Source organism: Streptomyces sp. NBC_00286 (assembly GCF_036173125.1).
Classification (GTDB): domain Bacteria; phylum Actinomycetota; class Actinomycetes; order Streptomycetales; family Streptomycetaceae; genus Streptomyces.
Genome location: NZ_CP108054.1, coordinates 5,589,554 through 5,647,224, shown reverse-complemented (window position 1 = coordinate 5,647,224; position 57,671 = coordinate 5,589,554). Strand labels below are relative to the sequence as shown.

Annotated in this window: 46 protein-coding genes, 1 tRNA gene and 1 pseudogene (2 of these 48 running past the window's edge); 18 read left to right on the top strand and 30 right to left on the bottom strand. The window is 69.8% G+C overall.

Annotated elements, in window-relative coordinates:
- The 5 genes from OHT21_RS26010 to OHT21_RS25990 all read left to right on the top strand — a co-directional run.
- Positions 1 to 670, top strand: the 3' portion of a protein-coding gene (locus tag OHT21_RS26010) for an SDR family oxidoreductase (RefSeq protein ID WP_328770741.1). Its footprint begins 242 nt before the window's first position; only the last 670 of its 912 coding nucleotides appear in the window; its start codon lies beyond the left edge, outside the window; its stop codon occupies positions 668 to 670.
- Positions 671 to 674: 4 nt separating this feature from the next.
- Complete coding sequence (locus OHT21_RS26005) at positions 675 to 1,823, top strand: hypothetical protein (protein WP_328770740.1); 1,149 nt, start codon at positions 675 to 677, stop codon at positions 1,821 to 1,823.
- A complete protein-coding gene (locus OHT21_RS26000; RefSeq protein WP_328770739.1) occupies positions 1,820 to 2,752 on the top strand; it encodes an alpha/beta fold hydrolase in 933 nt (310 codons plus the stop codon). Before OHT21_RS26005 ends, OHT21_RS26000 begins: the two co-directional genes overlap by 4 nt.
- A gap of 106 nt (positions 2,753 to 2,858) precedes the next feature.
- On the top strand, positions 2,859 to 3,770 hold the full coding sequence (locus OHT21_RS25995; RefSeq protein ID WP_328770738.1) for a metal-dependent hydrolase: 912 nt from the start codon (positions 2,859 to 2,861) through the stop codon (positions 3,768 to 3,770).
- Between the two features lie 23 nt (positions 3,771 to 3,793).
- Positions 3,794 to 4,894: a PDR/VanB family oxidoreductase gene (locus OHT21_RS25990; protein WP_328770737.1), complete on the top strand. Its 1,101-nt coding sequence runs from the start codon at positions 3,794 to 3,796 to the stop codon at positions 4,892 to 4,894.
- Between the two features lie 670 nt (positions 4,895 to 5,564).
- Here OHT21_RS25990 and OHT21_RS25985 read toward each other — a convergent pair.
- The 3 genes from OHT21_RS25985 to OHT21_RS25975 form a co-directional block, all read right to left on the bottom strand.
- Positions 5,565 to 5,975 (bottom strand): DUF1330 domain-containing protein, encoded by a 411-nt coding sequence (locus OHT21_RS25985; RefSeq protein WP_328770736.1) that lies wholly within the window; start codon positions 5,973 to 5,975, stop codon positions 5,565 to 5,567.
- Between the two features lie 1,699 nt (positions 5,976 to 7,674).
- Positions 7,675 to 8,016: a hypothetical protein gene (locus OHT21_RS25980; RefSeq protein ID WP_328770735.1), complete on the bottom strand. Its 342-nt coding sequence runs from the start codon at positions 8,014 to 8,016 to the stop codon at positions 7,675 to 7,677.
- Positions 8,017 to 8,073: 57 nt separating this feature from the next.
- A complete protein-coding gene (locus OHT21_RS25975) occupies positions 8,074 to 8,400 on the bottom strand; it encodes an ATP-binding protein (RefSeq protein WP_328770734.1) in 327 nt (108 codons plus the stop codon).
- 279 nt (positions 8,401 to 8,679) lie between these two features.
- On the opposite strand from OHT21_RS25975, the pseudogene OHT21_RS25970 reads away from it, so the two are divergent.
- Positions 8,680 to 10,101, top strand: a pseudogene (locus OHT21_RS25970) (tyrosine-type recombinase/integrase); the annotation flags it as partial.
- Positions 10,102 to 10,230: 129 nt separating this feature from the next.
- On the opposite strand, the gene OHT21_RS25965 reads toward OHT21_RS25970, so the two are convergent.
- The 11 genes from OHT21_RS25965 to bldG all read right to left on the bottom strand — a co-directional run bounded on the left by OHT21_RS25965 (position 10,231) and on the right by bldG (position 26,905).
- Positions 10,231 to 10,304 (bottom strand) — tRNA-Thr (locus OHT21_RS25965).
- A gap of 102 nt (positions 10,305 to 10,406) precedes the next feature.
- Positions 10,407 to 12,077: an alpha/beta hydrolase gene (locus OHT21_RS25960; RefSeq protein ID WP_443050429.1), complete on the bottom strand. Its 1,671-nt coding sequence runs from the start codon at positions 12,075 to 12,077 to the stop codon at positions 10,407 to 10,409.
- 130 nt (positions 12,078 to 12,207) lie between these two features.
- Positions 12,208 to 13,413, bottom strand: coding sequence for a DNA polymerase III subunit delta' (locus OHT21_RS25955; protein WP_328770732.1), 1,206 nt, complete (start codon positions 13,411 to 13,413; stop codon positions 12,208 to 12,210).
- Between the two features lie 433 nt (positions 13,414 to 13,846).
- Positions 13,847 to 17,047, bottom strand: coding sequence for a dTMP kinase (tmk, locus tag OHT21_RS25950; RefSeq protein WP_328770731.1), 3,201 nt, complete (start codon positions 17,045 to 17,047; stop codon positions 13,847 to 13,849).
- Between the two features lie 124 nt (positions 17,048 to 17,171).
- Complete coding sequence (gene topA, locus OHT21_RS25945) at positions 17,172 to 19,991, bottom strand: type I DNA topoisomerase (RefSeq protein WP_328770730.1); 2,820 nt, start codon at positions 19,989 to 19,991, stop codon at positions 17,172 to 17,174.
- A gap of 342 nt (positions 19,992 to 20,333) precedes the next feature.
- Positions 20,334 to 20,531, bottom strand: coding sequence for a hypothetical protein (locus tag OHT21_RS25940; protein ID WP_328770729.1), 198 nt, complete (start codon positions 20,529 to 20,531; stop codon positions 20,334 to 20,336).
- A gap of 219 nt (positions 20,532 to 20,750) precedes the next feature.
- Positions 20,751 to 22,268 (bottom strand): class I SAM-dependent methyltransferase, encoded by a 1,518-nt coding sequence (locus tag OHT21_RS25935; protein ID WP_328770728.1) that lies wholly within the window; start codon positions 22,266 to 22,268, stop codon positions 20,751 to 20,753.
- Positions 22,269 to 22,433: 165 nt separating this feature from the next.
- Positions 22,434 to 23,024, bottom strand: coding sequence for a small secreted protein (locus OHT21_RS25930; RefSeq protein WP_328770727.1), 591 nt, complete (start codon positions 23,022 to 23,024; stop codon positions 22,434 to 22,436).
- A gap of 216 nt (positions 23,025 to 23,240) precedes the next feature.
- Positions 23,241 to 25,643: a sodium-translocating pyrophosphatase gene (locus tag OHT21_RS25925; protein WP_328770726.1), complete on the bottom strand. Its 2,403-nt coding sequence runs from the start codon at positions 25,641 to 25,643 to the stop codon at positions 23,241 to 23,243.
- Between the two features lie 333 nt (positions 25,644 to 25,976).
- Positions 25,977 to 26,420: an ATP-binding protein gene (locus OHT21_RS25920; protein WP_328770725.1), complete on the bottom strand. Its 444-nt coding sequence runs from the start codon at positions 26,418 to 26,420 to the stop codon at positions 25,977 to 25,979.
- Positions 26,421 to 26,563: 143 nt separating this feature from the next.
- The gene (bldG, locus tag OHT21_RS25915; protein ID WP_003975386.1) at positions 26,564 to 26,905 is read right to left on the bottom strand and encodes an anti-sigma factor antagonist BldG; all 342 of its coding nucleotides are present in this window, start codon (positions 26,903 to 26,905) and stop codon (positions 26,564 to 26,566) included.
- 80 nt (positions 26,906 to 26,985) lie between these two features.
- Between bldG and OHT21_RS25910 the strand changes: the two genes are divergently transcribed.
- On the top strand, positions 26,986 to 29,493 hold the full coding sequence (locus OHT21_RS25910; protein WP_328770724.1) for a DEAD/DEAH box helicase: 2,508 nt from the start codon (positions 26,986 to 26,988) through the stop codon (positions 29,491 to 29,493).
- A gap of 213 nt (positions 29,494 to 29,706) precedes the next feature.
- Here the strand turns inward: OHT21_RS25910 and OHT21_RS25905 are convergent, their stop codons facing one another.
- The 7 genes from OHT21_RS25905 to ssd all read right to left on the bottom strand — a co-directional run bounded on the left by OHT21_RS25905 (position 29,707) and on the right by ssd (position 35,274).
- Entirely contained in the window at positions 29,707 to 30,078 is a 372-nt protein-coding gene (locus tag OHT21_RS25905; RefSeq protein ID WP_443050428.1) for an Rv3654c family TadE-like protein, read from the bottom strand.
- Between the two features lie 77 nt (positions 30,079 to 30,155).
- Entirely contained in the window at positions 30,156 to 30,566 is a 411-nt protein-coding gene (locus OHT21_RS25900) for a TadE family type IV pilus minor pilin (RefSeq protein WP_328770722.1), read from the bottom strand.
- A complete protein-coding gene (locus tag OHT21_RS25895; protein WP_328770721.1) occupies positions 30,553 to 30,690 on the bottom strand; it encodes a DUF4244 domain-containing protein in 138 nt (45 codons plus the stop codon). Before OHT21_RS25895 ends, OHT21_RS25900 begins: the two co-directional genes overlap by 14 nt.
- A 240-nt stretch (positions 30,691 to 30,930) precedes the next feature.
- A complete protein-coding gene (locus tag OHT21_RS25890) occupies positions 30,931 to 31,707 on the bottom strand; it encodes a type II secretion system F family protein (RefSeq protein ID WP_328770720.1) in 777 nt (258 codons plus the stop codon).
- Positions 31,704 to 32,558, bottom strand: a complete 855-nt coding sequence (locus tag OHT21_RS25885) for a type II secretion system F family protein (protein ID WP_328774222.1) — start codon at positions 32,556 to 32,558, stop codon at positions 31,704 to 31,706. Before OHT21_RS25885 ends, OHT21_RS25890 begins: the two co-directional genes overlap by 4 nt.
- 32 nt (positions 32,559 to 32,590) lie before the next feature.
- The gene (locus OHT21_RS25880) at positions 32,591 to 33,760 is read right to left on the bottom strand and encodes a TadA family conjugal transfer-associated ATPase (RefSeq protein ID WP_328770719.1); all 1,170 of its coding nucleotides are present in this window, start codon (positions 33,758 to 33,760) and stop codon (positions 32,591 to 32,593) included.
- 410 nt (positions 33,761 to 34,170) lie between these two features.
- Positions 34,171 to 35,274 carry a septum site-determining protein Ssd gene (gene ssd / locus OHT21_RS25875; RefSeq protein WP_328770718.1) on the bottom strand — a complete coding sequence of 368 codons (1,104 nt, stop codon included), beginning with the start codon at positions 35,272 to 35,274 and terminating at the stop codon, positions 34,171 to 34,173.
- A gap of 572 nt (positions 35,275 to 35,846) precedes the next feature.
- Here ssd and OHT21_RS25870 point away from each other — a divergent pair.
- The gene (locus OHT21_RS25870; RefSeq protein WP_328770717.1) at positions 35,847 to 36,671 is read left to right on the top strand and encodes an HAD family hydrolase; all 825 of its coding nucleotides are present in this window, start codon (positions 35,847 to 35,849) and stop codon (positions 36,669 to 36,671) included.
- A gap of 449 nt (positions 36,672 to 37,120) precedes the next feature.
- Here the strand turns inward: OHT21_RS25870 and OHT21_RS25865 are convergent, their stop codons facing one another.
- Positions 37,121 to 37,945: an oxidoreductase gene (locus tag OHT21_RS25865; protein ID WP_328770716.1), complete on the bottom strand. Its 825-nt coding sequence runs from the start codon at positions 37,943 to 37,945 to the stop codon at positions 37,121 to 37,123.
- Positions 37,946 to 38,046: 101 nt separating this feature from the next.
- Here OHT21_RS25865 and OHT21_RS25860 point away from each other — a divergent pair, with 101 nt between their 5' ends.
- Positions 38,047 to 39,027 carry an ATP-binding protein gene (locus OHT21_RS25860; protein ID WP_328770715.1) on the top strand — a complete coding sequence of 327 codons (981 nt, stop codon included), beginning with the start codon at positions 38,047 to 38,049 and terminating at the stop codon, positions 39,025 to 39,027.
- Between the two features lie 24 nt (positions 39,028 to 39,051).
- On the opposite strand, the gene OHT21_RS25855 is transcribed toward OHT21_RS25860, so the two are convergent.
- Positions 39,052 to 40,347, bottom strand: coding sequence for a hypothetical protein (locus OHT21_RS25855; protein WP_328774221.1), 1,296 nt, complete (start codon positions 40,345 to 40,347; stop codon positions 39,052 to 39,054).
- A 293-nt stretch (positions 40,348 to 40,640) separates the two neighbouring features.
- On the opposite strand from OHT21_RS25855, the gene OHT21_RS25850 reads away from it, so the two are divergent.
- From OHT21_RS25850 to OHT21_RS25825, 6 genes are all read left to right on the top strand, one after another.
- The gene (locus tag OHT21_RS25850) at positions 40,641 to 43,136 is read left to right on the top strand and encodes a bifunctional SulP family inorganic anion transporter/carbonic anhydrase (protein WP_328770714.1); all 2,496 of its coding nucleotides are present in this window, start codon (positions 40,641 to 40,643) and stop codon (positions 43,134 to 43,136) included.
- Positions 43,137 to 43,309: 173 nt separating this feature from the next.
- Positions 43,310 to 45,307 carry an acetate--CoA ligase gene (gene acs, locus OHT21_RS25845; protein ID WP_328774220.1) on the top strand — a complete coding sequence of 666 codons (1,998 nt, stop codon included), beginning with the start codon at positions 43,310 to 43,312 and terminating at the stop codon, positions 45,305 to 45,307.
- 205 nt (positions 45,308 to 45,512) lie between these two features.
- Positions 45,513 to 46,922 (top strand): Na+/H+ antiporter NhaA, encoded by a 1,410-nt coding sequence (nhaA, locus tag OHT21_RS25840; protein ID WP_328770713.1) that lies wholly within the window; start codon positions 45,513 to 45,515, stop codon positions 46,920 to 46,922.
- Positions 46,923 to 46,998: 76 nt separating this feature from the next.
- Positions 46,999 to 47,487: a phage holin family protein gene (locus OHT21_RS25835; RefSeq protein ID WP_328770712.1), complete on the top strand. Its 489-nt coding sequence runs from the start codon at positions 46,999 to 47,001 to the stop codon at positions 47,485 to 47,487.
- A complete protein-coding gene (locus tag OHT21_RS25830) occupies positions 47,484 to 48,434 on the top strand; it encodes an alpha/beta fold hydrolase (protein ID WP_328770711.1) in 951 nt (316 codons plus the stop codon). Before OHT21_RS25835 ends, OHT21_RS25830 begins: the two co-directional genes overlap by 4 nt.
- 143 nt (positions 48,435 to 48,577) lie before the next feature.
- Positions 48,578 to 48,757 (top strand): hypothetical protein, encoded by a 180-nt coding sequence (locus OHT21_RS25825; protein ID WP_078491910.1) that lies wholly within the window; start codon positions 48,578 to 48,580, stop codon positions 48,755 to 48,757.
- A 21-nt stretch (positions 48,758 to 48,778) separates the two neighbouring features.
- Here the strand turns inward: OHT21_RS25825 and OHT21_RS25820 are convergent, their stop codons facing one another.
- From OHT21_RS25820 to nth, 3 genes are all read right to left on the bottom strand, one after another.
- Positions 48,779 to 49,978 carry a MarP family serine protease gene (locus tag OHT21_RS25820; protein ID WP_328770710.1) on the bottom strand — a complete coding sequence of 400 codons (1,200 nt, stop codon included), beginning with the start codon at positions 49,976 to 49,978 and terminating at the stop codon, positions 48,779 to 48,781.
- A gap of 121 nt (positions 49,979 to 50,099) precedes the next feature.
- Complete coding sequence (locus tag OHT21_RS25815) at positions 50,100 to 50,795, bottom strand: NUDIX hydrolase (RefSeq protein WP_328770709.1); 696 nt, start codon at positions 50,793 to 50,795, stop codon at positions 50,100 to 50,102.
- A 52-nt stretch (positions 50,796 to 50,847) separates the two neighbouring features.
- Positions 50,848 to 51,942, bottom strand: a complete 1,095-nt coding sequence (gene nth / locus OHT21_RS25810) for an endonuclease III (protein ID WP_328770708.1) — start codon at positions 51,940 to 51,942, stop codon at positions 50,848 to 50,850.
- Positions 51,943 to 52,193: 251 nt separating this feature from the next.
- On the opposite strand from nth, the gene OHT21_RS25805 reads away from it, so the two are divergent.
- Positions 52,194 to 52,868 carry a Crp/Fnr family transcriptional regulator gene (locus OHT21_RS25805; RefSeq protein WP_016642758.1) on the top strand — a complete coding sequence of 225 codons (675 nt, stop codon included), beginning with the start codon at positions 52,194 to 52,196 and terminating at the stop codon, positions 52,866 to 52,868.
- A 257-nt stretch (positions 52,869 to 53,125) separates the two neighbouring features.
- On the opposite strand, the gene OHT21_RS25800 is transcribed toward OHT21_RS25805, so the two are convergent.
- The 4 genes from OHT21_RS25800 to OHT21_RS25785 all read right to left on the bottom strand — a co-directional run bounded on the left by OHT21_RS25800 (position 53,126) and on the right by OHT21_RS25785 (position 55,806).
- Entirely contained in the window at positions 53,126 to 53,956 is an 831-nt protein-coding gene (locus OHT21_RS25800) for an MBL fold metallo-hydrolase (RefSeq protein WP_328770707.1), read from the bottom strand.
- A gap of 175 nt (positions 53,957 to 54,131) precedes the next feature.
- Entirely contained in the window at positions 54,132 to 55,001 is an 870-nt protein-coding gene (locus OHT21_RS25795) for an NUDIX hydrolase (RefSeq protein WP_328770706.1), read from the bottom strand.
- A gap of 179 nt (positions 55,002 to 55,180) precedes the next feature.
- Complete coding sequence (locus tag OHT21_RS25790; protein ID WP_328770705.1) at positions 55,181 to 55,648, bottom strand: RidA family protein; 468 nt, start codon at positions 55,646 to 55,648, stop codon at positions 55,181 to 55,183.
- Positions 55,645 to 55,806: a DUF4177 domain-containing protein gene (locus OHT21_RS25785; RefSeq protein WP_003981536.1), complete on the bottom strand. Its 162-nt coding sequence runs from the start codon at positions 55,804 to 55,806 to the stop codon at positions 55,645 to 55,647. The genes OHT21_RS25790 and OHT21_RS25785 overlap by 4 nt, the downstream gene beginning before the upstream one ends.
- A 186-nt stretch (positions 55,807 to 55,992) precedes the next feature.
- On the opposite strand from OHT21_RS25785, the gene OHT21_RS25780 reads away from it, so the two are divergent.
- Together OHT21_RS25780 and OHT21_RS25775 are read left to right on the top strand one after the other, a co-directional pair.
- Positions 55,993 to 56,970: an ArsA-related P-loop ATPase gene (locus OHT21_RS25780; protein ID WP_328770704.1), complete on the top strand. Its 978-nt coding sequence runs from the start codon at positions 55,993 to 55,995 to the stop codon at positions 56,968 to 56,970.
- Positions 56,967 to 57,671: the 5' portion of an ArsA family ATPase gene (locus OHT21_RS25775; RefSeq protein ID WP_328770703.1), read on the top strand. 600 nt of this gene lie beyond the right edge of the window; only the first 705 of its 1,305 coding nucleotides appear in the window; the start codon lies at positions 56,967 to 56,969; its stop codon lies beyond the right edge, outside the window. The genes OHT21_RS25780 and OHT21_RS25775 overlap by 4 nt, the downstream gene beginning before the upstream one ends.

The following is a 57,671-nucleotide window of genomic DNA, read 5'->3' as shown; positions in this document are numbered from 1 at the left end:
GCTGTCTCTCGACGTCACCGACACACCTTCCTTCGAGGACTTCCTGCGCACCGTTGAGACCCAACTCGGGCCGATCGACGTGCTGATCAACAACGCCGGAATCATGTGGGTGGGCCCCTTCGAGGAGGAACCGGAGGAAGCCGCCCTGCGCCAGTTCGACGTCAACGTCCACGGCGTACTGCGGGGGATGAAACTCGTGATCCCGGGGATGCGGAAACGCGGTCGCGGCCACGTGGTGAACATCGCTTCCGCCGCCAGCAAGGTCGCCCCGGCCGGCGAGGCGACCTACGCGGCGACGAAGCACGCCATCCACGGCTACAGCACAGCCGTCCGCGCCGAACTGCGCGGCACCGGCGTGCACGTGTCCTTGGTGATGCCCGGCGTCGTGGACACCGAGCTGGCCGTGGGCACCGCGACCGGCCCCACCCGACGCCTGACGACGGATCAGGTGGCCGACGCGGTGCTCGACGTCGTGTTGCGCCCGCGGTTCGAGGTCTTCGTTCCACGCCAGGTGGCCGCCCTGACCCGGCTGGCCGCGGTGCTGCCGGGCCGTGCCCGTGACGCCCTGCATCGCCTCCTTGTCCCCGACCAGCTCGCCGCCCTGTCCGACCGGGCGGTCCGCGCGGCCTACGAGCAGCGCACCCGGACCGCCCGCCTGCCCGAAGGATGAGCCCGTGACCACCACGCCCAAGCCGGCGACGCCCAGCGCGAAGAAGGCCCAGAAGGCCCAGGACGCCGCCGCTCCGCGTCCCATCCCCGAATTCGAAGGTGTCCACGACGTATGGCCCCGCGGTGACCGGCTGCGCGCCGTGCGCAGCGCCGCGGCCACCTACCGTGAGCGGTTCGTGCAGCAGGGCCGCATCCACGCCGTCCGCAGTTTCGACATCGCCGCCGCCCCGTACCCGACCCGGTTCGGCTTCCACGGCGCCGCGCTCGCCGTCAACCCGTTCGTGAGCATCGTCAACCGGATGCTCGTCGTGCAGTTCGACGGCTTCGACGGTGAGCCGAAAACACTGGTGTGGGAGCCGACCGTCGCCGCCGGAACGGCTCAAGCGCCGTTCTACGCCCAGCTCAAGCGTCTGGCGGGGGACTTTCTCACCGAGCACGCCTTCGCCCGCTACTACCAGGACCCGAACACCGTCCTGCCCTCCTGCGGTCTGCGACCCGAGGACGTGGACTTCGTCAGCTTCGACCACCTGCACGTCCAGGACGTGCGCATGATCATGGGAAGTACCAGCACCGTTCCCGGCGAACGGGCGCCCCGCGAAGCGCTGTTCCCGCGCGCCAGATTGTTGGTGCACCGCAGGGAGCTGGGCACCTTCGAGTCGATGCATCCGATGCAGTGGGCCTGGTATGTCGACGGAGGCATGGACGGGGTGCCGGGCGAGCGTGTCACCGCCTTCGACGGCGATGTCGAACTCGGTGTCGGCGTCAGCCTGTTGTGGACCCCCGGCCATACGGACGGCAACCACTCCCTGGTGCTGAACACCCCCGACGGGGTGTGGGTGTCCTCCGAGAACGGCATCTCGGCCGACAACTGGCAGCCCGAGCTCTCCCGCATCCCCGGGGTGCGCCGCCACGCCGCGTTCTACGGCCGTGAGGTGGTGCCCAACGCCAACACCCTGGAGGACTCTCTCGACCAGTACGACTCCATGGTCAAGGAGAAGACCCTCGCCGGCCCCAGCCGGCGCGATCCGCGCTGGCTGCAGATCCTGCCATCCTCGGAGCTGGCCCCCTTCAAGCGGCAGTGGCCGGTGCTGCCCAGCTTCCTCCACGGCGGTCTGAACTACGGCGAACTGACCCGCGCCGGTGGTGGCCGATGACCGGCCCGGCCGCCCTGCGGCAGCGCCGGATCACTGCGGACGGCGTGGAGTTGGCCGCCTACCAATGGGGAGCGTCCACGGCTCCTGCGGTGGTGCTGGTCCACGGCTATCCGGACACCAGCGCCGCGTGGCGCCCGGTCGCCGAGCGCCTGGCCGACCGCTTCCACGTCACCGCCTTCGACGTGCGGGGAGCCGGTGCCTCCCACCGGCCCAGGGGTCTGCGCGCCTACCGGATGTCCAGCCTGGAAGCCGACCTGGAGGCGGTTCTCGACGCCGTGAGCCCCGACCGCCCGGTGCACCTGGTCGGACACGACTGGGGTTCGATCCACTCCTGGGAGTCGGTCACCGGCACCCGCCTGGCCGGGCGGATCGCCTCGTTCACCTCCATCTCCGGACCCTGCCTGGACCACGTCGGCCACTTGATCCGGGCCCGCCTTCGCCCGCGGCATCCGGATCTGCCGAAGCTGCTGCGGCAGGCCGCACGGTCCTGGTACATCGCCTACTTCCATTTCCCGCTCCTGCCCGCCCTGACCTGGAGAGCACTGGGACACCGCTGGCGCGCCTTCCTCACCGGCTCCCAAGGCGTACCCGGGCACACCCCCTACCCCGCGCCGACGCTGGCCCGCGACGCCGCGTCCGGCATCGCGCTGTACCGCGCCAACATGCTGCCCCGCCTGCTGCGTCCCCGGGACCGGCCGACCACCGTCCCGGTTCAACTCATCATCCCCACCCGCGACTTCTGCGTCACCCCGGTGCTGTCGTACGGAGTAGAGCATTGGACGCGCCGGATACAGCGGCGCCCGATCGACGCCGGGCACTGGGTACAGCTCAGCCACCCCGCGGAGATCGCGTCCCGGATCGCGGAATTCGCCGACCACGTCGAAGCCAGCTCCCGCTGCAGTCCGGACCACACCACGCACCCGATCTGACAGCCCAACAGACCAGCAGTACTGGCCAACAGACCAGCAGTACTGGACGACGACTGCCTGACCGCCTCTTCGCACACACCGATCGCCGACGGAGGAGGAACCTGTCATGTTCCGAGCCGCACATGCCCACCCGGAACGTCCGTCCGAGCCCATCGACCACCACGACCTGGTGCTGCAACCCCGGGACATCACCTTCGACTGGAGTACCACCCCGCTGCACTGGCTGCCGGGTGAGCCCTTCGCGACCCACACCTTCGATGTGCTCCACCTCATGCTCCCCGAGCTCGAACGCTGGTTCGTGCGCACCTTCGAGCAGGCACTGCCGCTGATCACCGATGACCGGCTGCGCGAGGACGTACGCGGCTTCATCGGCCAGGAAGCGATGCACGCCGAGGCGCACCAGGAGGTCCTGGAGCACCTGCTCACCAAGGGTCTTGACCCGGCTCCGTACACCCTGCAGTCCGAATGGATCTTCCGAAGGGTGCTCGGAGACCGGCCGGAGCTGACGCCGGCCGCCACCCACGCGCACCTCCTCCAACGGCTCGCCCTCATAGCGGCCTTCGAGCACTTCACCGCGTACATGGGTCACTGGATTCTCAGCAACGGGCACCTGGACAAGGCCGGCGCGGACCCCGCGATGCTCGATCTGTTCCGCTGGCACGGCGCGGAGGAAGTCGAACATCGTTCGGTCGCGTTCGACCTGCTGGTGCACCTCGATCCCCGGTACCGGCGCCGAGTGGTCGGCATGCTCGTCACCGCTCCGGTGCTGACCCGGCTGTGGATCCGCGGAGTCCGCTTCCTGATGAACGCCGACCCCGAACTCGACGACCGGGTCAAGGTCCGCTTCCGCGACTACCTGGCCGCCGCCCGCAAGGACCTGTTGCCCCCGCCGGGCGCGTTCGCCCGCTCGGTGCTGCGCTACTTCCGCCCCGGCTACCACCCGACCCAGGAGGGCTCGACCCAGCAGGCGGTCGCCTACCTGGCGGCGTCCCCCGCTGCCCGAGCAGCTGCCCGATGACCCGGCAACCAGCGAGGCATCCCATGGACATCAGCACCCCCGTCACCCGGCCGCCGGACCTGTACGGCAGACCGCGCAGCGACTCCTTCATGCAGAAGCTGGCGGCTTTCAGCGACCACGCGGTCACGCGCCTCGCACGGCGCAGCACTCCTCCCAGGCACCCATCAGCCACCGGGATGCCCGCGAGCCGGGAACTGGTGGTCGCCACCAAGCACCAAGAGGCCGAGGACGTCGTCTCCCTGCGGCTGGCAGCACCCGACGGGGGAATACTCCCGCCCTGGCAGCCCGGCGCCCACATCGAACTGCGCCTGCCCTCCGGCCGCAAACGGCAGTACTCCCTGTGCGGCGACCCCGCCGACCGGTACCGGTACCGCATCGCGGTGCGCCGCATCGCCAACGGCGCAGGCGGTTCGGCCGAGGTACACGACGCCCTCACAGACGGTACGCGGGTCGCCATCACCGGGCCCCGGAACGCCTTCCCCTTCGCCGCCGAAGCGTCCATCCTGCTCATCGCGGGCGGCATCGGAATCACCCCGATCCTGCCGATGGCCCGGGAAGCCGCCCGACGCGGGCTGGACTGGAGGCTCGTGCACACCGGCCGCAGCCGCGGCTCGATGCCCTTCGCGGCAGAGCTGGCCGAACTCGCGGCCGCAGCCCCCGGGCGAGTCTCCATCCGTCCTGACGACGAGTCCGGCGTGCCCGAAGCAGCCGATCTCTTGAGCTTGAGCCCGGCGACGGGTGCGGTGTACTGCTGCGGGCCCGCGCCCATGATCGACGGCGTTCGGCGCGCCTTCGGTGGTAGCCGCGCGTCAGCCCTGCACTTCGAGCGATTCGCCCCGGCCCAGATCACGGACGGCCGTCCCTTCGAACTTCAACTGGGCACCACCGGACGGGTTCTGCCAGTGCCGTACGACCGCTCCGCCCTGGATGTTCTCCAAGAAGCCCTGCCAGACCTGCCGTTCTCCTGCCGCCAGGGATTTTGCGGCACCTGCCGGGTACGGGTGGCCCATGGCCATGTCGATCACCGTGACCGCCGGCTCACCGCTACCGAACGTGCGGCCGGCGCCATGCTGCCCTGCGTCTCGCGTGCACCGGAAGGAGAGCGGTTGGTGCTGGATGTGTGAGCGATGGCCGAATGCCCGTCGAGGAGGTCTTCCGTGACGCCCTCGCATGCGTAACCGAGGTGTGTTCCGACAATGGACCGGGCCCGCACCCGTCCCTCTTGCCAACGCCGTCAGAACCGATGTCCTCAGCCACTTCTCCGAGAAGCGCGGCCAAGTATTCAGCCACTGCAAGCAAGGCTAGCCTCGGTCTTTCGTGAGGGACTGCCGACGGTGTCTGTGAACCTTTGCGCTTTCCGGAGCTGATGGTGGGCAGGCCGACGGCCCGGTGGTCGCGTCGGGTGGGGCGCCGGGTTCCACTGCCCGGGACGGGGGATGTTGTCGTCGGGACTGTGGAAGGTTGCTGGTCAGCCGGGGGTGGGCAGCAGCGCGAGTCGTTCGAGGGCGGTGGTGATCTCGCCGGTCCAGTGCCAGTGCTGGGTGAGGCGGACATCGTCCTCGCCTGGCGAGCCTTCTGGATCCACTCCTTGGAGGGGCGGTCCGCCAAGACCGCACCTGACACGCCATCAGCCAACTACACTCCGGGCGATACCTCCTGACCAGGCCAGATAGCGAAACGCTGCTGGAGTACTAACTGGACCGCCAAGCCGCCAATGGAGTCCGCGCTTGCCGGAGGCGGCCTTCGCCAGCCGACGACTCGCCAGCCGGCTCCGGCTCCGTAGCGATGCGGGTTTTAAGGCTTGAGCACCGCCAGTACATCGTCGAGCGAAACGTCGGTGGGGTCACTCATATCGAGACCATCGAACGTCTGCCAGACATAGGATGCCGTCCCGTCCTCTCGCAGCGGATGCAAGTCGACCAAGTCCGGATCGTCCCGGAAGCTGTTGAACGCCTCTTCAGAGTCCCATTCAACGAGAAACAGAACCTGCCGTGACGGGAGGTCACCGGTTACGTTGTCCCGGAAACGGCCAAACGCCACCATTCGACCACCATATTGCGGAGCCGCTTCGGGCAGACGGCTGAAATACGCCGCATACTTCTCCACGTCGACCACATCAAACATATTCAGGGCGTAAAACTTCTTCTTCTGTGAATTCGCACTCATTGCCAATACCCTCTCCGGCATCAGGAAACTGGTGTTCACTGCTCTAGGCGGGCGCGGGGCACCGGCAGCAGGACACCAGCATTGCTGTTGATGATGATGTTGACGTCGGTCGCGATTTGCGCCACCTCAGAGACTGACCGCGAAGAACGCACTTCCAGCGCTCGGGTGAAGACTGAGGTCGCGGGAATCTGAGTACGCTTCCCGTGTCGTTGGGTACACCTTTTTGGCCCCGCGTGGCGCACAGCCTCGTCGACCAACGCCGCGTCGAGGCCAGACTGCCGCACTGGTTCAACTGGCGCAGACGCCGCCAGGCAACAGCCCGCCGCAGCCACTACCGACGACGATCCGCCGACAAACCTGCTGGATAGATCACGAAACCGCACTGGAGTACTAGGCGGTTACCCTTCGGCGTCGCGTGGGGGCCATCCGCCTCCTAAGTAATGGGGGTTCGGGACTCGTCCGCCTTCGCGACGAGAAACCGATCGGTTCCCTCATCGTAAACCGATCGGTTTTCGCGCGCAAGTCCGAGCGGAAGGGTGCCGTTCGGTGTGCCCCGATGCCCGCGCGGACTGGCTGTTCGTGGCTGGTTTGCGGTTGGACACTCCGGCGGCGCCCGGCCGTGCTGCCGCCCCCCTGTCCTGGTTACTTGTCGCAACCCTCGGGGAACCGCTTTGGCCCCTGCCTTGGCCTTGCGTGCGGAAACCACAGTCCCTCCACCATTCACACGGCGCTCACCGGGTACAGAATCAGGCTCACGGTCCCATTCGCACGGTGTCCAGCAATCGAGAGCATCCTGGCTTTGACAAACGCGACTTCCGCCCCAACTGGGAGCAGCACACCCTCACCTGCACGCGCGGCGAAACCAGCTTTCCCTGGAATGAGACCTATCTGGACGGCCGTCCGCAGTACTCGGTGCGCTTCCCGACGGCTGTCTGCCGAGCCTGCGAGGACCGCGCGCTCTGCACAGGCAACACAATCAACAGAGTCCGACACTTTCGGGCGGGTGGCGCGGTGACGCTCATCAGTCCCTCACTTCTCGTCGGGTGGCGCAAATGGGCCCGCCGGCAGGCACGGGGAGATATGCGGATTGGTGCCTGCCGACGGGGGTCTAAGTGGGTGCGCGGTCTACGTCTGCCCCTGGCGCTTGAGGTCCGCGAGCTTGGCTGCCGCGTCCTCCGCAACGTCCGTGCCGACCTGACGGGCGGCTGGGGGAAGCCCTCGTCCTCGGCGACGCCGATACCGGCGCCTACCGCGCCGATGAGGTCGAACAGCTCGTCGTCGTCCAGTTCCTGTGGTTTCTGGTCCTCGGTCGCCAAGGCACCTCTCTTCTTCTCGTGGTCGGGGGCGGACCCGTCCCTGCCCCGACCTGCCCTTCTGAGGTCTTGGGGGAGCCTCCAGTTCGAACGGCAGGGACGGGGGCGAGGGCCCGCCCATGGCTCGGCTGTCCAGCTACGCGACATGGGCGGGCGGTCTGTCGAGTGGCGCGCTGGTGGGCCACTGGGTGTGGGGCGAGGCGGTGCGGGCGCGGGCGTCCGGGGGCGCTGCCGGCGTACGGCTCGCTCACTCATCGTGTAGTGGAGCTGTTCGAGCCTGAACATGCACCACTGGCAGGCTTGGAGGGCGAAGGTCTCGCCTGCCACGGTGATATCGCCGATCTCCGTCACGGGAAGTCCGGTCCGCTCGCACCTGAAGCAGCTCCCGCCTTGCCAGTCGAACCGGCTCCACAGCTCGGCGGGCTTCAGTCCCATTCCGGCTCCTCCTCCGCGAGGTGAGGCAGAGGGGTTCCGCCGACCACGGGCACGAAGCGCACCGGACGGGCATGCCAGATGAACTTGTACGGGCCGGCCGAGAGAGGCAGCGTGAACTCCTCGCCGTTCTTCAGCGCTTCGGCAGGCTCACGCCATCCGTCGGACAGCCAGTCCCAGACGTCGCCAACCACCGACGCGTCGATGGCCGAGGCGATGACGCGCATCTGGATGCGAGCCCAGCGGATCGCGCGGTCCGGCGTAGGCATGGACGCGATCACGAGCTGCTGGCCGTCCTCCTGGCGCCACTCGCACCAGAACCCCGACCTGGGCACCACCGGTTCCGGTACGGCGATGGTGCACCACGTGAGTGTGTCGTCCTCGCTTGTCCCCTAGTCCTCGGCGAGGGCTTCGACGATCAGCATGCCTCGACCGCTCTCCTCGTCGGCGGCCGGTCTCTTCACCTGCGGCCGGCCCGGAGTTCCGTCAGCCACCTCGACGCGGACCTCGCCCCGCCAGTACGAGACGGAGAAGCTGACGTCCTCCGTTTCGCCGTACCGGATGGCGTTGGTAACCAACTCGCTGATGAGCAGGTTGGCTGTGTCGATGCAGGAGCCGATCCCCCACAGCCGGAGATGGGCGGCACTGATCCGGCGCAGTTGCCCTACTCGCTGCGGTGCTCGGGTGCAGGAGATGACGAAGCGAACTGGCTGGTCCATGTCTCTCCCCGGACCGTGTACCTGCGGAACCCTTCCCTGCGGCGGAACGGCACTGGCTATGCCGCCGGAAGCGCTGTGTAATCCGCCGCGCGTCGCCTCGGGAGCGGTTGCACTCTGCAAGGCAAGAGCCATCGCTGTCCTCCGCAGGTCACGGGCAGGAAGGTTGCTCTCGGCGCCGCACCTCAGGCGCGTCCGCCGGCTTCCCTTGGTTGCTCGGGCTTTGAGACGACCGTAGGACGGCCGTCTCTCAACTCCCAAGAACCGAACGTTTTACAGTCCCAGGCGGCCCAGGCCGACCTTGACCACGTTCGCGCGCTTCTCGGCCTCGCCGACACCGACGACCCCGAGGGCGTGGAGCTGATCGCCTCCATGCTGCAGGAGGTCGGCGACCAGAAGTCGCCGCTGCCCGATGTCGAGGAAACCCTACGGCGCCTGAAGTCCGGTCAGGATCTGATCGGCCGCCTGACCGTCAGCGAGTGGCTCGACCGATGGCTCGACGGCAAGCGCATCCGCAAGTCGGGGCTCACCCGCTACGAGACCGATATCCGGTTCCATTTGAAGCCTCGGATCGGCCACCACCGTCTCGACCGCCTGCGCGTGAGCCATCTCAGCGGTATGTTCACGGCCATCGCCGACGCCAATGCCGAGATCCTGGAGCAGAATGCCCAGCGCCGGGCCGCGGTGGAGGAGTTGGCCACCGTGCCGTGGAAGGGCACGGACAACCGCGCCCGCCGCAAGGTGATGAAGGCGGCGATCGATGCCATGCCGCCGTTCCGGCGTGTGACCGGCCCGGCCACCCGGCTGCGTATCAAGGCCACGCTGCGGGCTGCGTTGAACGACGCGATCGGCCAGCAGATCCTCACCTTCAACCCGGCGGCCCACGTCGAACTCGATCCCGTGCGCAAGCCGAAGGCTTTGGTGTGGACGGATGCGCGGGTCGCCAAGTGGGAGCAGACGGGCGAGAAGCCCTCGCCCGTGATGGTCTGGACGCCCGAACAGACTGGCGCGTTCCTCGACTTCGTCGCGGAGGACCCGCTGTACGCGATGTGGCACCTGATCGCCTTCCGTGGCCTGCGGCGCGGCGAGGCATGCGGGCAGCCCTGGTCGGAGACCAACCTCGATGACCACTCCCTGACCGTCTCCGCCCAGCTCGTCCAGGACGGGTGGGAAGTCGAGACCTCCGAGCCCAAGACAGACAGCGGCTTCCGCGTGATCGCGCTCGACGACGACACCGTCAACGTCCTGAAGCGGCACCGCGAACAGCAGGACGCGGACCGCGAGGAGTGGGGATCAGCCTGGGTCGAGACCGGCATGGTTTTCACGCAGGAAGACGGCTCCTGGCTCCATCCGGGGAAGGTGACCGACCTCTTCGAGCGCCTGGTTGCCGCCTCCGGGCTCCCGCCGATCCGGATGCACGACCTCCGGCACGGGGCGGCCACGCTCATGCTCGCCGCCGGCATCGACGTGAAGATCGTGTCGGACACGCTTGGGCACAGCGACACCCGGATCACGCGGAACATTTACCAGAGCGTCCTGCCGCAGGTCGGCAAGAACGCGGCGGAGGCCACCGCCAAGCTGGTCCCGCTTCAGCGGAAGACCGAGGCGGAGGAGGCCCGTAAGGCCGCGAAGAAGGCGGCGGCCAAGGCGAAAGCCGAGGCCAGGGCCAAGAGGAAGGGCAAGCAGAAGAAGCCCAAGAAGTAGGGCACCGGACCGCTCCGCTCACGCATCGCTCACGCAAGCCATTCCCGCGGCACCCCGGCCGTGTGACGCGCCATGCCCCGAGCAACACAAAAAGCCAGGTCACGGGCTATGTGACCTGGCCTTTGCCGGAGCCGCCTTCGGGATTCGAACCCGAGACCTACGCATTACGAGTGCGTTGCTCTGGCCATCTGAGCTAAGGCGGCGGGCTGCCCGCACTATGGTGCGATCGGCAACGTCGGTAAGTCTACACAGTTTCCGGGGGTGCTCCGTACGGGCCCTGGGGGCACCCCCGGTGGGCCTCGTGATCAGGTGGCTGAGCAGCGCTTTCCCTGGGGTGGAGGGGTGCCTGCGAGGAGGTAGCGGTTGAGCGTGGAGTCGATGCAGGAGCTTCCTCGGCCGTATGCGGTGTGGCCGTCGCCGTCGTAGGTCAGGAGGGTGGCGGAGGAGAGCTGGGCGGCCAGGGACTGGGACCACGCGTAGGGGGTCGCGGGGTCGCGGGAGGTGCCGACCACGACGATGGGTGCGGCGCCCTTCGCCTCGATGCGGTGGGGTTCGCCAGTCGGGTGGACGGGCCAGTACGTGCAGTTCAGGGAGGCCCAGGCCAGGGTTTCGCCGAAGACCGGGGAGGCCTTCTCGAAGGAGGGGAGGGCTTCTTCGAGCGCTTCAGGGGAGGAGAAGGCGGCGGGGGAGTCCAGGCAGTTGACCGCCGCGTTCGCGGACATCAGGTTCGCGTACCGGCCGTCGGGGCCGCGCTCGTAGTAGGTGTCGGCGAGGGCGAGCAGGCCCGCGCCGTCCTTGTTCTTCATGGCCGAGGTCAGGGCCTCTCGCAGTCGTGGCCAGGCCGCCTCGTCGTACATCGCCGTGATGACGCCCATCGTCGCCAGCGACTCCCCGAGCTTGCGGCCGTCCGGGTCGTCGGCCCCGATGGGCGCGGCGTCGAGCTGCCGGAAGAAGGCCTTCAGGTTCTTGCCGACCTGGTCAGGTGTCGTACGCGCGCCGCCCAGCGGGCAGTCCGATCTGCGTACGCAATCCTTCGCGAAGGCCCGGAAGGCCGTCTCGAAGCCGGCCGTCTGGTCCTCGTTCATCCGGCGCGCGGGCAGCGACGGATCCATCGCGCCGTCCAGGACCAGCCGCCCCACCCGATCCGGGTACAGACCCGCGTACGTCGCTCCCAGAAACGTCCCGTACGAGGCACCGACGTACGTCAGCTTCTCGTCGCCCAGCACCCCCCGCAGGATGTCCATGTCGCGGGCCGCCTCGACCGTGGACACATGCCGCAGCACTCGGGCCGAACGCCGCCCGCAGCCCTCCGTGAACTCCTTGACGGCGTCGATCAGTTGGCCCTTCTCGCGCCGGTTGTCGGGGGTGAGGTCCGTCTGCGTGTACGCGTCCATCTCGCGGCCGGTGAGGCATTCGACCGGTTCGCTGCCGGCGACGCCGCGTGGGTCGACGGCGACCATGTCGTAGCGGGAGCGGACCTCCTTCGGGTAGCCGACACCCGCGTACGACTGGAGATAAGCGGTCGCCGAGCCGCCCGGGCCTCCCGGGTTGACCAGCAGCGAGCCCAGTCGCCTGCCCGGGCCCGTGGCCTTCTTGCGGGTGACGGCCAGGCTGATGTCGCCGGAGGCCGGCTTGTCGTAGTCGAGCGGGGCCTTGAGCGTGGCGCACTGGAAGCCGGGGGCGCCGCAGCCGTGCCACTTGAGCTTCTGGCTGTAGTACGGAGCGAGCGCCCCCGGTGTGGCGTTGGGCAGCGCGGTCAGCGCCGATACTTCCGCCCGGCTCGCGGAGGTCGTCGAACTCCCCACGGAACAGGCGGAGATGAGCAGTCCGCCGATGGCGAGCAGCGTGCCCCACAGATGGAGGAGGCGGCGGGACACGCAGGATGAGCGGAAGTGGTGGGAGGAGTGGGAATCGCAGGGATGGCCGGTACGGGTTGATCTGGCCCGGATTGGCCTGAACTGGCGCCTGATGTGCATCCAGCGAGCGTAACCCTGTGCAACGGATCGACCACCGAAGGTCGCCGCAGCGTCTCGTACGAGTGACCCCGTCAACTCTCTGCACAACAACCCCCTGAGCCCGCCCACTACCCCGGTACTCCCGTAGTCCTCACCCCGCCCGCAACGCCATCGTCATCGCCTCCACCGCCAGCAGCGGCGCCACATTGCGGTCGAGGGCCTCGCGGCAGGCCGCGATCGCTTCTATGCGGCGCAGGGTCGTCTCCGGCGTCGTGGCGCGCGCGAGGCGCTCCAGAGTGTCCCGCATCTCCGTGTTGGCTAGGGCGCGGTCGCTGCCGAACTGGAGGGCGAGGACGTCTCGGTAGAAGGCCGTGAGGTCGATCAGGGCCAGGTCCAGGCTGTCGCGCTGTGTGCGGGTTCTGCGGCGCTTCTGCTTGTCCTCCAGTTCCTTCATCACGCCCGCCGTACCGCGCGGCATCCGGCCGCCCTGGGCCGCGCCGAGCGCCGCCTTCAACTCCTCCGTCTCCTTGGCGTCGATCTCCTCGGCCATCTGCTTGGCGTCCTCGGAAGCCGCGTCGATCAGCTCCTGGGCCGCCTTCAGGCAGCCGCCTACGTCGTCGACGCGGAGCGGGAGCTTGAGGACGGCGGCGCGGCGCTCACGGGCGCTCGGGTCCGTGGCCAGGCGGCGGGCGCGGCCGACGTGGCCCTGGGTGGCGCGGGCGGCGACGGCCGCTACGTCGGGTTCGATGCCATCGCGGCGTACGAGGATGTCGGCGACCGCCGCCACGGGAGGCGTCCGGAGCGTGAGGTGGCGGCAGCGGGAGCGGATGGTCGGCAGGACGTCCTCCAGGGAGGGCGCGCACAGGAGCCAGACCGTGCGGGGGGCGGGCTCCTCGACGGCCTTCAGCAGGACGTTGCCCGCGCCCTCCGTGAGGCGGTCGGCGTCTTCCAGGACGATGACCTGCCAGCGGCCTGTGGCGGGCGACAGCTGGGCACGGCGCACCAAGTCACGGGTCTCCTTGACGCCGATCGAGAGGAGGTCGGTGCGGACGATCTCCACATCGGCGTGCGTACCGATCAGGCTCGTATGGCAGCCGTCGCAGAACCCGCAGCCGGGGGCTCCGCCAAGGGCACGGTCCGGGCTCACGCACTGGAGGGCCGCGGCGAAAGCCCTCGCCACCGTGGAACGGCCGGAGCCCGGCGGACCCGTGAACAGCCAGGCGTGCGTCATCTTCGACGTCTCGGGCAACGGGGTGTCGGCGGCCACCGCCGTGACCAGGGCGTCTGCGTCCCGGGCGGCGGCGTCGAGCTGCTCGCTCACCTTCTCCTGACCCACCAGGTCGTCCCATACGGGCATGGGTTGCCGCCCCTCCGTCGCACATCTGCCTTGCCGCGTCCCATTGTGCGGGAGGGCACTGACAACGGGACTTCACGCCTCCGCGTCAGCGCTCACACCCTCGCGTCAGCGCCCGCGACACAGCGGTGCCTGCCGCGTCGCAAACCCGCGAGCCCATGACGCAAGCCCGAGCGCCCATGACGCAAGCCGTCAGCGCCCGCGCCTGGCCTGTCTCGTCAACGCCCCGCGACACAAGCCCACGCGCCCGTGACGCAAGCCGTCAGCGCCCGCGCCTGGCCTGTCTCGTCAACGCCCCGCGACACAAGCCCACGCGCCCGTGACGCAAGCCGTCAGCGCCCGCGCCTTCTCTCCGCCGCCAACGACACAAGCCGTGCAAGCCCTCGTCGCAGGCCCCGCGCCCGTAAAGCAATCCGCGCGCCCGCGACCCAACCCGTCAGCGCCCCCGACGCCCCCGACGCCCGCGCCCCTCATCGATGTCATCGTCCTCACGCGGGCCCAGCAACTCGTCCGCCAGCGACGGAAGATCGTCCAGCGGTGTCTCCTCGGCCCAGTCCGAGCGGTTCCGCCGACGCGGGCCGCCCTCGGCCTCGAACTGGGGCAGCTCGCGGGTGCGGGCGTCGGAACCGTCGGGCGCCGACCGCTCGTCGCGGAAGTACCCCGGGGGCACCCGGTCCGCCGGGCCACCGCCCCGCTGCTCGCCGCCACGGTCGTCCCGTACGGCCTGGTCCTCCCTTACGGGAGGAAGGACGGCCGTCTCGTCCGCGTCCGGGCCCACCGGAGGCAGTACCGCCGTCTCGTCGGCGGCCCCCGGCGGCACCGGAGGCTGCGGCAGCACGGCTGTCTCCTCCGCGTCGGGCCCGGCTTCGGGAGCGTCACCGGGCGGCACAGGGCGCAGCACGGTGGTCTCGTCGTCCGCCGGTCCGCCGGGAGCGTTCGTCGGCGGCACGACGGGCGTGGGCGTCGGCACCGTGATCTCGTTGTCGGGGGTGGTCGCGCCGGAACCAGCCGCTCCATCAGCCGGAGCGCCGGAACCCGAAGCCTCCGCACTGGCGGCAGCCGCAGCCGCCGCTCCCCTGCGAGCCTCCTCGGCCCGGAGCAACGCCTCCTCGGCCTTCCGCTGCTTCTCCAGGCGCCGCGCCTCGGCCTCGGCCCGGAGCCGCGCCTCCTCCTCGGCCTGCTTGCGCAGACGCTCCTGCTCGGCCGCTCGCGCCTGCTCCTCCGCGAGCCGTCGCTGCCGCTCCTCCTCGGCTCGCCGGCGCGCCTCTTCGGCCTGCTGCCGGGCCACCTCGGCCTGCCGCTCCAGCTCGCGCCGCTGGGCCTCCTCCAGTTCGCGCCGCTTGCGTTCCTCTTCCTCCGCGCGCAGCCGGGCGAGCTGTTCCTGCCGCTCGCGCTCGAGGCGCTCCTCCTCGGCCTTGCGGGCGGCCTCTTCCTCGGCGAGCCGCCGCGCCTCCTCCTCGGCCGCCTTACGGGCCTCCTCCTGGGCCTTCACCTCGGCCTCGGAGAGGGGCAGCATCACGTCGAGACGGTGCCGTATCACCGTCGTGACGGCGTCGGACTCCTGGCCACCGTCGACCACCAGGTAACGCGTGGGGTCGGCGGCCGCGAGCGTCAGGAAACCGGCCCGCACGCGCGCGTGGAACTCGGCGGGCTCCGACTCCAGCCGGTCCGGCGCCTCCGTGAAACGCTCCCGGGCGGTCTCCGGCGACACATCGAGCAGCACGGTCAGATGAGGCACCAGCCCGTTGGTCGCCCATCGTGAGATCCGCGCGATCTCGGTCGGGGACAGATCGCGACCGGCCCCCTGGTACGCCACGGACGAGTCGGTGTAGCGGTCCGAGATGACCACCGCGCCCCGCTCCAGCGCGGGCCGCACCACGGTGTCCACGTGCTCGGCGCGGTCGGCGGCGTACAGCAACGCCTCCGCGCGGTGGGACAGCCCGGCCGACGACACGTCCAGCAGGATCGACCGCAGCCGCTTGCCCACGGGCGTGGCTCCCGGCTCGCGCGTCAGCACGACTTCGTGTCCCTTGGAGCGGATCCACTCGGCGAGCGCCTCGGCCTGCGTCGACTTTCCGGCCCCGTCACCGCCCTCCAGGGCGATGAAGAACCCGTTCGCGGCCGGTGCCGTCGCGGGCTCGTCCCCGCCCCGCAGCGCGTCCCGCAGATCGTGCCGCAGGGGTACGCCGGACCGGTCGTCGACCTTGGCCAGCACCAGCGCGGCGACCGGCAGCAGGAGTGCGCCGATCAGCATCAGGGTGAAGGCGGCGCCGCCGTGCGCGAAGACGAACTTGCCGTTTTCCAGCCGGTGCGGCCCGATCGCCGCCGCCAGCACGGGGGCCACCAGGGCGCCCAGGGCGACGTAGACCCGTACGACCGCGTGGAGATGCTCCGTCGTACGCGCCCGCCGGTGATCCTCGGCCTCCTGATCGAGCAGCGTGTGCCCGGTGTTCGCTGCGACGCCCGCGCCGATGCCGGCGAGCGCCGAGATCAGGATCACCGTGGTGACGTCCGGGACGAGCCCCGCGGCGAGCAGCGCCAGGCCCGTGAAGGCGATGGCCAGCGAGAGCAGCCGGCGCCGCGACAGCGGAGGCAGCAGCTTCGGAGCCGTACGGATGCCCAGAACGACGCCGCCGGTCAGGGCCGCCACCAGCAGCCCGTACATCACCGGCCCGCCGCCCAGGTCCTTGGCGTGCAGCACGGAGACGGCGACCCCGGCGGCGATCGCGGCGGCGACGGCCGCGCAGGCCAGGACCAGCAGCGGAAACGAACCCGTACGCCCCTTGTCGACGCCGGTGCCCGACTTGGGGCGGCGCAGGCCCTCGAGCGGCGACCGTGCGCGCGGGGTGCGCGCGTCGGGCAGCTCGAGAACGGTCAGCACCGACAGGGAGGCGGCGAACAGGCCCGCCGCGACATACGACGCGAGCGCCGCCTGATGCTGGTCGAACCAGGCGATTCCGGCGCCCAGCAGGTTGTTGAGCAGCCCGGCCACGACGAGAGCGGCGGCCGCCAGGGGCACCGCCACGAATCCCGTACGCAGCGACAGCCGCCGCAGCGTCTCCGTGTGGTCCGGCAGCGGACGCACCGCCGCGCCCTCAGGGGGAGCCGCGGGCAGCAGCGCGGGCGCCGCGCTCTCCCTGCACACCGTCCAGAAGCGCTCGGCGACGCCGGTGACGAACGCGGTCACCAGGATCACGGCCAGCGCGTCGTCGGGCGTCCAGTCGATCCACAGGGGCGCGATGATCAGCAGTACGGCCCGCACACCGTCCGCCGCGACCATGGTCCAGCGGCGGTCGAGCGGCCCCTCCTGGGAGGTGAGGGAGGTGAGCGGTCCGAGGAGTACGGCTCCGAAGAGCAGCGTCGCGAGTATCCGCGCCCCGAAGACGGCCGAGACGGCGAAGGCCACCCCGCGGTAGTTGCCCCCGAAGGACCCCGCCGCGACTGCCGCCTCGAACGCGAGCACGACCAGGACGAGCAGCGCGAGGGCGTCGCCGACGCTGCCCACGAGCTGAGCGCTCCACAGCCGCTTCAACTGCGGCAGGCGGAGCAGCGCGCGGACGGCGCGCTCTCGTGAATCTGCGACCAGGGCGTCGTCTGGGGCCGGGGTGTGGGCCGTTGGCTGCTCCGCTCGCGTCATGCGTTCAGCCTATCGGGAGGCACCGACAACCCCGAAGGGGCGCCCACACATACGGATGCGAGGCCTCCGCACGACGCCGGAACCCACCCCGGGACGCTGAAGCACAGCCTCGGGGTGATCAGGCTCAGCCCTCTGAAGCCGCCGCCTTCTTGGTGGCTGCCTTCTTGGCCGGAGCCTTCTTGGCGGCCGTCTTCGAAGTCGTCGTCTTCTTGGCTGCCGTTTTCTTGGCAGGGGCCTTCTTGGTGGCCGTTTTCTTGGCGGCGGCCTTCTTCGCCGTCTTCTTGGCGGGCCCCTTGGCGCGCTTCTCCGCGAGCAGTTCGTAACCCCGCTCCGGAGTGATGTCCTCGACGCTGTCGCCGGACCGCAGGGTCGCGTTGGTCTCGCCGTCGGTGACGTACGGCCCGAAGCGCCCGTCCTTGACGACGACCGGCTTCTCACTGACCGGGTCCGTGCCCAGCTCCTTGAGCGGCGGCTTGGCGGCGGCCCGCCCGCGCTGCTTGGGCTGGGCGTAGATGGCGAGGGCCTCTTCCAGCGTGATCGTGAAGAGCTGCTCCTCGGACTGCAGCGAACGCGAGTCCGTGCCCTTCTTCAGGTACGGCCCGTAGCGCCCGTTCTGCGCGGTGATCTCCACGCCCTCGGCGTCCTTGCCGACGACGCGCGGCAGCGACATCAGCTTGAGCGCGTCCTCCAGAGTGACCGTGTCCAGGGACATCGACTTGAAGAGCGAGGCCGTACGCGGCTTGACGGCGTTCTTGCCGGTCTTCGGGGTGCCCTCGGGGAGCACTTCGGTGACGTACGGCCCGTAGCGCCCGTCCTTGGCGACGATCTGGCGGCCGGTGACGGGGTCGGCGCCCAGCTCGAAGTCGCCGCTCGGCTTGGCGAGCAGTTCCTCCGCGTACTCGACCGACAGCTCGTCCGGAGCGAGATCGTCCGGGACGTCCGCGCGCTGGTGGTTCTCGGAGTCCTTCTCGCCGCGCTCGACGTAGGGGCCGTAACGCCCGACGCGCAGCACGATGTCGTTGCCGACGGGGAACGACGACACCTCGCGGGCGTCGATGGCGCCCAGGTCGGTGACGAGCTCCTTGAGGCCGCCCAGGTGGTCCCCGTCGCCGTTGCCCGAGTCGGCCGCGCTGCGGTCGCCGTTCGCGCCTTCACCGAAGTAGAAGCGCTTCAGCCACGGCACGGCACGCGCCTCGCCCCGCGCGATGCGGTCGAGGTCGTCCTCCATCTTGGCGGTGAAGTCGTAGTCCACGAGCCGCCCGAAGTGCTTCTCCAGGAGGTTGACCACGGCGAAGGACAGGAAGGAGGGCACGAGCGCCGTGCCCTTCTTGAAGACATAGCCGCGGTCGAGGATGGTCCCGATGATCGACGCGTACGTCGACGGGCGGCCGATCTCGCGTTCTTCGAGCTCCTTGACCAGGCTGGCCTCGGTGTAGCGGGCCGGAGGCTTGGTGGCGTGGCCGTCGACCGAGATCTCCTCGGCGGACAGTGCGTCGCCCTCGCCGACCTGGGGCAGCCTGCGCTCGCGGTCGTCCAGCTCGGCGTTCGGGTCGTCGGCGCCCTCGACGTACGCCTTCAGGAAGCCGTGGAAGGTGATGGTCTTGCCGGAGGCGCTGAATTCGGCATCCCGGCCGTCCGCGGCGCGGCCACCGATCTTCACCGTGACCGAGTTCCCGGTCGCGTCCTTCATCTGCGAGGCGACGGTCCGCTTCCAGATCAGCTCGTAGAGCCTGAACTGGTCGCCGGTCAGCCCGGTCTCGGCAGGCGTACGGAAACGGTCCCCGGAGGGACGAATCGCCTCGTGCGCCTCCTGCGCGTTCTTGACCTTCCCGGCGTACGTACGCGGCCGGTCCGGCAGGTAGTCGGCGCCGTACAGCTGCGTGACCTGGGCGCGGGCCGCGACGACCGCGGTGTCCGAGAGGGTCGTGGAGTCCGTACGCATGTAGGTGATGAAGCCGTTCTCGTACAGCTTCTGGGCCACCTGCATCGTGGCCTTCGCGCCGAAGCCGAGCTTGCGCGAGGCCTCCTGCTGCATCGTCGTCGTGCGGAACGGTGCGTACGGGGAGCGACGATACGGCTTCGACTCGACGGACCGTACGGAGAAATCGGTGTTCTCCAGGGCAGCGGCGAGCGCGCGGGCGTTCGCCTCGTCCAGGTGGAGGGTGTTCGCGCTCTTGATCTGCCCGAGCGAGTCGAAGTCACGGCCCTGGGCGACACGCCTGCCGTCGACCGTCGTCAGGCGGGCGACCAGGGAGGAGGGGTCGCTCTTGTCGCCGGCGCGGCCCGTGCCGAAGGTTCCCGTCAGGTCCCAGTACTCGGCGGAACGGAACGCGATGCGCTCGCGTTCCCGCTCGACGACCAGGCGGGTCGCCACGGACTGGACGCGGCCCGCCGACAGCCGCGGCATGACCTTCTTCCACAGGACCGGCGAGACCTCGTAGCCGTAGAGGCGGTCGAGGATGCGGCGGGTCTCCTGGGCGTCGACGAGCTTCTGGTTGAGCTCGCGCGGGTTGGCGACGGCGGCCTGGATCGCGGCCTTGGTGATCTCGTGGAAGACCATCCGCTTGACCGGGACCTTGGGCTTGAGCACCTCCTGGAGGTGCCAGGCGATGGCCTCGCCCTCGCGGTCCTCATCGGTGGCGAGGTAGAGCTCGTCGGAGTCGCGCAGCAGGTCCTTGAGCTTCTTGACCTGCGCCCTTTTGTCGGCGTTGACGACATAGATGGGCTGGAAGTCGTGTTCGACGTCCACGCCGAGGCGGCGCACCTCGCCGGTGTACTTCTCGGGCACCTCCGCGGCGCCGTTGGGGAGGTCGCGGATGTGCCCGACGCTCGCTTCGACGACGTAGCCAGGGCCGAGATAGCCCTTGATCGTCTTCGCCTTGGCAGGCGACTCGACGATGACGAGTCGGCGGCCGCCGTGTGCGGTCTCGCTGGTCGGGGACAACTTCGCTCTTCTCTCCGGTCGACGCAGGGGGTCTCGCCCCGGTCCTTCGTCCCGGGGGTCGGATCGTGCTGACGCTGCGGAGTGTGACGGTACATCCCGCCCCCGTGTCAAACGGGAAAAGCCCGCAACGGCCACTCGAACGGTAACCCGACTCCCGGCATTCCTGCCGCCCGGAGTGTGGACCTGCTGTTTCGGCTCTAAACGGAGCGTGATCTCTCAGTTACCGAAACGGCGGAATCATGCCGGGCGGAGATCTTGCCTTCGACCCTTCGGAGGCACCAACTCCGGTTCACCGGCGGGCATCCGTCCGCAAACGCGGAGTCGCACCAAAACACGCGCTCCTCAGATGCGTGTGAAGCACCACACCGCGAGCAGCAGCGCGGCCGTCCCGGCAAAGCTCGCGACCGTCGCGGACACGGCCGGGCTCATCCCCTCGGCGACGGGTTCGCGGTGCCGCAGCCGGGCCGCGGTCCACACCAGCAGTCCGGCTCCGAACAGGGCGAACACCGATCCCGCGAAGACCGCCGGTCCGTTCTCCATGGTTCGTTCCCTTCGCCCTTGGGTGCCCAAGGACGGGAGGGTGACACCTCCGGGAGGCGAGCACACGAACCCACGGTGAACGCACGGCGGACAGACCCGCGCGACTCCCCGCACACCGCACCCCGCCGTCGCGCCGGCTCGGTTCGAATGTGCGGCCGCGGCGATTTCGCGCCATCCATGACGGCTCGGCGGTCGTGGGGCTCCCCCACGTCCGATTGCTCACCTGGCGGGCTCGAGGAACCCCTGCTCGATCAGCAGCCGGATCTGCGCGGGCGTACGGTCCCGCAGCAACACCGGGTCCTCACCGATCAGTTGGGCGATGGCGTCCAGAATTCGCCCCGCGCTGAGCTGGCCGTCGCACACACCCGCGAAGCCCGCGCCCACCGTGTCGACCTTGGTGGCCCGCCGCATCCCGCGGTTCTGGCGCAGTACGACATGCTCCGGATCCTCGGCGCCGGGCAGCCCGACCTGCTCCTGGACGATCTCGCCCGAGAGCTTGAAGTGCCCGGCGAGCAGCGCCGCGTCGTCGTGCGCACGCAGATAGTCCACGCGGTCGAAGTGTGCGCGCACCGTCTCGCCGAGCGGCTGTTCGACGGGATGCGGCCACTCCTCCACGACGACCGAGGGCTGCGCGGCCCCCGACTTGCGCAGGGTGATCCACCCGAAGCCCACGGCTCTGACTTTCCGCGCCTCGAACTCGTCGAGCCAGGCGTCGTAGCGCGCCTGGTACTCCACCGGATCCGAACGATGATCACCGGCGTCCCGCAGCCACAACTCGGCGTACTGCATGACGTCCTGCACCTCACGCTGCACGACCCACGCGTCACAGTCGCGCGGCACCCAGGACCGCAGCCGGTCCTGCCAGTCCTCCCCCTCCACGTGCTGCCAGTTGGCAAGGAACTGCGCATATCCCCCTTCGTTGAGGTGAGCACCCGCCCCTTGAACGAGCGCCCGGCACAGATCGTCCCCGCCCATCCCGCCGTCCCGATAGGTGAGCCGTGCGCCGGGAGAGATGACGAAGGGCGGGTTGGAGACGATCAGGTCGTACGTCTCCTCGCCGACGGGCTCGAAGAGCGAGCCCTCGCGCAAATCGGCCCCCTGTGCGCCGGACAGGGCGAGCGTGAGCGCGGTGATGTGCAGCGCGCGCGGGTTGACGTCCGTGGCGGTCACGCCTGTGGCGTGCTGTGCGGCGTGCAGCGCCTGGATCCCGGAGCCGGTGCCGAGATCGAGCGCCGACTGCACGGGCGTACGCACCGTGATGCCCGACAGGGTTGTGGACGCGCCGCCCACTCCGAGTACGACCCGTTCATCACGGCTGCTGATGCCTCCGGCTCCGCCGACCGCGCACCCGAGGTCGGCGACGATGAACCAGTCCTCGCCGCCGGGCCCTCCGTACGGCCGGACATCGACCGTCGCCGCGACCTCGTCCCCGCCGGTCCTGGTCAGCCAGCCGCCCTCCAGGCAGTCCTGAACCGGCAGTACGTCCACCACGCGCGCGTGCGGCACGGGCTGCTGCAACAGAAACAGCCGTACGAGCGTCTCCAGCGGCGTGTCGCCCCGGGTCGCCCGGAGTGCGGGCACGGTCTCGCTCCGGGCCAGTGCCGCGTACGCAGAGGCGCCCAGCAGATCGAGCAGGCCGTCGGCGCTGAAGGAGGCGCCCAGGAGGGCGTCTCGCAACCGCGCGGTGACGTCGGAGCGGTCGGTCGAGGGCAGCGTTGCCAGGCTGGTGTTACTCACGCCTCCATTGTTGCCGCTCCCGCCGATGGGGCGCTTGCCCCTGTGGACAACATGCCGCCTGTGGACAAGCGGCCTGTGGAGAACAAGCCGCCCACCACATGCCGAGGGCCCGGCACGCGCGCGTACCGGGCCATTTCTCGGTTGACGGAGATCGGTCTCCTGGGGTCAGCCGTTGGTCGCCGACGGCGAGCCGGCGGCGGACTTGCAGCTCTCCTGCTTGGCCATCGCCTTGCCCACCTCGCCCTCCTGCAGCTTGTTCAGGGCGACGTTGCCGCTCTGGCCCAGCTTGTCCAGCTCGGTGGCGATGTCCTTGAGCCCGTCCGCGAACTTCCCCTGATCCTTGGTGTCGAGCGCGTCGACCTGCTTCTTGAGGTCGGCATACGACGTGGAGATGCCGTTGAGCTCCTTGACGGCGTCCGTCTGCTTCTTCTTGCCCTCCTCGACGTCCGGCGCCCCGGCCTTGCTCACGGCGGCGCCGATCGCCTTGTAGGCGTCGGACATGTCCTGGAAGGCCTGGGAGTCCGTCTCCTGGACGTCGGCCGGCGTGCTGTTGTCCGAGGTCTGCTTCTGGATGGAGGTGTTGGCGGCCTCGATCTTCTTCGCCTGCGGCTGCACCTCGTCGCAGACCTCTTTGGCCCAGGAGTTCAGCTTGTCGCTGCTGTCGTCTCCGCCGCATCCCGACAGCGCCAGTACCAGTACCGCACCGCCGGACAGTGCGGCCGCGAGCTTCTTGTTCACCGGATTGGTCCCTTCCATGGCTCTCGGCCCCGGAACATACACGCCAAGTGGGCGACACCCACGAGATGGAAGTCCGATTTGTCAAATATTGTAACCATTTGCACCAAGCGAGAGAAGGCTCACGAACCCGGCGCGAAAACCCTCGAGCGGGCGGACGACGCGTCAAGACGCGCTGCCCGCCCGCTCGTTGAGCGGAACCTGACCAGCCGTAAGGCCAAGCCGTGGAGCGATCGCTCAGGAAACCACCGCCGCATCCGGCGATTTGGAGGCCGGTTCGGAGTTGTCTTCGTCACCCACGGCGATACCGCGCCGCTTGGACACGTACACCGCGCCGACGATCACGGCGAGCGAGAGCACCGCGATGAGTACGCGCATGCCCACGCTCTTGTCCTCCCCGTACGAGAACTTGACGACCGCGGGCGCGATGAGCAGCGCCACCAGGTTCATCACCTTCAGCAGGGGGTTGATCGCGGGACCGGCGGTGTCCTTGAAGGGGTCGCCGACCGTGTCGCCGATCACCGTGGCGGCATGGGCCTCGCTGCCCTTGCCGCCGTGGTGACCGTCCTCGACGAGCTTCTTCGCGTTGTCCCAGGCGCCGCCGGAGTTGGCGAGGAAGACCGCCATCAGCGTGCCCGTGCCGATCGCGCCCGCGAGGAACGAGCCGAGCGCGCCGACCCCGAGCGTGAAACCGATCGCGATCGGCGTCAGTACGGCGAGCAGGCCGGGCGTGGCCAGCTCGCGCAGCGCGTCCTTGGTGCAGATGTCGACGACGCGTCCGTACTCGGGCTTCTCGGTGTAGTCCATGATCCCGGGGTGCTCGCGGAACTGCCGCCGCACCTCGTAAACCACGGCCCCGGCGGACCGCGACACCGCGTTGATCGCCAGCCCCGAGAAGAGGAAGACGACCGCGGCACCCGCGATGAGCCCGACCAGGTTGTTGGGCTGCGAGATGTCCATCATCAGGTTCAGCGGCGCGTCCTCGCCGGTGACCGTCTCGCCCACTTCGTTCGCGGCCGTGAGGATCGCGTCACGGTACGAGCCGAAGAGCGCCGCAGCCGCCAGTACGGCCGTGGCGATGGCGATGCCCTTGGTGATGGCCTTGGTGGTGTTGCCGACGGCGTCCAGGTCGGTGAGCACCTGCGCGCCCGCGCCCTCGACGTCACCGGACATCTCGGCGATGCCCTGCGCGTTGTCGGAGACCGGACCGAAGGTGTCCATGGCGACGATCACGCCGACCGTGGTGAGCAGACCGGTACCGGCCAGCGCCACCGCGAACAGCGCCAGCATGATCGACGTACCGCCGAGCAGGAACGCCCCGTACACGCCGAGGCCGATCAACAGGGCGGTGTAGACAGCCGATTCGAGACCGAGGGAGATACCGGCCAGGACGACGGTGGCCGGACCGGTGAGCGAGGTCTTGCCGATGTCCCGTACGGGTCGACGGGTGGTCTCGGTGAAGTAGCCGGTCAGCTGCTGGATCAGCGCGGCCATCACGATGCCGATCGCGACGGCGACGATCGCGAGGATCCGCGGGTCGCCGCCCTTGTCGAGGACTTCCGTGTTCGCGCCGTCCAGCTCCGCGTACGAGGACGGGAGGTAGATGAACACGGCCACGGCCACCAGCGCCATCGAGATCACCGCGGAGATGAAGAAGCCGCGGTTGATGGCGCTCATGCCGCTTCGGTCGGCCCGACGCGGGGCCACCGCGAAGATGCCGATCATCGCGGTGATCACGCCGATCGCGGGCACGATCAGCGGGAAGCCGAGCCCGTAGTCGCCGAACGCCGCGCTGCCGAGGATGAGCGCGGCGACGAGCGTGACGGCGTACGACTCGAAGAGGTCGGCGGCCATGCCGGCGCAGTCGCCGACGTTGTCGCCCACGTTGTCGGCGATGGTCGCGGCATTGCGCGGGTCGTCCTCCGGAATGCCCTGCTCGACCTTGCCGACCAGGTCGGCGCCGACGTCGGCGGCCTTGGTGAAGATGCCGCCGCCGACACGCATGAACATCGCGATCAGCGCGGCACCGAGACCGAAGCCCTCCAGGACTTTCGGTGCGTCGGCCGCGTACACCAGCACCACACAGGAGGCGCCCAGCAGACCGAGCCCCACCGTGAACATGCCGACGACGCCGCCCGTTCGAAAAGCGATCTTCATGGCTTTGTGCGAGACGGCGGTGAGATCCTTTTCGGGTTCACCTTCCGCCGGAGTCGCTTCCCGTGCCGCGGCGGCCACGCGGACATTGCTGCGTACGGCGAGCCACATGCCGATATAGCCGGTGGTCGCCGAGAACGCCGCGCCGATCAAGAAGAAGACCGATCGTCCGGCGCGCTGATTCCAGTCGTCCGCGGGCAACAGCATGAGCAGGAAGAACACCGCGACGGCGAATACGCCGAGGGTGCGCAACTGGCGCGTCAGATAGGCGTTCGCGCCTTCCTGGACCGCCGCCGCGATCTTCTTCATGCTGTCGGTGCCCTCGCCGGCCGCGAGAACCTGGCGTACCAGGATCCCGGCGACCACGAGAGCCGCCAGGGCCACGACCGCGATGAAGATCACGATGAGGCGGTTGTCGTCGGTCAGAACCGCGGCCGCGAGGGTTGTGGGCTGGTCAAACTGATGAGGGGTAGAAAGCCCCGCCATTCGTCCTCCTTGACGCTTGGGCTGAGCTCAAGATGTGGACGGATTGTAGGTAGCCGGACCTGATCAAAACAGTGCGCGGTAAGCGGAATCGTCCTTCACATGCTCTTCAGTGAATGATCCACGGACCATCATGGAACCCGAAAGCGGTAATGCCTCAAAAGCATTGACGCTTGATCCATTGACGCGCGACAGAGGTAAACCCGATCATAAGCCTGATCGTGAATTCATTCACGATAACGCGCGCGCAATCCACATGCACGGGCGTGCACGAACACGACAACGAGAAAGGGCCCCGCTGAGCAGGGCCCTTTCCGTACTGCGTGGGTGAGGGGGTCAGGGAACGAGCGTGGCCGACGGCGTGGTGGGCCAGCTCATCCTGATCAGCCCGCCGTTCTCACCGGCGGTGACCTCCACGTCGTCGACAAGGCCGCTGATGACCGCGAGACCCATCTCGTCCTCTTCGGTCTCCGCGTCCGGATCGCCGGCTCCGCCATCGGCGCCCGGCATCTTCTCGCCGGGAGCCGCATGCGGCGCCTCGTCGCCGACCTCGATGGAGAACTGCTTCTCCTCCTCGATCAACAGCACCCGCACCGGCGCCGAGATACCGCCGCTCTGGTGCAGCCCGACGGCCCGCGTACAGGCCTCGCCGACGGCGAGCCTGACCTCGTCGAGGACGGCCTCGTCCACTCCGGACCTGCGCGCCACCGCTGCCGCCACCAGTCGGGCGGTCCTGACGTGCTCGGGCAGCGCGCTGAAGCGGAGTTCAACGGTGGCCATGCATCCCCCTCGGAACTACGGGCGTGCTGTCAGGGGGCCGGGCCGCGAGGCCCGAACCCCCCTCGTTGACTTTCTTCCGTTCCGGACCCACGGCCCGGAACCGGCCTTCGGCCAAGAGCCGCTCGGTCGCGACCGAGGACCACTCAGTCGGTGGCCGCTACCGCTTCCTCGACCGAGGTGTGGATGGGGAACACCTTGGTGAGGCCGGTGATGCGGAAGATCTTCAGAATGCGCTCCTGGTTGCAGACCAGTCGCAGCGAGCCCTCGTGGGCACGCACCCGCTTCAGGCCGCCGACCAGCACGCCGAGCCCGGTGGAGTCGAGGAAGTCCACGCCCTCCATGTCGACGACAAGATGAAAACTGCCGTCGTTCACCAGCTCGACCAGCTGCTCGCGCAGCTTGGGCGCGGTATATACATCGATTTCGCCACCGACTTCGACGACCGTACGATCGCCGACGGTACGTGTCGACAGGGACAGGTCCACGGATCCTCCAGCACCTTGCTATCGAGCGGTCGCCCCTCGGGACACCTCGGCGGCGCCCCCGGGACTGTTCGCCAGCCGCGATGGCATTCAATCACTTACCGGCAGGCGTGCACGACGCCTTAGGCCCATTGTCCGTCACGCCAGTGACACACTCGATGCCGATGGCCAAGAATCCCCGGTCCGATCGACCCTCGACGGGCACCGCTTCCCGACCCGCTCCGAGCACGGTTCTGAACCGGCTCGCCTCGGGGCCGAGCCGGGCTTCGCGCATCACTCATACGGAGCACTTGCCCCCACGTGAGGGCCGCCATGCCGTCTGGCCGGACCGGATCCGCTCCGAGGTGATCGCGGCAGTACAGGCCGCTGGCATCGAGCATCCCTGGGCCCACCAGGCACAAGCCGCCGAGCACGCCCTGGACGGCGACTCAGTGATCGTCGCCACAGGCACCGCCTCGGGCAAGTCGCTGGCGTACCTGGCCCCGGTGCTGTCGTCTCTACTCGATGGCTCGGAAGCCGCCAATGGACGAGGCGCCACCTCCCTCTACCTCGCCCCGACCAAGGCCCTCGCGGCGGACCAGTGCCGATCCGTGAAGGAAATTTCACATCCTCTGGGCAATGCGGTGCGTCCCGCCGTCTACGACGGGGACACTCCCGTCGAGGAACGCGAGTGGATACGCCAGTACGCCAACTACGTCCTGACCAACCCCGACATGCTGCACCGCGGGATACTGCCCTCCCACCCCCGCTGGTCCTCCTTCCTCCGCGCGCTGCGCTATGTCGTCATCGACGAGTGCCACACCTACCGCGGCGTCTTCGGCTCGCACGTCGCCCAGGTACTGCGCCGGCTGCGCCGCCTGTGCGCGCGGTACGGCTCCTCGCCCGTCTTCCTCCTCGCCTCCGCGACCGCCGCCGAACCGTCGGTGGCCGCTCGCCGGCTGACCGGTCTCCCAGTCGTCGAGGTCGCGGACGACGCCTCACCACGCGGCGAACTGGTGTTCGCCCTCTGGGAGCCCCCGCTCACCGAACTCCACGGCGAGAAGGGCGCCCCAGTCCGCCGTACCGCCACCGCCGAGACCGCGGACCTCCTCACCGACCTGACCGTGCAGGGCGTCCGCTCGGTCGCGTTCGTACGGTCCCGCCGGGGCGCCGAGCTGATCTCGGTGATCGCCCAGGAACGGCTCGCCGAGGTCGACCGCTCCCTGGCCCGGCGCGTGGCCGCGTACCGAGGCGGCTACCTCCCCGAGGAACGCCGCGCCCTCGAGCAGGCCCTCCACTCCGGCGAACTCCTCGGCCTCGCCGCCACCACCGCCCTCGAACTCGGCATCGACGTCTCGGGACTGGACGCCGTCGTCATCGCGGGCTACCCCGGCACGAGAGCCTCGCTGTGGCAGCAGGCGGGACGCGCGGGACGCTCCGGGCAGGGCGCCCTCGCGGTCCTGGTTGCCCGCGACGACCCGCTGGACACCTTCCTCGTCCACCACCCGGAAGCCCTGTTCGACCAGCCCGTGGAGTCCACCGTCCTCGACCCCGACAACCCGTACGTCCTCGCGCCCCACCTGTGCGCCGCCGCCGCCGAACTCCCGTTGACGGACGAGGACCTGCCGCTCTTCGGCCCGGCCGCCGCCGATCTGCTTCCGCAACTGGAGGCCGCGAAGCTGCTGCGCCGCCGTACGAAGGCCTGGCACTGGACGCGCCGGGAACGAGCCGCCGACCTCACGGACATCCGTGGCGGAGGCGGCAATCCGGTACAGGTCGTCGAGGCCGGCTCAGGACGGCTGCTGGGCACAGTCGACGTCGGCGCCGCGCACACCAGCGTCCACGACGGGGCGGTCCACCTTCACCAAGGCCGTACGTACCTGGTGAAGGAACTGGACCTCGAGGACTCGGTCGCCCTGGTCGAAGAGGCCAACCCGCCGTATTCGACGGTCGCCCGCGACACCACGGCCATCTCCGTCCTGGAAACGGACGTCGAAGTCCCCTGGGGCGAGGGCCGGTTGTGCTACGGCTCCGTCGAGGTCACCAACCAAGTCGTCTCCTTCCTGCGTCGTCGTGTCATCACCGGCGAAGTGCTCGGCGAGACGAAACTCGACCTCCCTCCTCGTACGCTCCGCACCCGCGCCGTGTGGTGGACCGTCACCGAAGACCAGCTCGACGCCGCCCGCGTGACCCCGGAGATCCTCGGCGGAGCCCTGCACGCCGCCGAGCATGCGTCGATCGGCATGCTCCCGCTGTTCGCCACCTGCGACCGCTGGGACATCGGTGGCGTCTCCGTCCCGCTGCACCCGGACACCCTCCTCCCTACGGTCTTCGTGTACGACGGCCACCCCGGCGGGGCGGGCTTCGCCGAGCGCGCCTTCCACACGGCTCGCGAGTGGCTCACGGCCACCCGCCAGGCCATCGCCTCCTGCGAGTGCGAGGCCGGCTGCCCGTCCTGCATCCAGTCCCCCAAGTGCGGCAACGGCAACGAACCACTGCACAAGCGGGGGGCTGTTCGATTGCTGACGGTTCTGCTGCGGGGTGCTCCGGAGGAACAGGCGGCCGGGGCCGCTTCGCGAGCAGGAGCCGGGGGTGAGGGTGCGGACGGGTAGAGCGTCGGATTCCTGGCGTCGGCCCCAACAGAGGGTCCGGGCCCAGCGGCGCGCCCGGACCGGCGGCCGGAAACGGATTACGGCGTCACCTCCGGTGCGGAGCTGGCCTCACTCCCAGGTGCACGGTGGGCTCTTCGCGAGCTCCGTGCGAGGCCGATCCCCCGCTTCCCAAGCCGGCGAACGTGGCGCCACCCGCCGGGTCCCTCCACGGGTTCACCCCCTCTCCGGATCCGCTGCCTCACCCGCGGAGTGAGGCGGCGCTATCACCCCCTCGGGTCCCGCCGGAGGCTTCGGCCCCGCCGGGCCCGCCCGAGACCTGACCTCCGCAGTGAACAGCCCTCGCCCCGCCGCGACCCTGACGTCCGAGATCTCGCCGTAGACGGCGCACCGGACGATGCGGGTGCCCTGGGCCCGCGCCACCCGGTCCGCCTGGGCGCAGGCCGCCGTACCGCCCTCCATCCAGTGGTCGGCCGCCGCGAGGGCCGCCAAGTCGGCGGCGCCACCGGCATGGTGACGGGTCATCACCGCTTGGCTCATCGCGAGGATGGCGCCGAAGAAGACGCACAGCACCGCGATGACACCCACCGCCAAGACGGTCGCCGAGCCCCGATCCGAGGAGAACGCTCTCCTACGCGAAACCCACCATCGTTCGCTTCCCTTCGTCATCCGCCCGCCCCCACCGTCTCCTCTGCCAGGGCCACAGCCTCGTGCTCCAGGTCGAGAGCCAGCGCGTCGGGCCCCGGAGGCTTCGCCGCAACCCGCACACGCACCAGGTCGCCCTCGCGCCGAACCGTGACCTGCGCCCCGTCCGGCGCCGTCTGCTGGGCCACCGTCGTCACCGTGCCCGGCGGGTCCTGGCGGGCCGCCGCACGTGCCCCCGCCCGGGCCGCGTCCACGCACTGGATATGCGCGGACGCGGCCAGCAGGGCCCAGACCAGTGCCAACGCCAACGCGATCAGCACGGGCAGCACCATGGCCGCCTCCGCCGTTACGAACCCTCCGTCCCCGGCCAGCCGCCGGAACGGACCCCGGCGCCGTACCGGACGGGCCGCCCGCTCCTCAGAACTGGCCATTGAGCGCTCGTTCCACGATGTCCTGCAGAGCCCCCTTGACCTGCCCACTGGTCACCACCTCGTAGAGCAGCGCGGCGAACCCCACCGCCGCGATCAGCCCCATCGCGTACTCGGAAGTCACCATTCCGGCATCCCTCCGCGCCGCCGAAGCCCTCCGCACCACCCAGGCAGTAGGCACCGCCCACGCCCTGCCCGCCAGCGCCTGCATCCGCCCGGCCCGCACTCGTACCCGCATTGCCTTGCTCATCCGAACCCCCGTGTAGATCCGCACTGTCGACTCGTTCGATTCGTTCGACTCATTCACTTCGCCCGGCTGTGCCGGACCTGTTCCGTTCATCGCTCGCCCTTCACCACGCCTCGCCGGTCACCCACCACCTCCCAACACCCCGTCCGCGAGCCCGATCACCACAGGAAGCACCCCGATCGCGATGAACGCGGGCAGGAAGCACAGCCCCACCGGCGCGGTGACCATGACGGCCGCCCGCCGCGCACGAGTGGTGGCGGTACGTCCCCACTCCGCGCGGGCCTCCGCGGCGAGGCGCCCGACGGGACTCGCCGCCGGTACGCCGGACTCGCCGGCCCGCTCCAGCAGCCGGGCCAGTGCCCGGGCGCCGGGCAACGCGGCCAACCCTCGCCATGCCTCAGCCGGTTCACCGCCGAGCCGCATCTCGGCCGCACCCCGCGCTAGCCGTTCTCCCACAGGCCCTTCCAGCGCCTCCCCCACGGCCTGAGCAGCCGCTACGGGACCGGCACCGGCCACGATGCAGGCCGCCAACAGATCGGCAGCGAGGGGCAGTTGTTGCTCGGCCAGTCCGGAGTCAGGCTCTTCCGCTGGAGTCGGCCTGCGCTGCCACCGCCTCACCCCGAACCCGGCCACGAGCCCCACGACGATCCCGGGAACGCCGCCGACGAACACCCAGCAGGCACTGACGGCACCCACCACCGGCAGCCACTCCCGCATCGGGGCCCGAACCTCAAAGCGTCGTCCGGTGGGCGTCGGTTCCACGACGACCAGCACCGCTCGCAGCCGCCTGCGCACCCGCCGCTCCCGCCGCGCGGTCCGAAGGACCCAAGCGAGCGACCACAGTCCCGCGACCAGGCATAGGGCCATCCCCAGCCTGTGGACAGCCTCCGTACTCATCCCACCTCCGCCTTCCGTACGATCCGCAGCGCCCACCACACCCCGGCGCCCTCCAGAACCCCGCCGACCAGCAGACAAGCCAGGCCCGCGCCGGTGTGCAGGACGACATGCAGCGGATCGGCGCCGAGCGCGGTACCGAGGAGCAGACCCAGCAGGGGCAGTCCCGCGAGCAGCACTGCCGTCGACCGTGCCCCCGCCAACTGGGCGCGTAGATCGGCCCGTTGATCCCGTTCCGCGCGGAGTGCCGCCTCCAGCCGGTCGAGCCCGGCTGCGAGTCCGGCACCCCGGTCCACGGCGACCCGCCAGCACGCGGCGAGACCCAGCAGTCCCTCGGCACCCGGCCGCCGTGCCGCATCCGTGAGCGCGCCGGCCACATCCCCGCCGAACCGCGCTGCCGCCAGCACCACCGCCTGCGCCTCGCCGAGCCCGCCCGAATCACGAGCGGCCCGCAGCAGCGCCTCGCCCGGCTGCCGCCCGGCGCGCACCTCCCCCGCGAGCGCCCCGCACAACGCGATCACCGCGTCGGCCCTTCGTTCCCGGATCCGGCGCGCCTGGCTCATCCGTCGAGCCCGCCTCACCAGCGGCACCCCGAGCGCGCCCGCAACGAGCGGGACCACGGACGCCCCCAGCAGAGCGACCACCACCCCGGCGACCAGCGACCACCACTCGCCCCGTTGCCGATGCAGCCGCCGTAGCCACGCCACAGCCGGTGCGGTCCGCTCCCGCGCCCTTCGCTCCCACGTCGGCGGTCCGGCTCCCGCCAACCCGCCGCCCGCGCAGAGCAGTTGAGCCCGCCGAGCGCCTGGCCCCTGGCCGCTCATCAGCCAGGCCGCCGCCCCGGCACACACCATCGCCGCAACCCCCGGCACCTCGCCGACCCCCGTCACGAGCTCTCACTCCTCTCACCGAGCAGCCCCCGCAGCCGCTCCCAGCCCCGCTCATACGCGAAGGCCTCCGCGCCCCAGCGCAGCGCCGGCACCGTCACCACGAGCCCCGCCGGATCCCGCTCCAGCACATGAACTTCGGCGATCCGCCGCCGCCCTGCCCGGTCGCGTACGAGGTGAAGCACCACCGAAAGGGCTGCCGCGACCTGACTGTGCAGGGCCGCCCGGTCGAGCCCCGCCGCCGTACCCAGCGCCTCCAAACGGGCGGGCACCCCGGCCGCGGCGTTCGCGTGGACGGTGCCGCAGCCGCCTTCGTGCCCGGTGTTCAAAGCCGCCAGCAGATGGACGACTTCGGGCCCGCGCACCTCGCCGACCACCAGCCGGTCCGGCCGCATCCGCAGGGCCTGGCGCACCAGGTCTTGGAGCGTGACGAGTCCGGCGCCCTCCTGGTTGGCAGGTCTGGATTCGAGGCGTACGACATGGGGATGGTCGGGGCGGAGCTCCGCCGAGTCCTCGGCGAGCACGATCCGCTCACCCGGTCCGATCAGCCCCAGAAGGGCACTCAAGAGGGTTGTTTTGCCGCTGCCCGTGCCACCGCTGATCAAGAAAGACAGCCGGGCATCGAGCAGTGCCCTCAACACCCGGTCGCCACCCGGAGGTACCGTCCCCGCCGTCACCAACTCGTCGAGTGTGAACGCCCGCGGACGCACGACCCGCAACGACAGGCACGTCGAGCCGACCGCGACCGGTGGCAGCACGGCATGCAGACGCGTGCCGTCCGGAAGCCGGGCGTCGACCCAGGGGTGCGCGTCGTCGAGCCGCCGCCCGGCCACGGCCGCGAGGCGCTGCGCAAGCCGTCGTACGGCCGCCGCGTCCGGAAAGGAGACGGCCGTCAGCTCCAGGCCACCGCCCCGGTCCACCCACACCCGGTCGGGCGCCGAGACCAGCACATCGGTCACCGAGGGATCGGCGAGCAGCGGCTCCAGCGGGCCGGTCCCGACCAGCTCAGAGCGCAACCGCTCGGCCGCGCCGAGCACTTCGGCATCCCCCAGCACCCGCCCCTGGTCCCGCAAAGCCTGCGCCACCCGGGCTGGAGTCGGCTCGGCCCCACTCTCGGCCAGCCACTGCCGCACCCCGTCCAACAGCTCTTCATCGGCGGGCCACTTCACGCCAGCACGCCCGCCGCCCAGCCTCGCGTCCGCCGGCAATCCCACGTCGGTACACTCACCGACCGGCCCCGCAACCACAGACGGCCCAACTCCCACACGCCCGCCGACCGGCCCCGTATCCACAGACCAGCCCACACCTGTACGACCACCCGCCGACCTCGCGCCCGCCGGAAAACGCACACCCGCAGACTCACCGACCGGCCCCGCAACCACAGACGGCCCAACTCCCGCTCCCCCACTGGCCGACCGCGCATGCGCAGGCCAATTCACGTCAGTACGGCCATCTATCGGCATCGCGCCCGCAGACGAATCCGCACCCGCGCGCCCGCCCAACGCCCGAGCATCCACAGGCAACCCCGCACCACCCGTACGCCCACCGAGCCCTCCGCCACGCACGCGCGTGCCCCCGCTCATACGCCCCCTCCCGCCATCGCGGCCCGCTCCCAGAAGGCGGAGCAGAAGCGAGCAAGCGGTCCCCGTGCGTCGGCTCCGGGTGGAGCCCCGCGTTCCTGGGCCACCGGCAGTCCCGCCTCCACGGGGACTTCGCCCGCCAGGGGGAGCCCGAGCAGTCGGGCCACCTCCTTGTCGTCGAGGCCGGGTGCGTACGGCCCTCGTACCGCGACCCGCAAATCGCGCAGGACCATGCCGACCACGGACGCCACCCGCCCTGCCGCCGCGACGGCGCGCAGCTCGGCGGGGACCACGAGGAGCCCGAGGTCCAGCTGGGCGAGAACCTCCGCGACGCCTTCGTCGATCCGGCGCGGCAGGTCCACGACCACGGTGCCGCCTCGCCGTCGGGCCGCAGCCAGGACAGCCCGTACGGCCTCGGGCGCGATGACGACACAGTCGCCGCGATCCCAGCTGAGGACCCGCAAGGCGTGCAGCTCGGGCAGCGACTCCTCCAGAGCACCGCCGCCGACCCGGCCGCGCGAGCCGGCGAAGGCAGGCCAGCGCAGGCCCTCGGCCGTCTCTCCACCGAGGAGTACGTCGAGTCCGCCACCCAGCGGATCCGCGTCCACGAGCAGGGTGCGCCGCCCCTCGCGCGCCGAGGTGACCGCGAGCGCGCAGGCGAGCGTGGAGGAACCGGCCCCTCCGCGACCGCCGATCACGCCGACGGTGAGCGCTGGCGGGCCGACTCCTTCGGCCACGTCGGCGATCCGGTCGACCAGCCATTGTTCGCCATCGGGCAGCAGCAGGACATGATCGGCGCCGATCTCCACGGCCCGCTGCCACACCCCCGGATCGTCCTGATCCCGCCCTACCAGCACCACTCCGCGCCTGCGCCCTGCCCCGCGCACCCGCCGCGCGGCATCATCGCCGACCAGCACCAAGGGCGCCGTGTCCCAGCCGCCTCCGCGCTCCGGCACCCCGTGGTGGACCTCGGGCCTGGCGCCCGCCGCGGCGCACAGCCGCAGCAGGTCGTCCAGCAGTTCCACGTCCTCCGTGACGATCAACGGCCTGCCCTGTCGCCCCTCGGCGGCCGACGTCCGGTCGTATGTGATGGCTCCCGCCACGATCTCCGTCCCCCTTCGCTGCTTGCTCGCGAAGCCCCCGCGGCCCCGCGAATCCCGCCGCGCACGAGAACCGGCAACCGGTCCTCCATATGAACCGCCGATACGAACCGGCCATAGGCTCCGGACAAACAGAACCGGCCATGAACTCGCACCCGGCGGCACGCGCTGGAATCACGGTGCAGCGATCCCGGAAATCGTGTGGATCTTGGTCGATAACTGTGGACGACCCGATGGTTGTGAATATCGCGTTCACCCAAACCGGTGACCGTTGTACGACTTCCACAGAGCAGCACAGCGACTACACACGGTGACGGATCATGCGTACATGCGAAGAAGCACCGAAGCCCACACAGCGGACCCGGTGCTCAGTGAAGGAAGAGAGAAAACCCACCCGGACATGCGACGACCCCCGCCGGGGGGGAGAGCGGGGGTCGTCCCCACGGCCGACTCGGGGGGGGGAGGAGCCGGACCGGGTTAGCACGGTCGCGAACGATCCGTGACTTCCATGGTGTACCCGAGAGCCTTCTCAGGCAAACCCACGCGCCTCACCTTACGCCGAATGGTGGGCGCCTATGCTCACCCTCGTGGAAAACCACTCCTTGCCCCGCACAGCGGCCTTCTTTGATCTGGACAAGACGGTCATTGCGAAGTCGAGCACGCTCACGTTCAGCAAGTCGTTCTACCAAGGTGGACTGATCAACCGCCGGGCTGTGTTGCGTACCGCATATGCCCAGTTTGTCTTCCTTGCGGGCGGCGCCGACCACGACCAGATGGAGCGGATGCGCGAGTATCTGTCCGCGCTCTGCCGCGGCTGGAACGTCCAGCAGGTCAAGGAGATCGTCGCCGAGACGCTGCACGACCTGATCGACCCGATCATCTACGACGAGGCGGCGTCCCTCATCGAGGAGCACCACCTCGCCGGTCGCGATGTCGTGATCGTCTCCACCTCCGGGACGGAGGTCGTCGAGCCCATCGGTGAACTGCTCGGCGCGGACCGGGTGGTGGCGACCCGCATGGTCGTGGGCGACGACGGCTGCTTCACAGGCGATGTGGAGTACTACGCGTACGGTCCGACGAAGGCCGAGGCGATCAAGGAGCTGGCCGCGTCCGAGGGGTACGACCTCTCGCGCTGCTATGCCTACAGCGACTCCGCGACCGACATCCCGATGCTCGAAGCCGTAGGCCATCCCCACGCCGTCAATCCCGACCGTGCGCTGCGCCGCGAGGCCACTACGCGCGCGTGGCCCATACTCGACTTCCACCATCCGGTGCGACTAAAGCAGCGGCTGTCCGTGCCGCCCCGGCCCGCCCTGGTCGCGGCGGCGGCGATAGGTGCGGCGGCGGCCACCGCCGGCCTCGTCTGGTACGCGAGCCGACGCCGTTCGGTGGTGGGCTGAGCCCGCCGAATCACCCCGTGACGATCCGGGTGACCGATTCAGTCCTCTTTGAACCCAAAAGTAAAGAAGCGCAGCTAGGGCTTCCGCTTCCTCCGGTCCTGGAGTACAAAGAAGTTAACGGCCCGCGAGACCAAGGATCATCCGAAAGGATCACCTTTAAAACGCAACCAAGGCCCCACGGACCGAGCATGAACACTGGGCACCCACGCGACGTCGACCCGTCGATTACGGGCCAGCCGCACCAGGCGACGGGCAAAGTTCCCGACCTGATGGGCAATATCTCGAGGACGCTTGGTAACCCGGTGAACATGCCAGCGGCGGTACGAACTCTCGTACCGCCGCAACCCTGTTCAGGGAGTTTTTCGCCCTCCTAGGAGGCTCATTTTCGAGCCCCGGAGCGCAGAAGCCCGCGCCGCGAGGCCAGATGTGACGGCGCGAGATGCCGAACGTCACGCCGCCCCGCGCTGCAGCGCCTCGCACACCGCCGTCGACTCCCGCGCGCCCAGCTCAACCGCCTTGCCACAGTGGGCGATCCAGGTCGCCATGCCCTCCGGGGTGCCGGAAACGTAGCCCTCGAAGGCGGCCAGATAGGCCGCGCGGCCCTGTTCCGCCTGGCCGACCTCGGCCGGGCAGACGGACTTCGGGTCGAGGCCACTGCCGACCAGGACGATGCGTTCGGCCGCGCGCGCGACCAGGCCGTTGTGGGAGACGAAGGGGCGCAGCGCGAGGAGTTCGCCGTGCACCACCGCGGCGGTCACCAGGGCGGGTGCGGAGCTGCCCGCGATGACCAGCTGCGCGAGGCCGTCGAGGCGGCCCCCGACCTCGGCCGCGTCGGGCAGCGGCAGTTCGATCAGCGGCTCGTCGACGGATTCGCCGTCCTGCCGCGGCCGGCCCACCTCGTCCGCCTTGTCCGCGGCCGCCACCAGGTGTAGTCGCGCGAGTACCCGAAGGGGCGACTGCCGCCAGATGGACAGGAGTTGACCTGCCTCGGCGGTCAATCGGAGGGCTGCGCCCACCACTCTGGCCTCGCCGTCAACACTGAAGTCGGTGCGCCGGCGCACCTCTTCGAGTGCCCAGTCGGCGCCGGACAGCGCGGCGGAGCCTCGCGCGCCGCGCAGTGCGGCCTCGGAGGTGATCTCGTTACTGCGGCGCCGCATGATGCGATGCCCGTACACCCGGTCCACGGCCTTGCGCACGGACTCCACGGATTCGGCGACGCCGGGCAGCGAGCCCAGGGTCGCGAGCGGGTCGGCGTTCGCACCTGTCGTACTCATGGGTACGACACTACGCATCACTGTGACCATCCCCACGATGGAGTGGTCTTCTTCACGTTTGGCGGCGACCCAACGTGATTTGACCACTAGGCTTACTGAACATGAAAATTGCTTTCGTTGGGAAGGGCGGCAGCGGCAAGACCACCCTGTCCTCGCTCTTCATCCGTCACCTCGCGACCACGGGATCGCCGGTCGTCGCGGTCGACGCCGACATCAACCAGCACCTCGGGCCCGCACTCGGACTCGATGAGGCGGATGCCGCCGCACTGCCCGCGATGGGCGACCGGCTCCCGCTGATCAAGGACTACCTGCGCGGCTCCAACCCGCGTATCGCCTCCGCCGAGACGATGATCAAGACGACCCCTCCCGGCGAGGGCTCCCGGCTGCTGCGGGTGGTCGAGAACAACCCGGTGTACGACGCCTGTGCGCGAGCCGTGGAACTCGACGGCGGGGCCGTCCGTTTGATGGTCACCGGCCCGTTCACCGAGGCCGATTTGGGAGTGGCTTGCTACCACTCCAAGACCGGTGCAGTGGAGCTCTGCCTGAATCATCTCGTCGACGGCCAGAGCGAGTACATCGTCGTCGACATGACGGCGGGCTCGGACTCCTTCGCGTCCGGCATGTTCACCCGCTTCGACATCACCTTCCTCGTCGCCGAGCCGACCCGGAAGGGGGTCTCCGTCTACCGCCAGTACAAGGAGTACGCGCGCGACTTCGGCGTCACCCTGAAGGTCGTCGGCAACAAGGTGCAGGGCCAGGACGACATCGACTTCCTCCGCGCCGAAGTCGGTGACGACCTCCTGGTGACGGTCGGGCACTCGGACTGGGTGCGAGCCATGGAGAAGGGCCGGCCGCCCCGCTTCGAGCACCTGGAGGACGTCAACCGCCGCGCCCTGCAGGCACTTCAGTCCGCTGCGGACGCCACGTACGAGCTGCGCGACTGGGAGCGCTACACGCGTCAGATGGTGCACTTCCACCTGAAGAACGCGCAGTCCTGGGGCAACGAGCGGACGGGCGCCGACCTGGCCGCCCAGGTCGACCCCGACTTCGTACTGCGCGAGGCCGAGACCGCCACGGCGTGACGGCTCGCGTCAGCCGACCGGGCGCTACGGCTTTGCTGCCGTGGCGCCCGCGGCGCCCTTCGAGGCGGGGGCGGGCCGCTCCGGCCGGGCGGTGAGGAACGACGTCCAGCCCTGCTTCGGGGCCTGGCCGACCTCGAGGGTGCGGAGCTTGGCCAGGGTCCGCGGGTCCTGGGCGTCGAGCCAGTCGGCGAGCTGCCGGAAGGAGACGCAGCGCACCTCACGCCGGGTGCAGACGCGCTCGATGGTCTCCTCCACGGCGCGCATGTAGGTGCCGCCGTTCCAGGACTCGAAGTGGTTGCCGATGATCAGGGGCGCGCGGTTGCCGTGGTAGGCACGGGCGAAGCCTCTGAGCAGGCCGTCGCGCATCTGGTCGCCCCAGTACTCGTGCTGCGCCCGGTTGCCCCGGGATGTGGGGCCCGACTGGTTGACCATGAAGTTGTAGTCCATGGCGAGCGTCTCGAAGTCGCGTCCCGGGAACGGGACCAGCTGCATCGACAGATCCCACAGGCCCTGCTTCTTCTTGGGCCAGACCTGGTCGTTGACGCCGCTGGTGTCGTAGCGGAAGCCCATCTCTCGGGCTGCGCGCAGGAAGTTCTGCCGGCCCTCCAAGCATGGCGTGCGGGCGCCGATCAGTTCCTTGTCGTAGTCGAAGGGCAACGGGGAGGCCTGCTGTGTGCCCGTGTTGGTCTTCCAGGACTTCACAAACGACTTGGCCTGGGCGATCTCACTCTTCCAGTCCTCGGCCGACCAGTCGCCGACGCCACCGCTGCCGCAGAAGTGGCCGTTGAAGTGGGTGCCGATCTCGTTGCCCTCGAGCCAGGCGCCGCGCAACTGCTCCGCCGTGTCCCTGACGCCCTGCTCGTCATTGAATCCGATGTCGGAGCGGCCGGCTGAGCGTCCCGGGGGACGGTAGAGGGCGCGCTTCTCGTCCGGCAGCATGTACACGCCGCTCAGGAAGTACGTCATCGTCGCCCTGTTGTCCCGGGCCACCTCGCGGAAGTGGGAGAACAGCTTCTGGCTGTCCTCGCCCGCGCCGTCCCACGAGAACACCACGAACTGCGGCGGCTTCTGACCCGGCCTCAGCCGCTCGGGGCGGGGCAGACGCGGCTGTGCGCCGGTGAAGGCCGTGGAGCCGTCGCCGATCAGACGGAGCACACTCTTCGGCGCCTGGGCGCCCGCCGCAGCGCTCTTGGACGCCCGAGCGCCCGCTGCCTTCTTCGCGCCGCCTTCGCCGATCGCACAACCCGCGAGCGCGAGCCCGCAGAGCGCGGCGACCGTGGCGCCCATGGCGCCCATGGCGATTCTCTGGGTAGCGCCCACCATCCGCCCACCTACTTCCTTCAGATCCGGGAAAACCCGGGCGAACACCGACAGCGCCGCCAAGGTCGCACGAGGGTCCGAAGGAATTAGTGCGACAAGCCGATGAAAGTACGCATTAACTCGCCAGGGTGAATCACTAGCCCATTTGCGCCATTTTCCACCACCTGGCCTTTACTCTCCATTACCATTCATTTACCGAGAGTTGAGAAATCCCGCAACTGTAACGCCGTGTCCCACGGCCGCATTCAGAAGCCCATTTGCGACCGCGTAGTCCCAGAGGAGACGGGAACCAAATGTCCACTTGCACCACCCCTCGAAGCGACGACTCCTCGCATCTGCCCGACGATGGGAGGCCGCACAGCCCGCCCTCCGCCCGCCGCCGCGGTCCCCGGATCGCGGCCGCCGATGTGTCCGCTTCGATCGCCGTCTTCCTGATCGCGCTGCCGCTGTCCCTCGGCATCGCCCTGGCGACCGGGGCGCCGTTGCAGGCGGGCCTCGTCGCCGCCGCCGCAGGGGGGCTCCTGGTCGGCCGGCTCGGTGGCGCGCCGCTCCAGGTGAGCGGGCCCGCTGCCGGGCTCACGGTGGTCACCGCCGACCTCATCCAGCAGTACGGCTGGCGTACGACGTGTGCCATCACCGTGCTCGCCGGGCTCACCCAACTCGCCCTGGGCTTCCTGCGGGTGGCGCGCTCGGCCCTCGCCGTGAGCCCCGCGATCGTGCACGGCATGCTGGCCGGCATCGGCATCACCATCGCCGTCGCCCAGTTGCACATCGTGCTCGGCGGCTCACCGCACAGCTCCGTCGTCGACAACGTCCGCGAGTTGCCCGCCCAGTTGGCCGACCCGCATCTGGCGGCGCTGGCGACGAGCGCCCTGACGCTGGCCGTACTGCTGCTGTGGCCGCGCATTCCTGGGCGGGCGGGGCGAGTTGTCCGTAGAGTGCCGGCGGCGCTCGCCGCGGTCGCGGCGGCCACGGCGGCTGCGATGGTCGCCGGGCTGCGGCTGCCCCGGGTCGACCTGCCCTCCTGGAACAACCACACGCTCGCCGGGCTGCCGGAAGGGCCGGCACTGGGCATCGCCGCGGCCGTGCTGACCATCGCGCTGGTCGGCAGCGTCGAGTCGCTGCTCTCCGCGGTGGCCGTGGACAAACTGGCCGCCGCCCGCAAGAAGGGGCCGCGCATCCCGCGCGCGGACCTCGACCGGGAGCTACGCGGCCAGGGCGCGGCGAACATCGTCTCCGGGGCGCTGGGCGGACTGCCCGTCACGGGCGTCGCGGTGCGCAGCGCGGCCAACGTCCAGACGGGCGCCGTAAGCCGCAACTCCACGATGCTGCACGGCCTGTGGATCGTGATCGCCGCACTGCTGCTGGTGCCCGTACTGGACCTGATCCCGCTGGCCGCACTCGCCGCGCTGGTGGCGGCCGTCGGCGTACAGATGGTGTCGATCACCCACATCCGCACCGTCACCCGCCACCGCGAGATCCTGGTGTACGCGGCCACCACGGCGGGCGTGGTACTCCTCGGCGTCCTCGAAGGCGTGGGGATCGGCGTCGGCGTAGCCGTGGCCGTGGCGCTGCACCGGCTGACCCGTACGCGCATCACCCACGAAGAGGACGAGGACGGCGTCCACCATGTGCGCGTCCGCGGGCAGTTGACGTTTCTCGCCGTGCCGCGGCTCAGCCGGGCGCTGCATCGGGTGCCCCAAGGCGCCCATGCCGTCGTGGAGTTGGATGGCTCCTTCATGGACCACGCGGCATACGAGTCGCTGCAGGACTGGCAGAACGCGCACGCCACGCACGGCGGATCGGTGGAACTGACCGGGCGGGGAGGCACGAGGATCACCGAGCCAGCGGGCGCCACCCAGTGCCACTGCCGACCCTGGACACCATGGCGCAACCACCAGTGCGCGCAGCCGTCGCGGACCGCGCCGCCGGACGGGGGTGCGGGCGAACTGGCCAGCGGTATCAGCGCGTTCCAGCGCAACACCGCTCCCCTGGTGCGCGGCGAGCTGGCCCGGCTTGCGCGGGAGGGCCAGCAGCCCTCGCAGCTCTTCCTGACCTGCGCCGACTCCCGGCTGGTCACCTCGATGATCACCTCCAGTGGCCCCGGCGACCTCTTCGTCGTACGCAATGTCGGCAATCTCGTGCCGCCGCCCGGCGAGGAGAGCGGTGACGACTCGGTGGCGGCCGCGATCGAGTACGCGGTGGAGGTGCTCAAGGTGAGATCCATCACCGTGTGCGGGCACTCCGGATGCGGGGCGATGCAGGCGCTGCTGCACGCCGAACCCACCGGTGGGCGGACGCCGTTGAAGCGGTGGCTGCGGCACGGGCTGCCGAGTCTGGAGCGGGTAGCCGCGAAGGACGGGCCGCTGGCGAGGATTGCCGGACGGGCGCCCGCCGACGCCGTCGAGCAGCTCTGTCTGACCAACGTGGTGCAGCAGTTGGAACATCTACGGGCCCACGAGTCCGTGGCACGGGCGCTGCGGGCGGGCGAGCTCGAACTGCACGGGATGTACTTCCACGTGGGCGAGGCCCAGGCGTATCTGCTCACGGGCGCGCCCGAAGGCCAGAGGTCACTCGAAAGCCAGGAGTGGCCCGGCAGACAAGAGTCGCCCGATAGGCAGGAGGCGCCCGCCGGTCAGAAGTCGCCCGAGAAGCAGCAGGCACCGGACAAGCAGCAGGCGCCCGGCGACCGGTCCGAGGGCGAGCCCGGCGGCATGGTGTTCGACCGGGTAGAGGCGAGAGCGCTGTACGAAGTCGGGGCCTCGGCCCACCCCGCGAACAGCCCTTAACCAGCCGCAAACACCCCACCGCGGCCAGGCTCGCCCACCCACGAGCCTGAACCGCACGCCTCCCCCGTCCGTGAAAACGTGTGGCCCCTGTGTGCAGGGGCCACCACCGCCCCGAACAGGTCTAAACCAATTTCGGCGACGGCCCTTGTCACCAGGGGTCCGCGTCTGATGAGCTGGCCTGGGACACAACGGACACCCTGGGAAAGGGAGATGTCGTGAGCAACGAAAGCCTGGCCAACCTGCTTCGTGAGGAGCGCAGGTTCGCGCCGCCCGCCGACCTGGCCGCGAACGCCAACGTCACTGCGGAGGCGTACGAGCAGGCCAAGGCTGACCGGCTCGGTTTCTGGGCCGAGCAGGCGCGCCGGCTGACCTGGGCCACCGAGCCGACCGAGACGCTGGACTGGTCGAACCCGCCCTTCGCCAAATGGTTCGCGGACGGAAAGCTGAACGTCGCGTACAACTGCGTAGACCGCCACGTGGAGGCCGGGCACGGCGACCGGGTCGCGATCCACTTCGAGGGCGAGCCCGGCGACAGCAAGGCCATCACCTACGCCGAGTTGAAGGACGAGGTCTCCAGGGCCGCCAACGCCCTTACGGAGATCGGAGTTGAGAAGGGCGACCGGGTCGCCATCTACCTGCCGATGATTCCCGAAGCCGTCGTCGCGATGCTGGCCTGCGCCCGTATCGGCGCCGCGCACTCGGTCGTCTTCGGCGGCTTCTCGGCCGACGCCATCGCCACCCGTATCGAGGATGCCAGCGCGAAGCTGGTCATCACCGCGGACGGCGGCTACCGCCGCGGCAAGCCCTCCGCGCTCAAGCCCGCCGTCGACGAGGCGGTCGCGCGGGTCGACGGCGTCGACAAGGTCCTCGTCGTGCGCCGTACGGGCCAGGAGGTCGACTGGACCGAGGGCCGCGACATCTGGTGGCACGAGATCACGCAGAAGCAGTCCGCGGAGCACACGCCCGAGGCGTTCGACGCCGAGCAGCCACTGTTCATCCTCTACACCTCGGGGACGACGGGTAAGCCGAAGGGCATCCTGCACACCTCCGGCGGCTACCTCACGCAGGCCGCGTACACCCATCACGCCGTCTTCGACCTCAAGCCGGAGACCGACGTCTACTGGTGCACGGCCGACATCGGCTGGGTGACGGGCCACTCGTACATCACGTACGGGCCGCTCGCGAACGGCGCGACGCAGGTGATGTACGAGGGCACGCCGGACACCCCTCACCAGGGCCGCTTCTGGGAGATCATCCAGAAGTACGGCGTGACGATCCTCTACACCGCGCCCACCGTGATCCGCATGTTCATGAAGTGGGGCGACGACATCCCCGCGAAGTTCGACCTGTCCAGCCTTCGCGTGCTGGGGTCGGTGGGCGAGCCGATCAACCCCGAGGCGTGGATCTGGTATCGCAAGCACATCGGCGCCGACAAGTGCCCGGTCGTGGACACCTGGTGGCAGACCGAGACCGGCGCGATGATGATCTCGCCGCTGCCGGGCGTGACGGAGGCCAAGCCCGGTTCCGCGCAGCGCGCGCTGCCCGGCATCTCCGCGACGGTCGTCGACGACGAGGCGAACGAAGTGCCGGACGGTGGCGGCGGCTATCTCGTCCTCACCGAGCCGTGGCCGTCGATGCTGCGCACCATCTGGGGCGATGACCAGCGGTTCCTCGACACGTACTGGTCGCGGTTCGAGGGCAAGTACTTCGCCGGGGACGGTGCCAAGAAGGACGAGGACGGCGACATCTGGCTGCTCGGCCGGGTCGACGACGTGATGCTCGTGTCCGGGCACAACATCTCCACCACCGAGGTCGAGTCGGCGCTCGTCTCACACCCCTCCGTCGCCGAGGCGGCGGTCGTGGGCGCGGCGGACGAGACCACCGGCCAGGCGATCGTGGCCTTCGTGATCCTGCGCGGATCGGCCGCCGAGACCGCGGACCTGGTGGGCGAGCTGCGCGCCCACGTCAGCAAGGCCCTCGGCCCGATCGCGAAGCCCAAGCGGATTCTTCCCGTGGCCGAGCTGCCCAAGACCCGCTCCGGCAAGATCATGCGCCGTCTGCTGCGCGACGTCGCCGAGAACCGCGAGCTCGGTGACGTCACCACGCTCACCGACTCCACGGTGATGGACCTGATCCAGACGAAGCTCCCGTCGGCGGCCAGCGAGGACTGACGGTCGTACGGACGATGACGGTCACAGTCGTTCGTACGGCCTGAGAGTCGTACGTACGACGAGAAAGGGCACCCGGCTGCGCGCCGGGTGCCCTTCTTAGGTAGGCTAAGGAAAGCGTCAACAACGCGATAAGAAGCCTGAGGTGCGCCGGGAAGTCTGGTCGGCATGTGCTCTGCCCTGCCTACCGACCGGAGGTCGAATCCACGTGCCCGCGCCCCCGCCCGCTCCCACCGCCACCAAGCGCAAGGTCCTCGGACGGCTCTCGCTCCCCGAGCGGAACTTCGTCGCGGAAGCCCTGCGCACCGAAACCCTCGGCGGCGTGCTGCTGCTGCTCGCCGCGATCGCCGCGCTGATCTGGGCGAACAGCGGCTGGAAGGACAGCTACGAGTCCGTCCGCGACTTCCACTTCGGGCCCGCCTCGCTCGGACTCGATCTCTCCATCGGGCACTGGGCCGCCGACGGACTGCTCGCGGTCTTCTTCTTCGTCGCCGGCATCGAGCTCAAGCGTGAGCTGGTCGCCGGTGATCTCAAGGACCCCAGGGCCGCCGTACTCCCGGTCGTCGCCGCGCTCTGCGGCATGGCGGTGCCCGCGCTCGTCTACACGCTGGTCAGCAGCACAGGCGGCGGCTCGCTCGCCGGCTGGGCCGTGCCGACCGCGACCGATATCGCCTTCGCGCTCGCCGTTCTCGCCGTCATCGGTACGTCGCTGCCGAGCGCCCTGCGCGCCTTCCTGCTCACCCTCGCGGTCGTCGACGACCTCTTCGCGATCCTGATCATCGCGGTGTTCTTCACCGACCACCTGGACTTCGCGGCCCTCGGGGGCGCCGTCGTCGGCCTCGCCGTCTTCTGGCTGCTGCTGAGGAGGGGCGTACGCGGCTGGTATGTGTACGTGCCGCTCGCCCTGGTCATCTGGGGGCTGATGTACAACAGCGGCATCCACGCCACCATCGCCGGTGTCGCGATGGGCCTGATGCTGCGCTGCACGACACACGAGGGCGAGGCGCACTCCCCGGGTGAGCACATCGAGCATCTCGTACGGCCCTTGTCGGCGGGCTTCGCCGTGCCGCTGTTCGCGCTGTTCAGCGCGGGGGTCGCGGTGTCGGGCAACGCGATCGGCGAGGTGTTCACGCGGCCGGAGACGCTGGGGGTCGTGCTCGGTCTTGTCGTCGGCAAGGCGGTCGGCATCTTCGGCGGTACGTGGCTGGCGGCCCGCTTCACCCGGGCCGAGCTTTCCGAGGACCTGGCCTGGCCGGACGTCTTCGCGGTGTCCTCCCTCGCGGGCATCGGCTTCACCGTCTCGCTGCTCATCGGCGAACTCGCCTTCGAGGGCGACGAGGTGCTCACCGACGAGATCAAGGCCGCCGTCCTGACGGGCTCCCTGATCGCGGCCGTCGTCGCGAGCGTCCTGCTCAAGATTCGGAACGCCAAGTACCGCAAGCTGTGCGAGGCCGAGGAGCTGGACGAGGACCTCGACGGCATCCCCGACATCTACGAGCAGGACAACCCGGAGTACCACCTGAGGATGGCGGACATCTACGAGCGGAAGGCCGCCGAACATCGCAGGCTTGCCGAAGTGACCGCCGGGGCAAGCGAGGAGAACAACGGTCCGGCATGATCTGACACACACGCAAAACGCCCCAAGAGTCCAGGGGCTCAGGGGTCGAGACGCCCAAGAGAACAGGGAGAACGCGATGAGCGCACCCGACGGCAGCCCGGTCGGCGCCGAACGCAGCATCGGCCAGCTGTTCGCCTCGGCGACGACCGAGATGTCCGCGCTGGTGCACGACGAGATCGCGCTGGCGAAGGCCCAGCTCAAGCGCGACGTCAAACGCGGTGCGGTGGGCGGCGGCGCCTTCGCGGCGGCCGGGGCGGTGCTGATCTTCTCCCTGCCGATGCTGAGCTTCGCGCTGGCGTACGGGATCCGCACCTGGAGTGACTGGAACCTCGCGGTCTGCTTCCTGCTGTCGTTCGCCGCGAACGTGCTGGTTGCGGGCGTGCTTGCACTGATCGGCGTCGTCTTCGCGAAGAAGGCGAAGAAGGGCAAGGGCCCGCAGAAGACGGCGGCTTCGGTCAAGGAGACCGCGGCCGTCCTGCAGAACGCGAAGCCGCACCCCCGTCAGGTGAACGAGACCGACCGGGTCGGTGAGGGCGTCAAGGCTGTGGCACGCTCGTCCTCATGACGGACCCCGACACACCCTCGGCGCTCCCCACTTCGGTCGTACGGCTCGACGTGCCCGGCGGGAAAGAGGTGCGTCACCGGGACGTCGCCGCCAACGGCGCGCGCTTCCACATCGCGGAAATGGGTGACGGCCCCCTGGTCCTGCTGCTGCACGGCTTCCCGCAGTTCTGGTGGGCCTGGCGGCATCAGCTGGTCGCGCTCGCCGACGCGGGCTTCCGCGCGGTCGCGATGGACCTGCGGGGCGTCGGCGGCAGCGACCGTACGCCCCGCGGCTACGATCCGGCGAACCTCGCCCTCGACATCACCGGGGTCGTACGGTCCCTCGGCGAGCCCGACGCGGCCCTGGTCGGCCATGATCTCGGCGGCTATCTGGCGTGGACGGCGGCCGTGATGCGCCCCAAGCTGGTGCGCCGGCTCGCGGTCGCCTCGATGCCGCACCCCCGGCGCTGGCGCTCGGCGATGCTCAGGGACATGAGGCAGACCAAGGCGGGATCGTACATCTGGGGCTTTCAGCGGCCCTGGATCCCGGAGCGCCAACTCGTCGCCGACGAAGGCGCCTTGGTCGGCCGTCTCGTACGGGACTGGTCCGGGCCTCGGCTGCCGGACGACGAGGACGTGGCCATGTACCAGCGGGCGATGCTCATCCCGTCGACGGCGCACTGCTCGGTCGAGCCGTACCGCTGGATGGTGCGTTCGCTGGCCCGGCCGGACGGCATCCAGTTCAACCGCCGGATGAAGCGGCCGGTGCGGGTGCCGACGCTGCACTTGCACGGCTCGCTCGATCCGGTGATGCGGACGCGCAGCGCGGCGGGCTCCGGGGAGTACGTCGAAGCGCCGTACCGCTGGCGGCTGTTCGACGGGCTGGGGCACTTTCCGCACGAGGAGGATCCGGTGGCGTTCTCCACCGAGCTCATCAACTGGCTCAAGGACCCAGAACCGGATCGCTGAGCCGTCCACGGGAGCGCTCGAGCCCCCGCTGAGGGCCCTCCCACGGGAACACCTGTCCTACGAACGGCCAATGCCTGGCGCATAGGCCAATTGGGGGGCATGGGGGCGGTTATCGACCTTGGGGCAGGGGCAGGGGTCGGAGTATGGGCTGGACGCACGACTACAGTGACGCAGCACGCAACCGCCGCTCGGCCGGTGGTCTGAGTTCCCACCAGAGGGGTGCCCCGCAGATGCAGGGCACGGACCCTCGGCTGGGCATCCCACGCATTCTGAGGCGCCGGGCCCGCTGGGTCTCGGCGCGCCTGCGCCACCCTCGCGGCTGACTCCGCTCACGGCACACCCGGTTACAGCGCGCAGCTGTCGCTGTCCACCTGCTGGACGGCGGTACGGCCCTTGGCGATGTCCTCCTGGACCTCGTCCGCGGTGAGGGCGTACCCCGTCTGCGGGTCGTCGAGGGACTTCGCGAAGACCACTCCGTACACCTTGCCGTCCGGGGTGAGCAGCGGGCCGCCGGAGTTGCCCTGGCGCACGGTCGCGTAGAGCGAGTAGACATCGCGGCGCACGGTGCCCCGGTGGTAGATGTCCGGGCCGGTGGGCGCGATGCGGCCGCGTACGCGCGCGGAGCCGACGGTGTACGAGCCGTTCTCGGGGAAGCCCGCGACGATCGCGCTGTCGCCGCCCGCCGCGTCCTCGGACGTGAACTGGAGGGCGGGCGCGCGCAGTTCGGGCACGTCGAGTACGGCGATGTCGCGCTTCCAGTCGTAAAGCACGACCTTCCCGGCGTACCGCTTGCCCTCGCCGCCTATCTGGACGTACGGCTCGTCGACGCCGCCCACCACGTGCGCGTTCGTCATCACGCGACGCTGGTCGAAGACGAAGCCGGTGCCTTCCAGGACCTTGCCGCAGCTCTGGGCGGTGCCGGTGACCTTGACGATGGAATGCTGGGCGCGGGCGGCGACCGGGCTGTTGACGAGGGCCGGGTCGGGGGCCTGCACTTCGTTGATGGGCTCGTTCGAGAACGGGCTGAAGACCTGCGGGAAGCCGTTCTGCGCGAGGACCGAGGAGAAGTCGGCGAACCAGGTGTCGGCCTGATCGGGAAGGGCCCGCGACACGCCGAGCAGCACCTTGGAGTTACGGACCTCCTTGCCGAGCGTCGGCAGTGTCGTACCGGCGAGGGCTGAGCCGATCAGCCAGGCGACCAGCAGCATCGCCACGACGTTGACCAGGGCGCCGCCCGTGGCGTCCAGGGCGCGGGCAGGGGACCAGGTGATGTACCGGCGCAGCTTGTTGCCCAGGTGGGTGGTGAGGGCCTGGCCGACGGAGGCACAGACGATCACGATGACCACCGCGACAACGGCGGCCGTGGTGCCCACCTCGGCGTCATCGGTCAGGGCGTCCCAGATGACGGGCAGCAGGTAGACGGCGACGAGACCGCCGCCCAGGAAGCCGATCACCGACAGGATGCCGACGACGAACCCCTGGCGATAGCCCACGATCGCGAACCACACGGCGGCGACCAGCAGCAGGATGTCCAGCACGTTCACTGATTCAAGCCTCGCCTCGTCACTTCACGTTTCGCCATCGCCCGGCCGCGGGTCCGGCCCGCCGCGCAGCGGCAATGGGACACAGCGTCCACCGGGAAGACACAGCACGGGTGCCACCCTGTCATGCGCGCCAGTCGAGCGGGACCTGCTTAGTGCGGTCCCAAGGTCGTTCCCAGCCCGAGTAGTGCAGGAGGCGGTCGATGATTCCGGCCGTGAAGCCCCAGACGAGGGCCGATTCGACCAGGAATGCCGGACCTCGGTGGCCGCTGGGGTGGACGGTCGTCGCGCGGTTGGCGGGATCCGTGAGATCCGCCACGGGGACCGTGAACACCCGGGCCGTCTCGTTCGGATCGACGACACCCACCGGCGTACGTTCACGCCACCAGCCCAGCACCGGGGTGACCACGAAGCCGCTCACCGGGATGTAGAGCGCGGGCAGTACGCCGAAGAGCTGGACGCCGCTCGGGTCGAGCCCGGTCTCCTCCTCGGCCTCACGGAGAGCGGCCCGCAGCGGCCCGTCTGCCTTCGGGTCGCCGTCCTCGGGGTCGAGGGCGCCACCGGGGAACGACGGCTGCCCCGCATGCGATCTGAGCGAACTGGCCCGCTCCATGAGCAGCAGCTCGGGGCCGCACTCCCCCTCGCCGAACAGGATCAGTACGGCGGACTGGCGGCCCGCGCCGTTGGCCGGCGGCAGGAAGCGGCTCAGCTGGAGCGGCTCCACCGTCTCCACGGCGTGCACCACCGGGTCCAGCCAGTCGGGCAGGCCCTCCTTGCTCAGGCTCAGTTGGCCGCCTCGCATATCACTCGCGTGCGTCATCGACACCCCCGTTCTGCTGATCTCAACGCCCGTGGCCCGTCCGATCGTTCCGTCATCCCGAATCCGCTGCGGTCGCGCTCGGTACGGGCGCCCCGAGCGGCGGCGCGGGAAGGCCGCCCGCGTCCAGATAAGCCTGCGGGGGCTTTAGGCGCTGACCGGGGAAGCCGCCCTTCTCGTACTTCAGAAGCTTCTTGGCCTTCTCCGGGTCCGTCTCGCCCTCTCCGTATGCCGGGCAGAGCGGGGCGATGGGGCAGGCGCCGCAGGCGGGTTTGCGGGCGTGGCAGATCCGGCGGCCGTGCCAGATCACGTGGTGGGAGAGGTCCGTCCAGTCGCTCTTGGGGAAGAGCGAGCCCACGACCGCCTCGATCTTGTCCGGCTCCTTCTCGTCGGTCCACTGCCAGCGGCGTACGAGCCGCTGGAAGTGGGTGTCCACGGTGATTCCCGGCCTCCCGAAGGCGTTGCCGAGCACGACGAAGGCGGTCTTACGGCCCACTCCGGGAAGCTTGACCAGATCCTCCAGGCGTCCGGGCACCTCGCCACCGAAGTCGTCCCGCAGAGCCTTGGAGAGCCCTATCACCGACTTGGTCTTGGCCCGGAAGAACCCGCACGGCCGCAGGATCTCCTCGACCTCTTCGGGGTTCGCCGCGGCCAGGTCCTCCGGGGTGGGGTACTTGGCGAAGAGGGTCGGCGTCGTCTGGTTCACCCGCAGGTCGGTCGTCTGGGCCGACAGGACGGTGGCGATCACGAGCTGGAAGGGGTTCTCGAAGTCCAGCTCCGGGTGGGCGTACGGGTAGACCTCGGCGAGCTCGCGGTTGATACGGCGGGCGCGTCGGACTAGGGCCGTACGGGATTCGTTACGGGGCGGAGTGGCGGCCGGCGCTTTGGCGGGTGCGGCCTTCTTGGTGGCCGTTTTCGCGGGTGCGGCCTTCTTGGCAGCGGCTGCCTTCTTGGCGGTGGCCTTGGCGGCAGCGGCCTCCGGCGCCGTCCGAGCAGCCTTCTTCGCCGGCGCGGCCTTTTTCGTCGTAGCCGTTGCCTTCTTCGCGGCACCCGGCGTCCGCTTGGCCGGTGCCGGATGTGCCGCCTTTGCCGTTTTCTTCGTTCCGTCGGGGCTCTGTTCGCCCACAGCGGAATCGCGACGTGCAGCCACCCGTTCAGCCCCCTTGGCCTGTGCTCTCACCGGCGATTTGGACACCCGGCCAGCCTAAAGCCCACCACTGACATCCGCCCCGGCCCTCCGGGATTGGACGCCAATTGGCCCCCTGCCGCACTGTCCGGCACGTACGTGCGGCAGACTTGTGACTGATCACACTGTTTGGACCGTCCGGCAATATGGGGAGCACCGTCCCCTGGTACACGGGGGAGCAAGATCCCCTGAGCAGGTCGACAAGGAGAGAACTCGTGGACGACGTTCTGCGGCGCGCCCCGCTCTTCGCGGCGCTCGATGACGAGCAGGCCGCGGAGCTCCGCGCCTCCATGAGTGAGGTGACCCTCGCGCGCGGCGACGCGCTCTTCCATGAGGGTGACCCGGGTGACCGCCTGTACGTGGTCACCGAAGGCAAGGTCAAGCTCCACCGCACGTCCCCTGACGGCCGCGAGAACATGCTGGCCGTCCTCGGTCCCGGCGAGCTCATCGGCGAGCTGTCGCTGTTCGACCCGGGTCCGCGTACGGCGACCGCCAGCGCGCTGACCGAGGTCAAGCTGCTGGGGCTGGGCCATGGCGACCTTCAGCCGTGGCTGAACGCGCGGCCCGAGGTGGCGGCCGCGCTGCTGCGCGCTGTCGCGCGGCGGCTGCGTAAGACGAACGATCAGATGTCCGATCTGGTCTTCTCGGACGTTCCCGGGCGGGTTGCGCGTGCGCTGCTCGACCTGTCGCGGCGCTTCGGTGTGCAGTCCGAAGAGGGCATCCATGTGGTGCATGACCTCACGCAGGAAGAGCTCGCCCAGTTGGTCGGCGCCTCGCGTGAGACGGTCAACAAGGCGCTTGCCGACTTTGCCGGGCGTGGGTGGCTTCGGCTGGAGGCGCGTGCGGTGATTTTGCTGGATGTGGAGCGGTTGGCCAAGCGGTCGCGCTGACGCTGGGTCTTGGCCGTACGGCTCTGGGGTCCCGCCCATTTGTTGGGCGGGGCCCTTTTGTTGTCGCCCGCCGGGTGGGCGGGGCGGGATGGGTCTCGCCCCCGCCGCCCCTTCCCGTCCCATCCCTGGGGCTGCGCCCGAGAGCCCCCGCCCAGGGGTGGGGTGACAGGTCGTGTCGCGACTGCGGGTGCTTCGTGGTTGCTCGCGCCCACGCGGCGGAGCCGCAAATCGACACAGCCCCGCGCCCCTTACGGGGCCTAGATGAGGCCGTGCTCCCGCAGATAGTCCAGCTGCGCCCGCACCGACAGCTCCGCCGCCGGCCACAGCGAGCGGTCCACGTCGGCGTACACATGCGCCACTACCTCGCTCGGAGTGCGGTAGCCGTCCTCGACCGCTGTTTCGATCTGGGCCAGGCGGTGGGCTCGGTGGGCCAGGTAGTACTCGACGGCTCCCTGGGCGTCGTCCAGGACGGGGCCGTGGCCCGGTAGGACCGTGTGTACGCCGTCGTCGACTGTCAGGGACCGCAGTCGGCGCAGGGTGTCCAGGTAGTCGCCGAGGCGGCCGTCGGGGTGGGCGACGACCGTGGTGCCTCGGCCCAGGATCGTATCGCCGGTCAAGACTGCCTGGTCGGTGGGGAGATGGAAGCAGAGCGAGTCGGCGGTGTGCCCGGGGGTTGGTACGACGCGCAGCTCCAGGCCGCCCGTCCTGATCACGTCTCCGGCCGCCAGGCCCTCGTCGCCGAGCCGTAGCGCCGGGTCGAGCGCCCGCACCTTCGTGCCGGTCAGCTCCGCGAACCGGGTGGCGCCCTCGGCATGGTCGGGGTGCCCGTGCGTCAGCAGGGTCAGCGCGACCCGCTTGCCCGCCTTCTCGGCGGTGTCCACGACATTGCGCAGATGTACGTCGTCCAAGGGCCCCGGATCGATCACCACCGCGAGCTCGGAGTCCGGCTCGGACACGATCCACGTGTTCGTCCCGTCGAGCGTCATCGGGGACGCGTTGGGCGCGAGAACGTTGATCGCACGCGGTGTGGCGGGACCGTCGAGAGCCCCGCCCCGCGGCTGGCCCGGGAGGGCTGCTGCGTCCGTCATGTGTGGGCGCCTTCCATCGGGGGCGGCAGCACCTCACGTAGTCGGCCGGAGGTCGGCACAGCGTCTCGCGGTGCCCGATATGCCGCTACCGCGGCGTGGCCGCGAATCGGTGCGAGGGACGCACGAAGAAATGGGCCCCCGCCCCGCGGCTGGCCGGGAAGGGCTGCTGCGTCCGTCATGCGGGGGCTCCACCGGTTGGGATGTGCTTGGTGAACTCGTCGTGGCCCGGCCAGGTCAGTACCAGTTCGCCGTTCTCCAGGCGGGCCTGGGCCAGGACGGGGGCCAGGTCGCGCCCGGGTGCTGCGGCGAGGGCCTCGGCGGCAGTGGCGTATGAGCGGAGCTGGCGCAAGGTCGCGATGGTGGGCGGCATCATCAGGAGGTCGCCCTTGTCGTACGCGTCCGCCGCCTCCCCGGGGCGGATCCAGACGGTGCTCTCGGCCTCCGTAGAGGCATTGCGGGTGCGCTGCCCCTCCGGGAGGGCGGCCACGAAAAACCATGTGTCGTAGCGGCGAGGTTCGAACTCCGGGGTGATCCAGCGCGTCCACGCCCCCAGGAGGTCGGATCGCAGCACGAGCCCCCTACGTTCCAGGAACTCGGCGAAGGAGACGTCCCGGGCGACCAGGGCTTCACGGTCCGCCTCCCAGTCGTCGCCCGTGGTGTCGCCGACAACGCTGTCCGGGGTGGGGCCGGCGAGCAGCACGCCCGCCTCCTCGTACGTCTCGCGCACCGCCGCGCAGACGATCGCCTGGGCGGAGGTCTCGTCGACGCCGAGCCGGGATGCCCACCACGCGCGCGTGGGACCCGTCCAGCGGATCTGCCGCTCGTCGTCCCTGGGGTCCACGCCGCCTCCGGGATAGGCGTACGCGCCTCCGGCGAAGGCCATGGAGGCGCGTCTGCGCAGCATGTGTACGGCGGGAGTGCCGTCGGTGTCCTTGAGCAGCATGACGGTGGCCGCCCGCTTGGGGACGACCGGTGTGAGCCTGCCCTCCGCGAGCGCGCGGATACGGTCCGGCCACTCCGGTGGATACCACTGCCCATTCGCCATGCGCGGAGGCTATCCCGTAGAGAGCTGATGTTCGAGAGGCAACAATCGCCTGCTCCAAGGGCCGCCCGGAGGAACCAATGCGGAACCAACGCCCCAGGGAGCCCGATCCACGAACGATCACCGACCGACCGGCTCCCCAGGGGGCCCGATTACGCCTCCGTCAGCCCCAGAGGACCGGACTACGCCTCCGTCAGCTCCACCTGGATCTCGACCTCCACCGGTGAGTCCAGCGGCAGCACCGCCACCCCGACCGCGCTTCGCGCGTGTACGCCCTTGTCGCCCAGGACCGCGCCCAGCAGCTCGCTCGCGCCGTTCACGACGGCGGGCTGGGCCGTGAAGTCGGGGGCCGAGGCCACGAAGCCGACGACCTTGACCACGCGCGCGACGCGGTCGAGGTCACCCGCGATCGACTTGACCGCGGCCAGGGCGTTCAGCGCACAGGTGGCGGCCAGTTCCTTGGCCGCCTCCGGAGCGACCTCCGCACCCACCTTGCCGGTGGCCACGAGCTTGCCGTCCACCATGGGGAGCTGGCCGGAGGTGTAGACGTACACCCCGCTCTGCACAGCGGGCTGGTACGCGGCCAGCGGCGGCACCACCTCGGGCAGGGTCAGCCCGAGTTCGGCCAGCTTGGACTCGACGGCGCTCATGCCTGCTTCTCGCGCTTCAGGTAGGCCACCAGCTGCTCGGGGTTGTTCGGCCCGGGCACGACCTGGACGAGCTCCCAGCCGTCCTCGCCCCAGGTGTCCAGAATCTGCTTCGTGGCATGGACGAGCAGCGGCACAGTCACGTATTCCCACTTGGTCATGTGGCCGACTGTATCCGCTGCCCCGCACGGCCTTCCGCTCGCCCGGCGGCCTGGGTTCCGCGTGACTTGCGGCCTGCCTCCGCACACCTCAGTACCCAGCTCCCCCGCACGTTCTCCACAGCCTCCGCCACCCGTTGTCCACAGCCACCTGCGTAGCCCGGCCGCCGACTGGTTAGGCTCGAAGATGTGAGCAGGCTCCAGGTCGTCAGCGGCAAGGGCGGTACCGGTAAGACGACGGTCGCCGCAGCCCTCGCGCTCGCCCTCGCCACGGAGGGCAAGCGCACCCTCCTGGTCGAGGTCGAGGGCAGGCAGGGCATCGCGCAACTCTTCGAGACGGAGGCGCTGCCCTATGAGGAGCGGAAGATCGCCGTCGCACCCGGGGGCGGGGAGGTGTTCGCCCTCGCCATAGACCCCGAGCTGGCGCTTCTCGACTACCTCCAGATGTTCTACAAACTGGGGGGCGCCGGACGGGCCCTGAAGAAGCTCGGCGCCATCGACTTCGCCACGACGATCGCGCCCGGCCTCAGGGACGTACTACTGACCGGCAAGGCCTGTGAGGCGGTCCGCAGGAAGGACAAGACCGGGCGGTTCGTGTACGACTACGTCGTCATGGACGCCCCGCCGACGGGCCGCATCACCCGCTTCCTGAACGTGAACGACGAGGTGGCGGGCCTCGCCAAGATGGGTCCGATACACAACCAGGCCCAGGCCGTCATGCGGGTCCTCAAGTCCCGTGAGACGGCCGTGCACTTGGTGGCCCTCCTGGAGGAGATGCCCGTCCAGGAGACGGTCGACGGGGCCTCCGAACTGCGTGCCGCGAAGCTCCCGGTGGGCAGGATCATCGTGAACATGGTGCGGCCCACGATCCTCGACGAGGACGACCTGGCGCTCACCCGCGAGGTGCCGCGCACGGCCATCGCCAAGTCGCTGTCCGCGGCCGGACTCGGCGGCGCACGCCGCGGCGGGGTCGCCGAGCGGCTCGTGGAACCGCTGCTCACCCAGGCGGACGAGTACGCCGAGCGGTACGCACTGGAGCGCGAGCAGCGGGCCGTACTCCAGGAGCTCGGCCTTTCGCTGCACGAACTCCCGCTGCTCGCCGAGGGACTGGACCTCGCGGGCCTGTACGAACTCGCCACCGAACTGCGCCGGCAGGGGATCTCATGAGCTTGGACCCGGTCCGCGTCCTGGACGTCGACCCGCTGCTCGACGACCCGAAGACCCGCATCGTGGTCTGCTGCGGGGCGGGCGGCGTCGGCAAGACCACCACCGCGGCGGCCCTCGGGCTGCGGGCGGCCGAGCGCGGCCGGAAGGTGGTCGTCCTCACCATCGACCCGGCGCGCAGGCTGGCCCAGTCGATGGGCATCGACGCGCTCGACAACACCCCGCGCCGGGTGAAGGGCATCGACGACTCCGCGGACGGCGAACTGCACGCGATGATGCTCGACATGAAGCGCACCTTCGACGAGATCGTCGAGGCGCACGCGGATCCCGAGCGGGCCGCCGCGATTCTGGGCAATCCCTTCTACCAGTCGCTGTCGGCGGGCTTCGCGGGCACGCAGGAGTACATGGCGATGGAGAAGCTGGGCCAGCTGCGGGCCCGCGACGAATGGGACCTGATCGTCGTCGATACGCCCCCGTCCCGCTCGGCGCTGGACTTCCTGGACGCCCCTAAGCGGCTCGGTTCCTTCCTGGACGGCAGGCTGATCCGGCTGCTGACCGCGCCGGCGAAGCTGGGCGGCCGGGCCGGGATGAAGTTCCTGAACGTCGGGATGTCGATGATGACCGGCACCCTGGGCAAGCTGCTCGGCGGTCAACTCCTCAAGGACGTCCAGACGTTCGTGGCCGCGATGGACACCACCTTCGGT

Bases quoted from the DNA above. Each gene is read 5' to 3' on its own strand.
- OHT21_RS25975 (WP_328770734.1), bottom strand. From the start codon at position 8,400: ATGGACCAGCCAGTTCGCTTCGTCATCTCCTGCACCCGAGCACCGCAG.
- OHT21_RS25930 (WP_328770727.1), bottom strand. From the start codon at position 23,024: ATGGAAGGGACCAATCCGGTGAACAAGAAGCTCGCGGCCGCACTGTCC.
- OHT21_RS25865 (WP_328770716.1), bottom strand. From the start codon at position 37,945: ATGAGTACGACAGGTGCGAACGCCGACCCGCTCGCGACCCTGGGCTCG.
- OHT21_RS25995 (WP_328770738.1), top strand. From the start codon at position 2,859: ATGTTCCGAGCCGCACATGCCCACCCGGAACGTCCGTCCGAGCCCATC.
- OHT21_RS25890 (WP_328770720.1), bottom strand. From the start codon at position 31,707: ATGAGTACGGAGGCTGTCCACAGGCTGGGGATGGCCCTATGCCTGGTC.
- OHT21_RS25955 (WP_328770732.1), bottom strand. From the start codon at position 13,413: ATGCCCGTATGGGACGACCTGGTGGGTCAGGAGAAGGTGAGCGAGCAG.
- OHT21_RS25785 (WP_003981536.1), bottom strand. From the start codon at position 55,806: ATGACCAAGTGGGAATACGTGACTGTGCCGCTGCTCGTCCATGCCACG.
- OHT21_RS25870 (WP_328770717.1), top strand. From the start codon at position 35,847: ATGCTCACCCTCGTGGAAAACCACTCCTTGCCCCGCACAGCGGCCTTC.
- OHT21_RS25900 (WP_328770722.1), bottom strand. From the start codon at position 30,566: ATGGCCAGTTCTGAGGAGCGGGCGGCCCGTCCGGTACGGCGCCGGGGT.
- OHT21_RS25815 (WP_328770709.1), bottom strand. From the start codon at position 50,795: ATGACGCACGCGAGTGATATGCGAGGCGGCCAACTGAGCCTGAGCAAG.
- OHT21_RS26000 (WP_328770739.1), top strand. From the start codon at position 1,820: ATGACCGGCCCGGCCGCCCTGCGGCAGCGCCGGATCACTGCGGACGGC.
- OHT21_RS25895 (WP_328770721.1), bottom strand. From the start codon at position 30,690: ATGGTGACTTCCGAGTACGCGATGGGGCTGATCGCGGCGGTGGGGTTC.
- OHT21_RS25885 (WP_328774222.1), bottom strand. From the start codon at position 32,558: ATGGTGTGTGCCGGGGCGGCGGCCTGGCTGATGAGCGGCCAGGGGCCA.
- OHT21_RS25960 (WP_443050429.1), bottom strand. From the start codon at position 12,077: ATGCACATCAGGCGCCAGTTCAGGCCAATCCGGGCCAGATCAACCCGT.
- OHT21_RS25795 (WP_328770706.1), bottom strand. From the start codon at position 55,001: ATGGCGAATGGGCAGTGGTATCCACCGGAGTGGCCGGACCGTATCCGC.
- tmk (WP_328770731.1), bottom strand. From the start codon at position 17,047: ATGACGCGAGCGGAGCAGCCAACGGCCCACACCCCGGCCCCAGACGAC.
- OHT21_RS25990 (WP_328770737.1), top strand. From the start codon at position 3,794: ATGGACATCAGCACCCCCGTCACCCGGCCGCCGGACCTGTACGGCAGA.
- OHT21_RS25910 (WP_328770724.1), top strand. From the start codon at position 26,986: ATGGCATTCAATCACTTACCGGCAGGCGTGCACGACGCCTTAGGCCCA.
- OHT21_RS25920 (WP_328770725.1), bottom strand. From the start codon at position 26,420: ATGGCCACCGTTGAACTCCGCTTCAGCGCGCTGCCCGAGCACGTCAGG.
- OHT21_RS25830 (WP_328770711.1), top strand. From the start codon at position 47,484: ATGACGGACCCCGACACACCCTCGGCGCTCCCCACTTCGGTCGTACGG.
- OHT21_RS25825 (WP_078491910.1), top strand. From the start codon at position 48,578: ATGGGCTGGACGCACGACTACAGTGACGCAGCACGCAACCGCCGCTCG.
- OHT21_RS25925 (WP_328770726.1), bottom strand. From the start codon at position 25,643: ATGGCGGGGCTTTCTACCCCTCATCAGTTTGACCAGCCCACAACCCTC.
- OHT21_RS25790 (WP_328770705.1), bottom strand. From the start codon at position 55,648: ATGAGCGCCGTCGAGTCCAAGCTGGCCGAACTCGGGCTGACCCTGCCC.
- OHT21_RS25860 (WP_328770715.1), top strand. From the start codon at position 38,047: ATGAAAATTGCTTTCGTTGGGAAGGGCGGCAGCGGCAAGACCACCCTG.
- OHT21_RS25850 (WP_328770714.1), top strand. From the start codon at position 40,641: ATGTCCACTTGCACCACCCCTCGAAGCGACGACTCCTCGCATCTGCCC.
- OHT21_RS25800 (WP_328770707.1), bottom strand. From the start codon at position 53,956: ATGACGGACGCAGCAGCCCTCCCGGGCCAGCCGCGGGGCGGGGCTCTC.
- OHT21_RS25940 (WP_328770729.1), bottom strand. From the start codon at position 20,531: ATGGAGAACGGACCGGCGGTCTTCGCGGGATCGGTGTTCGCCCTGTTC.
- OHT21_RS25835 (WP_328770712.1), top strand. From the start codon at position 46,999: ATGAGCGCACCCGACGGCAGCCCGGTCGGCGCCGAACGCAGCATCGGC.